We start from the raw sequence: 56,069 nt of genomic DNA on the forward strand, positions 1-56,069 counted from the left end.
AGTCGATGACGGCAGATTTACAGTCTGCTCCCTTTGGCCGCTCGGGAACCCCACCACGGGGTAATGCTTTGTACTGGCCTGCTCCCTTCTCGGGAAGCGGGGCGCATCATACCAAATGACGCGCCCCTGTAAAGCATTCCTTTGACAAAATTAAACTGGTTGCCTGATTTTTACGCGTAACGCCGCAAAGCTAACCAATTCATTTCGCTGTCGATTAAAGAATAATCGTCCGATTACCGTAAACAAAGACGCGTTGCGCCAGTACCTGATACAGCGCGCGGCTTAAGACGTTTTTTTCCACGTCGCGGCCCGCGCGCATCATATCTTCGGCGGTATAGGTATGATCGACATGAATCACGTCCTGCATGATGATTGGGCCTTCATCCAGATTATCATTTACGTAGTGGGCGGTGGCGCCAATGATCTTCACGCCGCGCTCATAGGCCTGATGATAGGGACGCGCGCCGATAAACGCTGGCAGGAATGAGTGGTGGATATTGATGATTTTGTTCGGGAAGCGGGCTACAAACTCCGGGGTAAGCACGCGCATGTATTTTGCCAGTACCACGTAATCCGGATCGTGGGCGGCTATCGCATCACCCATCCGCTGGTCGTGCTCTTCGCGGCTCAATCCTTCATGGCTCACCAGCTCAAAAGGAATATCAAAACGTTCCACCAGCGTGCGCAGCGTTTCATGGTTGCCGATAACCGCGGCGATGTCGACATCCAGACCGCCATAGTTGGCTTTCATCAGCAGATCGCCGAGACAGTGAGCTTCTTTGGTAACAAGAATGACCACTCGACGACGGCCGGCCGGGTTAAGTTCACGGATCGAACCTTCCGGCAGCGCGCTATCGAGGTCGGCGAGCAGGGTGGCGTCATTAAAGATACCTTCGAGCTCGGTACGCATAAAGAAGCGGCCGGTACGATGATCGACAAACTCATTGTTCTGTACAATGTTCAGCTCGTGTTTGTAACAAATATTCGTGATACGCGCGATGAGGCCTTTCTGATCAGGGCAAATGGTGCGTAGTACTTTACGTTGTAATGAATGCATCGCGGGGAAAATCCTGTTGTGTTTGCAATTGCTGATGCCGGGCCTTACTGGCCGCAGCATTTTTTAAATTTTTTACCTGAGCCGCAAGGGCAGGGGTCATTACGACCAATTAATGGTCGGGTGCCGTCAATATAGTACCACTGTCCGTTTTCTTTTAAGAATCTGGAACGTTCAATAATCGCGCCGGGACGGTTATCTTCAGTAAAGCGCGCGATAAAGCTGACGAAGCCTTCATCGGGGCTACGGCCGTTATCGGTTGCGAAAACGGTTAAACCAAGCCACTGCGTATTGGCAAAGCCTTTTTCGATATCGGCGCGAAAGCGTGGCGCCTCACAGTGTGGATGCCAGGTTTTGATTAAATAATCGACATCTTTCATCACGAATGAGCTATAGCGGGAACGCATCAGCTGTGACGGGCTCGGCGCAAGCTGACCGCCAGTCAGATATCGCTGGCAACATGAGCTATACTCCAGAGCGCTGCCACAGGGGCATAAGTGCGACAAAATCGCCTCCATGGAAAAGAATGACGGCGCCAGAGCGCCAAAGTGCATTATGTTAACTGAGCGATGGCGCTGATGTCATGCTCGGAGTGGAAGGATATGTATCTGTACTAATGAGAAAGCTAAAGATTGGTTTAGCGCTAGGGGCTGGCGCCGCGCGCGGTTGGTCGCATATCGGCGTGATCAAAGCGCTGCATCGGGCGGGAGTTGATGTCGATGTGGTAGCGGGATGTTCGATTGGTGCCTTAGTCGGTGCGGCCTACGCCTGCAATCGCCTCCCTGCGCTGGAAAAGTGGGTTAGCTCCTTTAGCAACTGGGACGTGCTGCGATTGATGGATCTCTCCTGGCGGCGCGGCGGACTGTTACGCGGCGAGCGCGTGTTCAATCAATACCGGCAAATTATGCCCGTCGCGCAAATTGAAGCGTGCGAACGCCGTTTTGCCGCCGTGGCGACTAATCTGAGTACCGGGCGCGAATTATGGTTTACGGAAGGCGATCTGCACATGGCGGTCCGCGCTTCTTGTAGTATGCCTGGCCTGATGTCGCCGGTGATGCATAACGGCTACTGGCTGGTGGATGGCGCGGTGGTTAATCCGGTCCCGGTCTCACTGACGCGAGCTTTGGGGGCGGATATTGTGATTGCCGTCGATCTCCAGCATGACGCCCATCTTATGCAACAGGATTTATTATCAATAGAGTCGCCTCGTCCGGAGCCGATAGAGGAGCTCAGTTGGCATTCCCGTCTGCGATCCCGGTTGGGGAGAATGAGCTCTCGCCGTGCGACAATAACCCCCACGGCGATGGAGATTATGTCAACCTCGATACAGGTGCTGGAAAATCGCCTGAAACGTAATCGTATGGCAGGCGATCCGCCGGATATCCTGCTCCAGCCGTTTTGTCCGCAAATCTCCACTCTTGATTTTCATCGTGCTGGCGAAGCGATGGCCGCAGGACAGCTGGCCGTTGAGAAAAAAATGGATGAATTATTACCCTTGGTGCGCACTTCCGCGTAGCGCACTTGTCCAACACTTAAGTAAATTCTGACAGGCGATAGCGTGAATAGCGTGCCACTATTTAATTATCGTCAGCCAGGGGAGAGAACATGACGCAGCCATTGGCGGGAAAACAGATTCTGATAGTTGAAGACGAACCCGTTTTCCGCTCTCTCCTTGATAGCTGGCTAACTTCCCTGGGGGCGACTACCCGCCAGGCGGAAGACGGCATTGAAGCGCTACAGCAAATCGCGATTTCGAAACCGGATCTGATGATTTGCGATATCTCGATGCCGAGGATGAACGGCCTTGAACTGGTTGAGCAGGTTCGCAACCAGGGTGAACAGCTCCCGATTCTGATGATTTCAGCGACCGAAAACATGGCGGATATTGCTAAAGCATTACGTCTTGGCGTGCAGGATGTCTTACTGAAGCCGGTAAAAGATTTTAATCGCCTGCGTGAAACGGTGTATGCATGTCTCTACCCGACAATGTTTAGTTCACGAGTTGAAGAGGAAGAGAGATTATTTGAAGACTGGGACGCGTTAGTTAGCGATCCCCTGGCGGCGTCAAGGTTATTACAGGAACTTCAGCCGCCGGTGCAGCAGGAGATTTCCCATTGTCGTATCAATTATCGTCAGCTTATCTCAGCGGATAAGCCGGGGTTGGTGCTGGATATTGCGCCGTTATCAGAAAACGATCTGGCGTTTTATTGCCTGGATGTCACCCGCGCTGGCGATAATGGCGTTCTGGCGGCATTATTATTACGCGCTTTGTTTAATGGTTTGCTGCAAGAACAACTTGCTCATCAGGGACAGCGCTTGCCGGAAATGGGCGCATTGTTAAAACAAGTTAACCAATTACTCCGCCAGGCCAATTTACCGGGTCAATTCCCATTGTTGGTTGGTTATTATCACAGCGGATTAAAAAATTTGATTCTGGTTTCTGCCGGTCTTAACGGTACGTTGAATACCGGAGAGCATAAAATTCAAATTAGTAACGGCGTTCCATTAGGAACGTTGGGCAACGCATACCTCAACCAAATTAGCCAGCGCTGCACATCCTGGCAGTGCCAAATTTGGGGAGCAGGGGGACGTTTACGCCTGATGTTGTCTGCAGATTGAACAATTCGCTCTATTTTTAGTAGGTGGGATTACCGGGCCTACATTTCCGGTGGTACTATCACTGCGTTTTATGCGTAAAAGTCCTAATTCGAGGGTATCCATACCTTTTCAGACCAGGTTTAACTGATCAGACTGATATACTCGATGCGTTATTTATTGACATTAAGTTCAAAAAACGAACAGTCCAGGAGATTTCAATGGCTGCCCTTAATTCTAAAGTAAGAAAAGCTGTTATCCCGGTAGCGGGATTAGGCACCAGGATGCTACCCGCCACCAAGGCTATTCCGAAAGAAATGCTGCCACTGGTAGATAAACCATTAATCCAATATGTTGTTAACGAATGTATCGCCGCTGGGATTACTGAAATTGTTCTGGTGACACACTCTTCGAAAAATTCTATTGAAAACCATTTCGATACCAGCTTCGAACTCGAAGCGATGCTGGAAAAACGTGTAAAACGTCAGCTTCTGGAAGAAGTTCAGTCTATCTGTCCGCCGCACGTCACCATTATGCAGGTACGTCAGGGGCTGGCTAAAGGTCTGGGCCACGCGGTGCTGTGCGCGCATCCGGTTGTCGGCGATGAGCCGGTTGCGGTTATTCTGCCCGACGTGATTCTGGACGAATATGAGTCCGATCTGACCCGTGATAACCTGGCGGAGATGATTGCTCGCTTTGACGAAACGGGCGCCAGCCAGATCATGGTTGAGCCGGTTGAAGACGTCACCGCTTATGGTGTTGTTGACTGCAAAGGCGAAAGCCTGCAGCCTGGCGAAAGCGTGCCGATGGTTGGCGTTGTTGAGAAACCAAAAGCAGACGTCGCGCCGTCTAATCTGGCGGTAGTCGGTCGTTATGTGCTGAGCGCCGATATTTGGCCGCTGCTGGCGAAAACCCCTCCGGGAGCCGGTGATGAAATTCAGCTGACTGATGCTATCGATATGCTGATCGAGAAAGAAACCGTTGAAGCTTACCACATGAAAGGCAAAAGCCATGACTGCGGTAATAAGCTCGGCTATATGCAGGCCTTCGTAGAATATGGCGTTCGCCATAAAACTCTGGGCGAAGACTTTAAAGCCTGGCTTGCGCAAGCGGTCGCGAAGTAATATTCGCCACCCGAGAAACCGGTTCGCCTGACAGCGAACCGGTTTTTTTATGCCTGATACTTTCAGCGTGTAACGATAAAAAAAATCCCGCCGAAGCGGGATTTTTTTATCAAGCATAAAGCGAATTAGAGCAGGAAATCGTCCAGTGTTTTACCTTGCTCGTCCATTGCTTTCTTGATGACTGCCGGAGTACGACCCTGGCCAGTCCAGGTTTTAGTTTCGCCGTTTTCATCAACGTAGCTGTATTTTGCCGGACGCGCAGCACGTTTAGTTTTGGTGCCTGCTTTAACTGCTGCCATAGTGCTCAGCAGTTCATTCGGATCAATACCGTCAGCGATCAGCATTTCGCGGTACTGTTGCAGTTTACGAGTGCGCTCTTCAATTTCAGCAGCAGCAGCGCTTTCTTCTTCACGACGTTCGTTAACGACAACTTCTAATTTTTCCAGCATCTCTTCAAGCGTTTCAAGGGTGCATTCTCTTGCCTGCGCACGAAGAGTACGGATGTTGTTCAAAATTTTAAGTGCTTCGCTCATTGTAGTAATCTCAAACTTATATTGTGGGGTGGTTTGTTGAACTAATAATAGAGCGATAAAATCAGATGTGCAATAGGGGAGAATGTAAGGAATTCAAAATTACTTGTTATTTGTCTGGTTGATTAAATAATTTAAGTTAAATTTTCGCGCGACTTCACATCTTCTCGCTTATAGCTTAAGCATGCGCACTGACGCTAAAACCATGAGTCAGGATGATTTTCCTGCGTTTCGAGAGTAAATTTATACTTCACGTGGATAAATATCACACTTCAGTTTTAGCGCATTAGTTATGGTGATGTTTAATATAAATTGGCGACCAAAACCCATTATAGTTGTCTGGAGAATGGCGGTTTAAGCACAAAACGACAATGATTTGTATCTGCTACCGTGGTGACGGTGATGTCTGAACGCTATTCCTTCGCTGGCCGTTTCATTTGTTGTAAAGCATCGTCATTAAACCAGCAGCAATACCCCCGGTGAAAGCACGGTAGGCTCAGTAATATATGATACAATTGCGCGGTAAAACACATTGATTGGGGTTACGCCGCCGATGGCACAACTTTATTTTTACTATTCTGCAATGAATGCAGGTAAGTCTACTGCGCTGTTGCAGTCGTCGTACAATTACCAGGAACGAGGGATGCGTACCGTCGTTTATACCGCTGAAATTGACGATCGTTTTGGTTCTGGCAAAGTGAGCTCACGAATCGGGCTTTCTTCACCAGCGCGGCTGTATAATCCTCAGACGTCGTTATATGCCGATATAGCGTCAGAACATGCCCGCCAGCCCATCCATTGCGTACTGGTGGACGAAAGCCAGTTCCTGACCCGTGAACAGGTTCATGAGCTCTCAGAAGTCGTGGATGAGCTGGATATCCCTGTATTGTGCTACGGCTTGCGTACAGATTTCCGCGGTGAGTTATTCAGCGGTAGCCAGTATTTGTTAGCATGGTCGGATAAACTGGTTGAGTTAAAAACGATTTGCTTCTGTGGCCGTAAGGCAAGCATGGTGTTACGTCTTGATCAGGAAGGGCGGCCATACAATGAAGGAGAACAGGTAGTGATTGGCGGTAATGAGCGGTACGTTTCCGTATGCCGTAAGCATTATAAAGAGGCGTTAAGCACCGGTTCATTAACTCAGGTGCAAAGTAAGCTGCGTCACGGCGAATAATGCTGTAATTTCATTACCTTCAGGCGTCTAAATGGCGCCTGTTGTCTTTTATGGAATCGGTTCCTTTATTCCGACTTCACCAGATTTATTGCATTCACTACTCCTGGATGTAACTCTAATAAAGTACGAATATAAAAAAAGCCCCATCAATAGATGGGGCTTCGTTCATTTCAATTCTGCGAATTAAGCGGATTTTTTCGCTTTTTTCTCAGCTTTGGCCGGAGCCGCTTCTTTTTTCACAGCCGCCGCTTCACCTTCTACAAAGTCACGACCGTAGTAGGTATCCAGCAGAATCTGTTTCAGCTCGGCGATCAGCGGGTAGCGCGGGTTAGCGCCGGTGCACTGGTCATCGAAGGCGTCTTCAGACAGCTTATCAACGTGAGCCAGGAAATCAGCTTCCTGAACGCCGGCTTCGCGAATAGATTTCGGAATACCCAGTTCAGCTTTGAGGCTTTCCAGCCATGCCAGCAGTTTCTCGATTTTCGCCGCAGTGCGGTCGCCCGGAGCGCTCAGACCCAGGTGGTCTGCGATCTCAGCGTAGCGACGGCGCGCCTGCGGACGGTCATACTGGCTGAATGCGGTCTGCTTGGTCGGGTTGTCATTCGCGTTATAGCGGATAACGTTGCTGATCAGCAGGGCGTTTGCCAGACCGTGAGGAATGTGGAACTGCGAGCCCAGTTTGTGCGCCATTGAGTGGCACACGCCGAGGAAGGCGTTAGCAAACGCGATACCGGCGATAGTGGCGGCGCTGTGCACACGTTCACGGGCTATCGGGTTCTTAGAACCTTCATGGTAAGAGGCCGGCAGATACTCTTTCAGCAGTTTCAGCGCCTGCAGAGCCTGACCATCGGAGAACTCAGAAGCCAGTACGGAGACGTAAGCTTCCAGAGCGTGAGTCACGGCATCCAGACCACCGAAGGCACAGAGAGACTTCGGCATATCCATGACCAGGTTGGCATCGACAATCGCCATATCCGGAGTCAGAGCGTAGTCGGCCAGCGGATATTTCTGTCCAGTTGCATCGTCGGTTACTACGGCGAACGGGGTAACTTCAGAACCGGTACCGGAGGTGGTGGTAATAGCAACCATCTTGGCTTTGACGCCCATTTTCGGGAACTTGTAGATACGTTTACGGATATCCATAAAGCGCAGCGCCAGTTCTTCGAAGTGGGTTTCCGGGTGCTCGTACATGACCCACATGATTTTTGCCGCATCCATCGGGGAACCGCCGCCCAGGGCGATGATTACGTCTGGTTTGAAGGAGTTGGCCAGATCCGCGCCTTTACGCACGATAGTCAGCGTTGGGTCAGCTTCAACTTCAAAGAACACTTCGGTTTCTACGCCAGCCGCTTTCAGTACGGAAGTGATCTGGTCCGCGTAACCGTTGTTGAACAGGAAGCGGTCAGTCACAATCAGCGCGCGTTTGTGACCATCAGTAATCACTTCATCCAGTGCGATTGGCAGTGAGCCACGACGGAAGTAGATAGATTTCGGAAGTTTATGCCACAACATGTTTTCAGCTCGCTTAGCAACGGTTTTCTTGTTGATCAGGTGTTTCGGACCAACGTTTTCAGAGATGGAGTTACCACCCCAGGAACCACAACCCAGAGTCAGGGAAGGTGCGAGTTTGAAGTTATACAGGTCGCCGATACCACCCTGGGAGGCCGGGGTGTTGATCAGGATACGCGCGGTTTTCATCATCTGGCCGAAGTAGGCCACGCGAGCCGGCTGGTTGTCCTGGTCGGTGTACAGGCAAGAGGTGTGACCGATACCGCCCATGGCGACCAGTTTTTCTGCTTTATTGACCGCGTCTTCGAAATCTTTCGCACGGTACATTGCCAGCGTCGGAGACAGTTTTTCGTGAGCGAACGGTTCGCTTTCGTCAACGTCGGTAACTTCGCCGATCAGAATCTTAGTGGTGGCTGGCACGGTGAAGCCTGCCAGTTCAGCGATTTTTGCCGCTGGTTGACCAACGATCGCCGCATTCAGCGCGCCATTTTTCAGGATGATGTCCTGAACGGCTTTCAACTCTTTACCCTGCAGCAGGTAGCCGCCGTGGCTGGCAAAACGCTCGCGGACGGCGTCGTAGACGGAGTCGACAACCACCACGGATTGTTCAGAAGCACAGATAACGCCGTTATCGAAGGTTTTCGACATCAGTACGGACGCCACAGCGCGTTTGATATCAGCCGTTTCATCAATAACAACCGGCGTGTTGCCCGCGCCAACGCCGATAGCTGGTTTACCGGAGCTATAAGCGGCCTTAACCATACCTGGGCCGCCGGTGGCGAGGATCAGGTTGATGTCAGGATGATGCATCAGTGCGTTAGACAGTTCTACGGAAGGCTGGTCGATCCAACCGATCAGATCTTTCGGCGCGCCTGCGGCAATCGCTGCCTGCAATACGATGTCCGCCGCTTTGTTAGTCGCGTCTTTAGCACGCGGGTGCGGAGAGAAGATGATGGCGTTACGCGTCTTCAGGCTGATCAGCGATTTGAAGATAGCAGTAGAAGTCGGGTTGGTAGTCGGGACGATACCGCAAATAATACCGATTGGCTCAGCAATGGTGATGGTACCGAAAGTGTCGTCTTCAGACAGGACGCCACAGGTCTTTTCATCTTTATAGGCGTTGTAGATATATTCGGAAGCGAAGTGGTTTTTGATCACTTTATCTTCAATAATACCCATGCCGGATTCGGCAACAGCCATTTTAGCGAGAGGGATTCGAGCATCTGCAGCAGCCAGAGCGGCGGCACGGAAGATCTTATCAACTTGTTCTTGAGTGAAACTGGCATATTCACGCTGGGCTTTTTTTACGCGCTCTACAAGTGCGTTAAGTTCAGCGACATTAGTAACAGCCATAATGCTCTCCTGATAATGTTAAACTTTTTTAGTAAAACAGTAGCTCGATTCGACATTATAGACAGGCTGTTAACAGCTTGCATGTAAATGTTAACGTAAAGATTTCTAACGCTTTGAACCCACTGATTTACTAAAAAAGCTTTGTCTCACTACGCACTCAGGTACTTCGGCCTTTCACTCTGTTGATGTAGCCAAGATTACTCACTTCTGAGTATTAATTACGTGATTTGGATCAATATTTGGCGATGCTGATACCTTTCAGCAGGTCAATGATTAACCAATCAAGTCAGGGTTAATGATAAGATATGCATATTTAATGAATAAAGTGCATGCGCGAAACAAATATATAACAAATAAAATCAATAAACCCCGGCTGCATATTTGAGATGAATTGTGGCGATGAAAAGGGTATCTTCTGCGCAATTATTTTGTACCGATACTGTCAACAGCCTTTTTTAATGGTGCTGCGGAGTTCACTGTGACCCTACCGTTGTTTGATTTCGCTATTTATTTTAAATTTTTTATCGGCCTGTTCGCGCTGGTCAATCCGGTTGGCATCATTCCGGTTTTCATTAGTATGACCAGTTACCAGACGGCGCTGGTACGTAATAAGACGAATCTGACGGCTAACCTGTCGGTGGGTATCATCCTGCTTACCTCGCTCTTTCTTGGCGATGGCATCTTACAAATTTTCGGCATCTCAATTGATTCCTTCCGTATTGCCGGCGGGATCCTGGTGGTGACGATCGCCATGTCGATGATCAGCGGCAAACTCGGCGAAGATAAACAAAATAAACAAGAGAAGTCGGAGACGGCCATTCGTGAAAGCATCGGTGTCGTACCGTTGGCATTACCTTTAATGGCGGGGCCGGGGGCTATTAGTTCCACGATCGTGTGGGGCACGCGTTATCACTCGATTGCCCATCTGATTGGTTTTTCAATCGCTATTGCGTTGTTTGCCGCCTGTTGTTGGGGAATTTTCCGCATGGCGCCATGGTTAGTCAGATTGCTGGGGCAGACCGGTATTAACGTCATTACACGTATCATGGGTCTGTTACTGATGGCTTTAGGCATCGAGTTTATTGTTACCGGGATTAAAGCGTTGTTTCCTGGATTGACAGCATAGCCGGTGTATCAGGCGCGGGGTTGGGCCTCGCGTTTGAAAGATTATTAGCAAAAGTTATTCTTGGTACTAATAAAAAAGACAAACGATAACTTTTGCTAATGATGATTTAATTTTATATTTATCATATGGTTAGTTGATTTTATTCTATCTCGCCGTACTGTCTTTCTCCTGTCATCACTGTTATTTTCATCACACCATTCTCTGGCGCTTGCTGTCGGATCATTGAAATGATATTAGTAATTTCATTGAGACAGCAGATTAATGTGCTAAAAAATAGACAACTGTTAAATTTTTGTACAAAAAAGCAACTTCGCGCGCAGCGCCGGGCCGCAAAACGACAGGGTGGTCCTATCCTGCTGATTAAAAACAATGTTTTTTCTTTTTTGGCGTTATAAGTCTTACGATAAGCACGGTAAAAAAAACAATAAAAGAGAATCCGGTAACATATTTGCAAATTGCATTGGCGGACAAGAAATCGTTTTGGTACTTTCCGGCCTGATCGCTAACTAACTAATATGCACAAATGAGAATTATTATTAAATGACTCGTTGTGCCGACATTCCCCTCTGGACAGGGGGTAAAGAATCGACGTCAAGGCTGCCGTTTGAGCGGTCGTAATAAATAAGTCGGTGATAGCAAGCAGTAAAATCTGACAGCGGCAAAGACTCCTGCACTGTACAGAATCCCAATAAGGGAAAAATAACAGGCTGGTTAAATAACCAGTAATTATAATGAGTGGAGTAACAACACATGACCATCATCACTAAAAAAAGTCTGGTAGCGGCGGGAATTTTATCTGCGCTCATCACCGCAAATGTTGCTATGGCAGCGGATGTTCCTGCCGGGGTGCAACTGGCGGATAAACAAACGCTGGTGCGTAATAACGGGGCAGAGGTGCAATCTCTGGATCCGCATAAAATTGAAGGTGTACCGGAGTCCAACGTTAACCGCGATCTGTTTGAAGGGTTAGTGATTGGCGATCTTAACGGCCATCCTGTTCCGGGCGTTGCCGAATCGTGGGATAACAAAGATTTTAAAGTCTGGACTTTCCATATTCGCAAAGATGCCAAATGGTCTGATGGTTCGCCGGTTACCGCGCAAGATTTCGTTTATAGCTGGCAGCGTCTGGCCGACCCGAAAACAGCATCACCGTACGCCAGCTATCTCCAGTACGGCCATGTCGCCAACGTCGATGAGATTATTGCCGGCAAAAAACCAGCAACCGATCTCGGCGTCAAAGCGATCGACGACAAAACCTTTGAAGTCACCCTGAGCGAGCCGGTCCCTTATTTCTATAAACTCCTTGTCCATCCATCCGTTTCCCCAGTACCAAAAGCCGCCATCGAAAAATATGGTGAAAAATGGACTCAGCCGGCGAATATCGTCACCAATGGCGCCTATAAACTAAAAGATTGGGTGGTGAACGAACGTATTGTGCTCGAGCGTAATACGAATTACTGGGACAACGCTAAAACGGTTATTAACCAGGTAACTTACCTGCCAATTTCTTCTGAAGTTACCGATGTGAACCGCTACCGCAGCGGCGAAATCGACATGACCTATAACAACATGCCGATTGAACTGTTCCAGAAGCTGAAAAAAGAGATCCCGAAAGAAGTTCACGTCGATCCTTATCTGTGTACTTATTATTACGAAATCAATAACCAGAAAGCGCCATTTACCGACGTACGCGTCCGTACCGCGCTTAAGCTGGCGCTGGATCGCGATATTATCGTCAATAAAGTGAAAAACCAGGGCGATCTGCCGGCTTACAGTTACACCCCGCCATACACCGACGGCATGAAACTCGTTGAACCTGAGTGGTTCAAATGGTCTCAGGAAAAGCGTAATGAAGAAGCGAAAAAATTACTGGCGGAAGCCGGTTATACCGCTGATAAGCCGCTGACCTTTAACCTGCTGTATAACACTTCCGACTTACATAAAAAACTGGCTATTGCCGTGGCGTCCATCTGGAAGAAAAACCTTGGCGCTAACGTTAAGCTGGAAAATCAGGAGTGGAAAACCTTCCTCGACAGCCGCCATCAAGGCACCTTTGACGTCGCCCGCGCCGGCTGGTGTGCTGATTACAATGAGCCGACATCGTTCCTGAACACCATGCTCAGCGACAGTTCTAACAACACGGCGCATTATAAGAGCCCGGCATTTGATAAGATCATCGGCGATACCCTGCAGGTCACCGATGAAGCGAAACGCGCAGAGCTGTACGCGCAGTCGGAGCAACAGTTGGATAAAGATTCCGCGATTGTTCCGGTTTACTACTATGTGAACGCGCGCCTGGTTAAACCGTGGGTTGGCGGTTATACCGGTAAAGACCCGTTGGATAATATTTACGTGAAGAACCTTTATATTATCAAACATTAATGGCAAGACGTGGGGCAGGCAGAGCTTGCCCCACCGTGTCTGAATTCATCGCACTCGATAGGCACAGGCCAGAAGGTACGGGCAATGTTAAAATTCATATTACGTCGCTGTCTGGAAGCGATTCCGACGCTATTCATCCTTATTACTATCTCTTTCTTCATGATGCGTCTCGCGCCGGGCAGTCCTTTTACCGGTGAACGTACGCTGCCGCCGGAAGTCATGGCGAACATTGAAGCGAAATATCATTTAAACGACCCCATCATGACCCAGTACTTCAATTATCTGAAGCAGCTGGCGCACGGTGATTTTGGTCCTTCCTTTAAATATAAAGATTATTCGGTGAACGATCTGGTGGCATCAAGCTTCCCGGTTTCCGCCAAATTAGGCCTTGCCGCCTTTTTATTAGCGGTAATCCTGGGCGTCAGCGCCGGGGTTATTGCCGCGTTAAAACAAAATACCAAATGGGACTACGCGGTGATGGGGGTGGCAATGACCGGCGTCGTCATACCGAGTTTTGTGGTGGCGCCGCTATTGGTGATGATTTTCGCCATCACGTTGCATTGGCTGCCTGGCGGCGGTTGGAACGGCGGGGCGCTGAAATTTATGATCCTGCCGATGGTGGCGTTATCGCTGGCATATATTGCCAGTATCGCCCGTATCACCCGTGGATCGATGATTGAAGTTTTGCACTCCAACTTCATCCGTACCGCACGGGCGAAAGGCCTGCCGATGCGCCGAATTATCTTCCGCCACGCGCTGAAGCCTGCGTTGCTGCCGGTGCTTTCCTATATGGGGCCGGCATTCGTCGGCATTATCACCGGCTCAATGGTTATCGAAACGATTTACGGCCTGCCGGGTATTGGCCAGTTATTCGTCAACGGGGCACTTAACCGCGACTACTCGCTGGTGCTCAGCCTGACGATTCTGGTCGGCGCGCTGACCATTCTGTTTAACGCGATCGTCGACGTACTGTACGCCGTTATCGATCCGAAAATTCGCTACTGAAGCCGGAGTTCGCCATGATGTTAAGTAAGAAAAACAGCGAGGCGCTGGAGCACTTCAGTGAGAAGCTGGAAGTTGAGGGCCGTAGCCTGTGGCAGGATGCGCGTCGTCGCTTTATGCATAACCGCGCGGCGGTGGCCAGCCTGATTGTGCTGGTGATTATTGCACTGTTTGTGACTATCGCTCCAATGCTGTCGCAGTTCTCCTATTTCGATACCGACTGGGGGATGATGTCCAACGCTCCGGATATGGAGTCTGGTCACTATTTTGGCACAGATTCATCCGGTCGCGACCTGCTGGTGCGCGTGGCGATTGGCGGGCGCATATCGCTGATGGTTGGCGTTGCCGCGGCGCTGGTGGCGGTGATCCTCGGTACCCTCTATGGTTCGCTTTCCGGCTATCTCGGCGGCAAAGTGGACTCGGTGATGATGCGTTTACTGGAAATCCTCAACTCCTTCCCGTTTATGTTCTTCGTGATCCTGCTGGTCACCTTCTTTGGTCAGAACATCCTGCTCATCTTTGTGGCGATCGGGATGGTGTCGTGGCTGGATATGGCGCGTATCGTACGCGGTCAGACCCTGAGTCTGAAACGTAAAGAGTTCATTGAAGCCGCGCAGGTCGGCGGAGTCTCTACCGCGAATATCGTTATTCGTCATATCGTGCCGAACGTGCTGGGTGTAGTTGTGGTTTACGCATCACTGTTGGTACCTAGCATGATTCTGTTCGAATCCTTCCTGAGCTTCCTCGGCCTTGGGACCCAGGAGCCGCTGAGCAGTTGGGGCGCATTACTCAGTGATGGCGCCAACTCAATGGAGGTATCGCCGTGGCTGTTGCTGTTCCCTGCCGGGTTCCTGGTGGTAACGCTGTTTTGTTTTAACTTTATCGGCGATGGCCTGCGTGATGCCCTCGACCCGAAAGACCGCTAAGGAGCGCCGTCATGAGCACAATTGAAATGACTAAAGCGCCGCAGGCCGCGCAGCAAAGCGGTCTGCTGCTGGATGTGAAGGATCTTCGGGTGACGTTTAAAACGCCAGACGGCGATGTCACCGCGGTTAACGATTTGAATTTTAACCTGAGGGCCGGCGAAACCTTAGGCATCGTCGGTGAGTCAGGTTCCGGTAAATCGCAAACGGCGTTCGCGCTAATGGGACTTTTGGCCGCGAATGGCCATATTAGCGGTTCCGCCACTTTTAACGGTCGCGAAATCCTTAATTTGCCCGAGCGCGATCTGAATAAGCTGCGTGCCGAACAGATTTCGATGATTTTCCAGGACCCGATGACCTCGTTGAACCCTTATATGCGGGTCGGCGAGCAGTTGATGGAAGTGCTGATGCTGCATAAAGGGCTGAGCAAAGCCGCGGCTTTTGAAGAGTCGGTAAGGATGCTTGATGCGGTGAAGATGCCGGAAGCGCGCAAGCGCATGAAGATGTTCCCGCACGAGTTCTCCGGCGGGATGCGCCAGCGCGTGATGATCGCCATGGCGCTGTTATGTCGGCCAAAACTGCTGATCGCGGATGAACCGACCACCGCGTTGGACGTCACGGTGCAGGCGCAGATCATGACCTTGCTCAACGAGCTGAAGCGCGAATTCAACACCGCGATTATTATGATTACCCACGACCTCGGCGTGGTCGCGGGGATCTGCGATAAGGTACTGGTGATGTACGCCGGGCGCACCATGGAATACGGTCAGGCGCGCGACGTCTTCTATCAACCGTCGCACCCGTACTCGATCGGTTTACTCAATGCGGTACCGCGTCTCGATGGCGAAGGCGATTCCTTGCTAACGATTCCAGGCAACCCGCCGAACCTGCTGCGTCTGCCGAAAGGGTGTCCGTTCCAGCCGCGCTGCCCGCATGCCATGGAAATCTGTAATAGCGCTCCACCTCTGGAGTCGTTTGCGCCAGGCCGCCTGCGTGCCTGCTTTAAACCGGTGGGGGACCTGCTATGAACGCCGTGATCGAACAAAGAAAAGTGCTGCTCGAAATTGCCGATCTGAAGGTGCATTTTGATATTAAAGATGGCAAGCAATGGTTCTGGCAGCCATCAAAAACGCTCAAAGCGGTCGATGGCGTCACTCTGCGCCTGTATGAAGGCGAAACGCTGGGGGTGGTTGGCGAATCCGGCTGCGGTAAATCGACCTTCGCCCGCGCCATTATCGGCCTGGTGAAAGCCACCGACGGTAAAGTCGCCTGGCTGGGTAAAGACCTGCTGGGTATGAAACCTGAAGAGTGGCGCGATGTGCGTAGTGATATCCAGATGATCTTCCAGGATCCGCTGGCCTCACTGAATCCGCGTATGACCATTGGCGAAATCATCGCTGAACCGCTGCGGACCTATCACCCGAAGATGCCTCGTCAGGAAGTGCGAGATCGCGTGAAGGCGATGATGATGAAGGTCGGCCTGTTGCCGAACCTGATTAACCGCTATCCGCACGAATTCTCCGGCGGCCAGTGTCAGCGCATTGGTATCGCGCGTGCGCTGATCCTTGAGCCTAAGTTGATTATTTGCGATGAGCCGGTTTCGGCGCTGGACGTTTCCATTCAGGCGCAGGTGGTGAACTTACTACAGCAACTGCAACGGGAGATGGGGCTATCATTGATTTTTATCGCCCATGATCTGGCGGTAGTAAAACATATTTCCGACCGTGTGCTGGTGATGTATTTAGGCCACGCGGTGGAGTTGGGGACCTATGATGAGGTGTACCATAATCCGCTGCACCCTTATACCAAAGCGCTGATGTCGGCGGTGCCGGTGCCGGATCCCGATCTGGAGAAAAACAAAACCATCCAACTGCTGGAAGGGGAGTTGCCTTCGCCGATTAATCCGCCATCGGGTTGTGTATTCCGCACCCGATGCCCATTGGCTGGGCCCGAATGCGCCAAAACAAGGCCGGTGCTGGAGGGCAGTTTCCGCCATGCGGTTTCCTGCCTGAAGGTAGACCCGTTATAATCACTCGGGCTGACTGATGTCAGCCCTTTTTTATTGTGAGGTTAACGTGGCAGTTTCGCTTTCCGCCGCCCGTTTGCGGCTTTACCATCTACTCTTCGATCAAACTCGTCGCTCCGGCCGCCGTTTTGAAGGGCTTTGCGGTTTATTTGCCCTGTTGAGCGTGGTTATTATTTTTGTTGAGTCCGGACTCGGTTCGCAGTATCACCTGTCGCTAGATGAATGGCATGTTTTTGTCTGGCTGGAATTAGGAATTACCGCGGTCTTCACCGCGGAATATATTTTACGCGTAATAAGCTGGCCGAATCCGCTGCGCTATATCTTCAGCTTCTGGGGATTTATCGATCTGGCGACCGTTCTTCCACTGTATGTAATGTGGTTATGGCCGGAAATGAGCCTTGAGTATGTCTTTGCCTGGCGGGCCATGCGGGTTATCCGCGCGCTGCGTATTCTCAAACTGCTGCGCTTTATGCCGTCGCTGAATATTTTTTGGCGGGCTATCGTCAGCGCCCGTCACCAGCTCATTCTGTTCTACTCGTTTATTGCTATTGTGATGGTGATTTTTGGCTCGCTGATGTATTTAATTGAAGGGCCGCAATACGGGTTTACCACCTTAAATGCCTCGGTCTACTGGGCAATCGTCACGATTACTACGGTGGGATACGGCGACATTACGCCGCATACGCCATTAGGGCGGATACTCGCCTCGGTGCTTATTCTCATCGGTTATTCTATCATCGCCATCCCGACCGGGCTGATTACGACGCATATGACGACGGCGCTGCAAAACCGACGTGCCCGCCGCGTTTGCCCAAACTGCAGTAACGCCGAGCATGATAAAAATGCCCGTTTCTGCCACGCCTGCGGAACAGAATTACCGCAATAACGTATAAAACAAAAAGCCTGCCGATGTTACCGTCGGCAGGCTTTTCTACAGGCGCATTAGCTTAATGCTTATTCGCGCCACAGAATGTGGCACAGCTTGTGATCTTTTTCCCGGCATAGCAGAACGCGAGCGAAAATATCGTTGATCTCGCCGCCATCGGTATCGGCCAGGCCAATAACGACTTCGGCGAAGAAATCTGGATTGAGGTCGTAATCGACATGCTCTTGCCAGTCTTCCGCCGGGTCAAATAGTTCGGCGCCGCCGCGCTCTTCAAACTGCAGATTGAAAAGAATGATATCCGCCGGGTCGAGGTTATCGGCCGCCAGCTCAAGAAAGATATCGTAGGCCTGTTCGAGCGTTTCGTCTTCGGTCAGGCGATTGTTTAAATCCATATCCATGATTGCTACCCGTTAAGCATCTGATGGGCACGTTTTACAGCAACGGGCTGAAGAAGTAAAACAGTCGCTCTGCGATCCGCTGCCATAGCGGTCGTTTGGCCCACAGTTTTGCATCCAGCAGGCGCGAGCGGGAGATGTAATCGTCCTGCACCGCCGCCAGGTCGCCGCCAAAGCCCACGTCGTCGATCGCCAGCGTGATCTCGAAATTGAGCCACAGGCTGCGCATATCAAGATTAACGGTACCGACCAGGCTCAGTTCGCCATCTACCAGCACGCTTTTGGTATGTAGCAGGCCGCCTTCGAATTGATAAATTTTCACCCCAGCAGCAAGCAGTTCAGTGAAGAAGGCGCGGCTGGCCCAGCCTACCAGCAGGGAGTCGTTTTTGCGCGGCATAATAATACTGACCTCGACGCCGCGCTGGGCTGCGGTACAGATGGCGTGCAGCAGATCATCACTGGGGACGAAGTAGGGGGTGGTCATGATCAGATGTTCTTTCGCCGCATAAGCCGCAGTTAACAACGCCTGGTGAATCAAATCTTCCGGGAAGCCGGGGCCGGAAGCAATAGTATGAATGGTATGCCCGTTAGCCTCTTCAAACGGCATGATATTGACGTCCGGCGGCGGGGGTAAAATTCGCTTGCCGGTTTCAATTTCCCAGTCGCAGGAGTAGACAATCCCCATTGCCGTAGCCACCGGGCCTTCCATTCGCGCCATCAGATCGACCCACTGACCGACGCCGGAATCTTGTTTGAAGTAGCGCGGATCGACCATATTCATACTGCCGGTGTAGGCGATATAGTTGTCAATCATCACCATTTTACGATGCTGACGTAGATCCATGCGGCGTAAGAACACGCGCATCAGATTAACTTTAAGCGCTTCAACCACCTCGATACCAGCGTTACGCATCATAGCCGCCCACGGGCTGCGGAAGAAGGCGACGCTGCCGGCTGAATCAAGCATTAGCCGACAATGCACGCCGCGGCGCGCGGCGGCCATCAGCGACTCGGCGACCTGATCGGCCATTCCGCCGGGCTGCCAGATATAGAACACCATCTCAATATTGTGTCGTGAGAGCTGAATATCGCGAATCAGCGCCTGCATCACGTCATCGGATTCGGTTAGCAACTGCAGTTGGTTACCCTTAACGCCGGCGATCCCCTGGCGACGTTCACAGAGTTTGAACAGCGATTCGGCAACCGGGCTATTTTCTTGCGCAAAGATATGCTTGCAGCTTTTCAGGTCCGTTAGCCATTTGGCGGTAGAGGGCCACATGGCGCGCGCGCGCTCGGCGCGCCGTTTGCCAAGATGCAATTCGCCGAAGGAAAGATAGGCGATAATTCCCACCAGCGGCAGGATATATATAATTAGCAACCATGCCATGGCGGACGGCACTGCACGGCGTTTCATTAGAATGCGTAATGTCACGCCGGCAATCAGCAGCCAGTACCCCAGAATGACCAGCCAGTTTACGACCGTGTAAAAGGTTGTCATAGATGAAAAATCCTTTTGAATAGCCCGATGCCATGAGTTTACGCATCATCATCCGTCTGGCAAATAAAAACGCAGCGAAAGCGATGGTCAGACAGATTCATCGGTTTATAATGGGGAGTGTTTTTCACTCGTAGAGTAGTAGCAATGAAGCGTAGTAGAACAGAAGTAGGGCGCTGGCGCATGCTTAGACAAGTAAGTCGCCGTAAATCGCGCTGGCTGGAAGCCCAATCTCGCCGCAACATGCGGATTCTTTCAATCAGGAAGTGCCTGGTAAAACGGCAGCGTCATGCTTTGCTGTTCACCTTCTCTGAATTTTGAGAGTAAAAATTAAAGGCACCGTGAATCGCCGCGGGTTTAACAGACACCTCAGGGTCACTGAAGATGACTTAAAGAGAGGTGCCCATGAGCGGTAAGCGTTATTCTGAAGAGTTTAAAATTGAAGCAGTCAAACAGGTTGTTGATCGTGGTCATTCTGTTTCCAGTGTTGCAACACGTCTCGATATCACCACTCACAATCTTTAGGCCTGGATAAAGAAGTACGGTCCGGATTCTTCCACTCATAATGAACAGTCAGATGCTCAGACCGGGATCCGCCGTCTCCAGACAGACCAGATGCTGACCGGGCAGATCAAACAGTTCTGGCTTGAGTCTGGCTGCGTCTATGGTTATCGCAAGTGCGTGATACCGGACAGGCACAAGACAGCGGACCCGGTGGCTTACATTCGTGAATTTTCCAGCGTCATTCACGCGGAATACGGAACACTGCTGCAGGACCTGCGCAGAGAATAGCGATGCCGTTCGTCATTTTGCATTTATGAATGGCACGATTATGCGGGATACTTACACACTGGCTTCTCCCGCTCTTTACAGGTTCCTCTGACTCCACGTCAAACCATGCCTCTTACAGAAAATCCTCTCTCTGTGGCGTAAAAGTATCCAGCAATATACCTGCCTCCAGACACTCGCAACCGTGTATGATATTCGGTTGTTTGTAGAGTGTGTCACCGGCTTTCACCTCACGAGTCTCATCGCCAATGGTGAACACAAAGCGCCCGGAAAGCACATAGGTCAGTTGTTCGTGAATATGCCGGTGGAGTGACCCGACAGCACCCTTTTCAAAATGTACTTCGACCGCCATCAGCGAACCACTGTGCGCCAGAATCCGCCTGCGTACTCCGTTACCGAGATCTTCCTCCGAAGTCTCGTCCCTAAAAATAAACATAGTTACTCCTTACCAAGTGAACTGACCAGAGTATCCGGTATTTGTGCAAGATAAAGGGCCGGCAGGCCTTCGAAATCAGATGTAAATAACACGTCCCGGTCGTCGGGTGAAAAAGAGGGATGCGGATGGGTAACCTGCCGGTCGCCGTCCAGCACCTGCCAGGAACTCTGATGTGTCGCCAGTGGCGCATAGCGGCGGGTTCGGGTGTCAAAGAGATAGAGAAAGGGATCGTTTTCGATGACATGCCCTGAGGTATCCTGTACATCCACCGGGGTACCCGAGCCATCACCCACCAGCAGCGTGCCATCGGCATTGCTCATCAGATGTGAGCAGGCCGGCATTGTCATCAGGCTGCTGTCTTCTCCGGTTTGTGGTGAGAAGCGGCGAATGTAACGCTCGGAATGACCTTTAAGGTATGAAACGTAGAGGAGTGCGGAACCATCCGGTACCCAGAACTCATGGGTACAGCTTTCTTCCGGCGCATGAGTTTTCACTTTGCGTACGTTACTCCCGTCTTCGTTGACCAGCCACATGCGTGCATCCACAAGATCGTGAGGTCCCTCATGACAGAATGCCACCGTACTGTCGTCGTAAGGTCGATAGAGGGGATGTCCAAGCCATTCGTTCGCTTCATGGATCACCCGCGTGGAACCGTTATGCAGATCCACCTGCAACAGGCGACAATGCGGACGACGCAGGTAAAACGTCCGGAATTTTTGCCAGTCGGTGAGCGGTGTCCAGTCATCACGGGCAATTTCGATACCGACCAGACGCGTACATTCGCTGTTTGCTACCCAGGTGCCATAGCCAACCCATTCCTCCGGTACCGTATAGATCGTATGTTCGCTGTAATCATCCAGACTGACACGACGTAATTCCCGTTCGTTTTTCACGTAATAAAGGCTGCGATCGTCGGGCGACAAAAAGCCACCGAAAGTATTGTCACCACGACCGTGTGTAAGTTGAACGGCGGTCTGTTTTTGCCGGTCCAGCAGGTAATAGTTGCGATGACCGTCAAATTCAGCAGCAAACAGGAGTTTACTGCCGTCACGTGTAAAGCTTTTTTGATAGAAATAGTTGCGATGACATATCACATCTGGTGGTGTCAGACGCGTTATCCGAGCCCCGGTATGCGGGTCACTGAAATGGTGAAAATGTAACTGAATCGTTGAACCCTTAGCCATTACTAGCCCCTGCATTACAGAAGGAAATTTTATTATGAAATTGTGTTTCATAATAAAAAAAACAAAGTATCTTTTCTGTCGAGGGGGAATGTCCAGTACCGATGATGGAAATGTAACCCCGGTCACAATTTCTTCAGAAGCGCCCTTAGCAATGTTTTTAATGTGAACATACTCACCTTTCTTTACGGCTATCCTGACTATAAAACGCAGCCTTATAAAATCTAAAACGATATTTCGTTTCTTGTTTGATAACAAAGGGCAGGGTTATGAAGATAGAAAGACCAGTTCTTTTCAGGCATCAGCTCGCATATGGAGGGGGTAACTTGCTGGGTAGCGGGGCACTGGCTATTGCCGGTATCTGGTTACTTTACTTTTACACCACCTTTTGTGGTCTGACACTGCTGCAGGCTTCGGCTATTTTTTCGGTTGCCAGTATTATTGATGCCATCAGCAATCCGCTCATGGGATATATTTCAGATAATTTCGGCAAAACGCGTCTCGGTAAACGCTTTGGCCGCCGCCGGTTCTTCATTCTGCTGGGCATCCCCCTGATGATGGTCTACCCCCTGCTGTGGATCGATGGATTTGGTTTCTGGTATTACCTTTGTACCTATGTGTTGTTTGAGTTGATCTACACCTCCGTCATGGTGCCCTATGAAACACTCGCCACTGAAATGACCGCAGATTTCGCAAAACGATCTAAACTCACTGGTTTTAAAGCTATTTTTGGTAAAGTAGCCAACTTTCTCGCCGCTTTCATTCCGGGCCAGTTCATTCTTGTTTACGGTAAAGAATCGGCCACCCCATTTTTTTACACCGCCCTGACATATGGGGTGATTTTATGTGTGGCGATGGGGACACTCTGGTATTACTCGTGGGAGCGCCCGGCCGCAGATGCTTCGCCGGAAAGTGAAGAAAACACCACGCTCAGCCATGCAATGCTGGCATTGCTGAGGGAGATGAGATCGACTTTTTCACTGCGTGTTTTTCGCAAACATCTGGGTATGTATTTGTGCGGCTTCGGGGCAGAGTGGCTGTTTGCTTCTGTCTTTACCTACTTTATCATTTTTGTCCTGCAGTATGATCCGACCATGGTATCCGGACTGAGCAGCCTGAACTCCGTACTTCAGCTCTTTTCCACAGCTATTTTTATTGCTATCTGCGTAAAACATGGGTTCAGCAAGCCCTATATACTTGCGCTGGGTATCGTTATTTTTTCCGTACTGTGTTATGCCGCGCTCTATTTTTTCCACCTACCTCAACAGTATGCCACTGCGGCGATGCTGGCGATTACCGTTGTCTTCGGGATCGGTACGGGCGGGGTGTATTACATTCCCTGGACTGTGTATACCTTTCTCGCTGATGTTGACGAAGTCTTTACCGGACGCCGCCGCGAGGGGATCTATGCCGGCACGATGACCTTCTCCGGTAAACTTGTGCGCTCTGTGATTGTGTTTTCTATGGGAGCGATCCTGAGTTTCTATGGATTCCAGTCTAAATCGCAAACCCAGCCGGAAAGTGCGGTAATGGCTATTGCGCTGGTCTTTTGCGTCGGTGTGATTGCACTGGCTCTCGCGGGGATTTATTTCAGCGCGCAGATGAAGCTGAACCGGAAGGCACATCTGGTGGTGCTTGCTGAGGTGGCACGTATCCGGGCTGGTGGCCAGATTTCACATGTCACAGCGGATGTTCGTGCCGTCATGGAAGCCCTGATCGGTTTTCCGTATGAACAATGCTGGGGTAACAGTACCGTCTGTTGCGATGGCAGAAACAAGCATCCTGACAGGACACCACTTGTCGGCACGACCCGACAACCCTGAGGTATACCGGTTTCTGTCAGGGCTCGGAAGGGAGGCGGAGTCAGAAGCCGGTGATGTTTCTTCTACCGCCCGGAAGGAGCACCTTTGCCTGACGCTGTCGCATCTCATGGTTTGCGAAACCAGTTCAGTCTGGCCGGGTGAACCAGCCCGTGCAATGCGCGGGAATAATCCAGAACCAGCCCGGGTGTCCAGGCCATGGTAGTGGCACGGCGGCGGAGTTGTGCTGCGATCCAGAGCTCCGGCTGCAAGAAGAGCCGTAAAAAAACTGACCAGCCGCTCCGGTTGCACAGCACACCATCTAACGCGGCTTCAAGTGCGTATGCCACACTGCTGGAGCAATTTCGCCAGGTAAGGTTATATATTTCCTGGCGGCGATAGTATGTAGTGAATGCCCGGAGCGATACCGCGTTGAAAGTATGAAAACAAACCTGTCTGTCGGCTTCACACCAGGCGGCGGACTCTGATGCGTAACTGTCCTGAAATTTTCCGGGTACATTATTCTCCCGTACGGCCCGGAGTGTGCGAAAAAACTCCGAAGGGGACCGATCTATATCCACTGCCGGGTAAAGACTGATATAGATATCCTGCATCTCCAGCGCGGCATGTCCGGTAGAAATGACCCCGGCAGAATCCACTGCTGCAATATAGCGATTCATCACTGGCCGGGGGAGAGTGTCCTGAGTAGCAGAACCTTCCGGTGTCCAGACCAGAACACGGAGCTCTGTCGCTTCCAACGCCACTTCTTCCTGACAGGGATGCTGTGGTTCTGTATTTGTCGGCGCGTATCCTGTGCTGTCCGGAGACTGGACATCAAAAATAGTCACCCCCGGGGCCAGACTTCGGAGCCGAAAAGCAAGCAGAATGCAGTCAACGGCACTGAGCAGCATCAGCGCCCCGATGAACTGAGGAACCGTTCCATCATGATGAGTGGGATAGGGCTGGAAAAGGAATACCGCATACAGGATCTGACACATCCCGCCAGCCAGCGCGCGTCTCCAGTACGGATAACGAACCACCCAGGCGGCAGCAACCTGAAAAGCGCCGGACAACAAACAGATAAATCCCAGTATGATAGCCAGGAGGAGATTACTGCCTGAATATCCTGACAGAATAAGCAGGGCCACGGCTCCAATAATCCCACCTTTAAACAGATAAATTCCTCGCTTAGCCCCGGTGGCACCGGATGACGCAACAAGCGTTAACAGACTCTCGCACAAAAGAAACCAGCCAAAAAGTCCGAGCGGAAAATAGCGTGCTCCCAGCATACCGTCCGCCAGTACCAGAAAACCGAAAAGACCCCAAATCAGACCTGCAGCAGTAAGAAGGTACCGGTTGCCACCGATAAAACGTCGGCCGCATAAAAGCAGTGCAATCTGCAGCATATTCAGTGGTCCTCCGGACGGATAACGGAAACCGGACCACTAGCGGGTAACCAGTATCCGACGAGGAATCCACCTGTTGTACCGGGCAAAAAGAATAGTCCCCGCTCGCAGATCATTACGTGTTCATCTCCCGGCAATGTAAGCCGGAATATCAACGATCCGCCTACGGGCAGGCCGCGGATTGCCTGTTCCCAGCGTGATGTTAACTGTTGCCTGACAGCAGTATCCACGCTCTGGAGCAGGATTTTTCTGTCAGGCAGGTGTGCCACCGTATCTGCCAGCACCGGTGTTCCCTGCAGATCCCAGTCGATCCGGCCACTTCGGATATCCATGCGAAAGGCGGTTTCTTCGTGATGCATCTGCTTACGCCCCGGACCGTTTAGCTTATCCGGCAACCGCAGTAACAGCCGGACAAAGATAGTCAGGATGGCCGTACCGGACAGGTATCCCTGAGCGAGAAGCAGCGGTTCGCCCGGATCCAGGCCATTAATAAAAAAGGGGCCTGTCTGGTGCCATGAAAAGGAAACCACAACGATGCTCAGTGCCAGAAAAGCCAGCGCGCCGGCTTGGGCACCGGCGATGACCGGGACGACAGCAGTCAACAGGACCGGCAAGCAGGCCAGTCCGTAAATGAGCCCCGCCCGGGACTCTTCCCCGGAAGGGGAAGAGAAAATGAGTATGGCAATCACCGCGACCAACAGCACGCTGGCGAGGGTCTTTACGACGTCCCCCGTTGCCTTCCGGGCTGGCTCCCATGTCAGACCTGTCAGTATGGTAGTGGCGACGATGTTGCCGCTGACATTTGCCGCCCACCACAAAGCAGTGGTATCCGCAAAAGACACGGGATGACGCGAAGACAGCCATCCTGCTGCTGCCATACCAGCCAGCGCGCTGATGATCAGGGTACTGATTAGCCAGACACACACCTTACGAAAATCATCCTGTCCACGACTGTAGTGCTGTACGGCCAGCGCCACTGTAACGTCACCACTGACTGAAATCAGGGAAAGTATCAGGGATGTTTCCGAAGAATGGCGCATCAGCAGATCCATCCCTGCGCGGGCAGCAAAGAGCACGATATACATTGCGGGCCAGAATCGTCGCGGCAGAGAAAGGAAAGCGCTGACAGCAGCCCCGGCAGGAAACCAGACCATCGCTACACGATTTTGCGGATCGTCCAGTTTCAGAGAGATAAATGCCAGAATAAGATAAATGACGGGCCAGATAATGAGGGCAGGAAGATAGTTTTTTTCTGCAATCTGTATACGTTTCGGCATATCCAGTACCTGCAGATAATATCAGTGTGTGACGGTGGAGGAAAACAGCTGAATGACCACCACCCCCGACAGTATCAAGCCCATCCCTGCAATGGCGGGAAGATCAAGCTTCTGGCCGAAGAGAAACCAGGAAAAAATGGAGACAAGAAAGATGCCCAGGCCGGCCCATATCGCGTAAGCGATCCCCAGATTCATGACCTTAACGACCTGAGAGAGTCCGTAAAATGACACGGCATAACCGGCGACGACCCCAAGGGAAGGAAGCAGGCGTGTGAATCCTTCTGATGCTCTGACCATGGTTGTTGCAAAGGTTTCGGCCGCGATGGCCACAATCAGGATGATCCACGTGTTCAGCATGACCTCATTGCCTTAAAGAAAGGGTTCTGGTTTAAAAAATAGGAAACAAACCCGGAATTGGCCACCTGTTGATCAATACCGGTACGAAGGGTTGCATGAACACTGCGGCTGTGGCCCTGACCCGAAATCCTGCACCATTCAGAAACAGAATGCCGGCATGATCTACACTCCCTGAACGGAGGTGGTGCCGATGAAAAAGTCACGATTCACCGAAGAACAGATTGTTTTGCCCTGAAGCAGGCTGAACTGGGGACGTCCGTGCCGGAGGTCTGCGGTAAGCAGGGCATTTCCGATGCCACGTTCTATACATGGCGCAAGAAATAGGGCGGGATTTCTCCTTCGGAGCTGAAACACACGCGGCAGCTCGAGGAAGAGAATCTCAGGTTGAAGAAGCTGGTTGCCGATCTGAGCCTCGACAAGGCCATGCTGCAGGATGTGCTGGCAAAAAAGAACTGACGCTAGCGCGTCTGCGCGAATGGGTCCGGGACCAGCAGGCACGCTACGGAGCCAGTGAGAGGCAGGTCTGTTTTGCGCTACGGGTCAGCCGCAGCTCTTTCCGCTACCGTTCTGTTGCAGCAGACGACAGCGCGTTGCGCCTCCGTATCAGGGAGATCACCGAAACCCGGGTTCACTATGGCTACCGCAGGGTTCACGTCATGCTCAGGCGGGAGGACTTGCGGGATAATCATAAACGCATTTACCGACTCTACAGCGAGCAGGGGCTGTCCCTGCGTCTCAAACGCCCACGCCGGAATAAATCGGCACAGCGCCGACAGTCCCAGCCTCAGGGGCTGTATCCGAATCATGTCTGGGGCATGGACTTTGTCTCTGATGCCTTATTTGACGGGCTTCGGTTACGTCTGCTGACAGTCATTGATCTCTACACACGCGAATGTCTGGGGATCTGCGTGGGCCAGAATCTGCACTCAACGGAGGTCGCAGAGATGCTGAACACTATTGCGCTCAGACGTCCCTTACCACAGTTGCTGAAAACCGATAACGGCTCTGAATTTGCAGGGAAAATGCTGGGCAAGTGGGTGTATGAACGAGAACTGGTTCATGTCTCTGGAGGATGCACAGTGCAAAATCGAGGCCTGGCGCATACACTATAATCAGAGGCGTCCCCATTCTGCACTGGGCTGGATGACGCCATCCGAATTCGCTGAGAAGTCTGCCGGTTGGCAGAATATGCAGCCAACATGAAGCCGGTTATTCCTGATTATGAATGGATCACATATGGGGAGCGGGTCACCAACCGACATTACTAACTGAAGGTTGTATCTAATCCTGGGGGGCAGGTCAATCGCAAGTGCGTGATACCGGACAGCAGTGCGGAGTGAACCGGGTCTGGCGACTGATGAAGCGTGCCGGAATAAAAGCTTAGATACAGTGATTTGCTCGAAGTCAGGTGATTCACTATATACAGTTATCTAACTATTCTGATGAGCTCTTTAGTAAGGAAATTGTTTTGCAACTTCAATCTACCCGACTATATCTTCGCCCCGTAACGAAGTCTGACCTTGATGACCTTTTCAGAATTTATGGTGACCCGGCTACGAACACCTTTAACCCCGCAGGGCCCTATCCTGACATACATCATGCTCAAACTGTTTTAGCTCACTGGATTAACCACTGGGAAACCCACGGTTTTGGAAACTGGGCAATCTCTTTGAAGGATAGCCCGGAAAAAATCATTGGCTTTGGGGGGCTGCGTATCCGTAGTTATGCGGATATAGTAATTAATAATTTAGGGTATCGTTTCGCCACAGAGGCATGGGGAAAAGGTCTGGCGACAGAGTTCTCGAAAAACTCTGTCCAATATGGATTTTGTAAGTTAAATCTGTCCGAGATATCCGCCGTAGTGAGAGCTAACCACCTGGCATCGCAGAAGGTTCTAAAAAAAACTGGGTTTCAATATATAAAAGAGATTTATGATGTGAAAGATGCACCGCCGAGTCTGATTTTTTCCCTCAAGCAAAGTGAATGGTTAAGACAACCAATGTGAGCGTACATACTCTATATCATTTAAATAAAAGAATCGTTCTACTGCGCTTTGGATAGAAATAACGTCGGTCATTGGCACGAAGCGGAATAGTTATACAAGCTGAAGGTCCGCTGCGAGCGAGGAGCGGACGATGCAACTTGGAGCTAGACACGCCTTGACTCAGGAGTTCCCTGATGGAATACCATTTGCCATTGGCCATTTCCACTCATTTCCCAGCATGAAGAACGAAGAGAGGCATTACTACCATCTGGATCAAAAGTCCGGTAATGCAATATTGCGAAATTATTTCTAACGATGATAAGTCTAAATTCGTCACTGTGAATGATTGGTCTATCAACTTCAGTAGAAAGTGCCTCTATTGTTTCTGCCCGATCAACTAACATGCCAGATCGCGTTATCTCTCGAAATTCCTCATGAAGTATATGTTCAAGCCATTTCCGATCGTTCCGCTTGTTATCATGAAGAGAACATTCGAGACGTTTAAGTCTCTCAAGGAGCATAGTATTGTCCTGATTACATTGGGTCATTAACTTTTAGGACAATGAACGCTGGAAAGCAATGTCTGCTACTGGCATATTTCGGACATTATCAATTTATAGGCGCTCAATAGCCTCGATTAATTCTGGCCCCTGGTTTTTAACGTTACCCACGGCCCGGGAAACAGGGAACCATGTAAAATAGTCAACTGACACGGAACCGTCTCAGCTATTTCTTCGGCTTCTTTCCCTCCTGTATCCTGTCTCATCCATTCCCTGGCTGCTTCTGGTGAAAGTACAAGCAGCCGGCGGTCGTGAATATCTACCAGCCCTTTATCTGCTGCTGCAGTGACGATCAGAAAACCTTCGGCTTCATCTCCGCGTTCAAATGGTGTGCTTCCGATTGCTGCCATGAATATCGGCTGGCCATCGGCACGATGGATAAAGTAGGGCTGCTTCTTGTCGCCTTCTTTCTTCCATTCGAACCAACCATCAGCAAAGCAGATCGCCAGGTCATGTTGCCATAGCGGCTTAAACATCCTGCTGGTGGCCGCCGTTTCGACGCGTGCGTTAATCAGAGGTGGTTTATCCCACCATCCTGGCGCATAACCCCAGTAGACAGGATCGATATGCAATTGTTCATCGCGTTCGCTCAGAAGCAAAACTTTGGTACCGGGCGCGACGTTGTATCGACCAATCGGCTCCGGGTCATATGCGATGTCACGATCGGCTTCATCGGCAAGACAGGAAAGATAATCTTCACGGGTCATTGACTGGGAGAAGCGTCCGCACATATCAACCTCCAGTGGTCAGACTGAAAGTATAGAAGACGTATCGAGGATCCAAGGAAGGGCGACCATTCTGCACTTAGTGTACCTAAATGCGTCCTTTACAGAATGATCGCTATATTATGATTGGTATATCTTACTGATATTAACTAGCTAATTTGCTTAACTAAAATACTTTCTTGTAAGGTTTCACCGAGACGTGCTGATAGACGCCCGCGGCGATATAGGGGTCATCGTTGGCCCAGGACTGCGCCGCTTCCAGCGATTCAAATTCTGCGATAACCGTTGAGCCGCTAAATCCTGCCGCGCCAGGTTCATTGCTATCCACCGCGGGCATCGGGCCTGCGGTCAGTAAACGGCCTTCATCATGTAATAGTTGTAGGCGCGCCAGATGGGCAGGGCGCACCGCCTGGCGTTTTTCCAGAGAATCGGCGATATCTTCTGCGTAGATGACGTAAAGCACGGCAAGGCTCCTTAATCAAAAAATAGGCAAATCACGTGACGTGAAAGCGTTATGGGCAGCAATGTAAGATGCGCACGCCTTTAGCATGCCACGGCACGCCGGTTTTTTTCCACAAAACGAGGCAAAATTTGATGCAAGATAACACGTCTTATTGAATATGATTGCTATTTGCATTTAAAATCAGGGCATCATTTTTCAACAGAAACGACTATGAGCGCAATGACCCTTGATTTACCTCGCCGCTTTCCGTGGCCAACGCTGCTGTCCGTGGCTATCCACGGTGCCGTTGTGGCGGGGTTGCTTTATACCTCGGTACATCAGGTTATTGAAAAGCCTTCGCCTTCACAGCCAATCGAAATCACGATGGTGGCGCCGGCGGATTTAGAGCCTCCGCAGGCGGCGCAGCCGGTCGTTGAACCCGTTGTTGAACCGGAGCCGGAACCGGAGCCTGAAGTGGTGCCTGAGCCGCCAAAAGAGGCACCAGTGGTTATCCACAAACCGGAGCCGAAGCCCAAACCCAAGCCGAAACCAAAGCCTAAGCCGGAGAAAAAAGTCGAGCCGAAACGCGAGGTGAAGCCCGCTGAGCCGCGCCCGGTCTCGCCGTTTGAGAATAACAATACGGCGCCTGCGCGTACTGCCCCGAGTACCACGGCGGCAACGGCAAAACCGATGACCACCGCGCCGAGCGGTCCTAAAGCGTTGAAACGCGGCGACCCGTCTTACCCGCAACGTGCGCAGGCGCTGCGTATTGAAGGTGACGTGCGCGTGAAATTTGATGTCACCGCCGATGGTCGGGTGGAGAATATCCAGATACTCTCTGCGAAGCCGGCCAATATGTTTGAGCGTGATGTCAAAACCGCGATGCGCAAATGGCGCTACGAGGCAGGCAGGCCGGGCACTGGTTTGACGATGAATATCAAATTCCGCTTAAACGGCGTAAAAATGGATTAAGCTCGCTGATGAAAAAGGCCCTTTTGAGGGCCTTTTTTTACGCCTATTGCAGGGCTTCATCGAGCGCTTTTTGCGCGGTGACCAGGTGCTGACCGCCGAACAGAATTGCCCGATTAAGTAAAGTGTATAGCTGGTAAATCGGTTGCCGTTCAAGGAAACCAGCGGGCAGCGGCGAGACCGACTGATAGCCATCGTAAATCTGCGGCGGTTGTTCCGGATGCAGAGGCAGCATTGCCAGATCGCATTCGCGATCGCCCCAATAACATGCCGGATCGAAAATATACGGCCCATTGGGCCCTAGCGCGCAGTTCCCGGACCACAAGTCGCCATGTAATAAAGAAGGCTGCGGCTGATGGCTGCTGAGCCGCTGCTGTACACTTTCGACAATGTTGTCGATATCGCCGAAGTGCAGTCCTTTTTCCGCCGCTAGCTCCAGCTGCCAGCCAATGCGTTGTTCAGCGAAAAACGTTGACCAGCGGCGCTGCCAGGCATTCGGCTGCGGGGTCGTCGACAGATCGTTGTCAAAATCAAGGCCAAACTGCGGCTGGTCGCTCCACTGATGTAAATGGGCGATTTGCTGACCAAGCAGAAACGCGTTATGCGCGTCCAGCGGTCGCGGCGGCAAATATTCCATCACCAGAAAACTGTAATCCCGGTCGCTGCCGACGGCAAAAACCTGCGGAACGCTGACGGTTTTACAGCGCGAGAGCAGCTCCAGCTGGTCCGCCTCCGCGGTAAAAATGGGGAGCAGTTCGCGTTCATCGCATTTGACGAAATAATCTTTTCCGCCAAAACGTAAATGCCAGGCGGCATGGATCTCTCCGCCGGGTAGCTCGTTGCGCAGTTCGATTTCAGCGCCGTCAGTGTGCTGCTCGCTTAACAAATTGCTAATAGCTTGCCACATGCTGTCTCTCCCCATGTTTTCCACCATATCATAAGGTTAGCGTATAACCTGGCCGTAAAGTTCGAGCTAACGCACAACTGACGTCTTCCACGATGGCGATCGCACTTATTGAGCTTTTAACCATTCGCTAAATGTGGTGATGGCGATCTCTGCCGGCCTGCCTAAAGCGGCTTCCGCGAGACCTGCGCTTAATGCCCGAACGTCTTCGGGGCTTTGCGCGCTCAGCAGGCCAAATGTGTTGGTACCTAAATCATGGGTTTTGCCATCATCGTCGTTGAGCGTCAGGACGAAGCCTGCGCGAATGAAATGATTGCTGAGCTCGTTAATCTCAGTCAGCGCTTGTTCCTGGAACTTAACGGTGATCACGTGCGCGGTAATATCGTTGCTCATTTTTCACTCTGTTGTTATGCATGGAATTTCTAGCATAGACCATGGTAGCGAATTGACCCCCTTCACCCGGGTGAAGGGGGTCGAGACTAGCGGCCACAAAGGTAATCGTAGATTTTCTGCGTGTTGGTTAATGAACACAGGCGGGTGCCGTGGTTAATCGTGGCGGCGCTACCGGCGGCAACGCCAAAGCGGACCATATCCTCAAGCGAGGCATGTTCCGCCAGACGTAGCGTCATTGCGCCGACCATACTGTCACCCGCGCCAACGGTGCTCTGGCTTTTCATCGGTGGCGGCACCACCTGTACGCTGCCGGTGGCATCAACTCCCAGCGCCCCCTGCGGACCCAGCGAAACCACAACCCGGCGTACTTTTCCGGAGCGGATTAGTTCCAGCGCGGCATTACGCACGTCGTCAGGTTGGCTGAGGTCGCGCTGTACCAGCGCGCTAAGCTCTTTCTGGTTCGGTTTGACCAGCTCGATGTTGCCGACATCCAGCGCGGCGGCCAGCGCATCGCCGGAGCTGTCGATGATGCAACGTAGCCCGTGCTGCTGCGCGTTTTTTACCAGTTGAGTCAGATGTTCGACGCTGATTCCGGGCGGCAGACTGCCGCTGATAACCAGCAGAGAACCGGGCTCAATCGCGAGTACTTTCTCTTCCAGGCGACGGAACTCATCTTCGGTTAGCGCCGCGCCGGGCATGACAAAGCGATATTGTTCGCCGCTGGCATCGACATGCACATGTAAGTTCTGCCGCGTCCAGTCGCGGGTTTCTATTGTTTCGACCGGGACCTGCTCATCAGCCATCAGGGCGGTAAGATGCTCGCCGGTGGCGCCCCCAACCGGGAAAATCGCCGTCGCTTTACCGCCCAGAAAGGTAATGGCCCGGGCGACGTTGATCCCGCCGCCTCCGGGTTCGAATACCGGTGCGCTACAGCGTAACTTGCCTTCAGGGTATATTTGCGGTGTCAGCGTTGCGCTATCGAGTGATGGGGCCAGCGTGAGCGTATAAATTTTGGTCATCCTGTTCCTCCTTAATACGAATAAAGCTGCTTTTTTAAGCATGGCACTGAAATGGAGTGAGGGGAAGCGGGGCGGACGATGGATTTACAAAGATGTCTGGGTTTTTATCTTTATGAAATAAAGATTGTTTTGGGAACCGTCTTATTCAAAAAACGAAATAGCAACTGATTGCTAAGTTATTCGTGCTTTTTTATAATCAAGCGCCTTTCTTAGGACTCGCATTCAGCGCGCCTCGCGAAAGTTTCCGGGACCTGCCTGGTCTCCTTAAATGTTGTACGGACTCTAAATTAAATGAAGGGATCGCTGGTCCATTCATCATTTGTACTGTCCTGAAGATATGTATTTTAGAGAGTTATAATGAAGCTTTTGAAGACAGTACCCGCAGCGGCATTGCTGGCGGGGGGGCTTTTTGCGTCTGTAAACGCACTGGCCGATGATTCCGTTTTTACCGTCATGGATGACCCTTCCACTGCCAAAAAACCTTTCGAAGGTGCTGTGAATGCGGGTTATCTCGCTCAGTCCGGCAACACGAAAAGCTCCTCAATGACCGCTGACTCCACGCTGACCTGGTACGGCGATACCACGGCCTGGTCACTCTGGGGCAATGCGAGCAACACGTCCTCTAACGATCAACGCTCTTCGGAGAAATATGCCGTGGGCGGCCGTAGTCGTTATAACCTGACCGATATGAACTATGTATTTGGCCAGGCCAGCTGGCTGACCGATCGCTACAACGGCTATCAACAGCGCGACGTGCTGACTGCCGGTTATGGTCGCCAGATCCTCAACGGCCCGGTTCACAGCCTGCGTTTTGAATTTGGTCCGGGCGTGCGTTACGACGAGTACACCGATGGCGATAACGAAACTCAGCCGCTGGGGTACGCCTCCGGCACCTGGGCATGGCAGATGACCGATAACGCCAAATTTACGCAAGGTGTTTCGGTATTCGGCGCTGAAGACACGACGCTGAACTCGGAAAGCGCATTAAATGTGGCAATCAACGCCCACTTTGCGCTGCGTGTCGCCTATAACCTGACGTGGAACTCGCAGCCGCCGGCTTCGGCGCCGGAGCATACCGACCGCCGCACCACCTTATCGCTCGGTTATAAAATGTAATTTTCAGGCCGGGCAACCGGCCTGATTCCTGTTATTTCCTGCCGGGTATGAATACTCACTATAACGGATGATTTTTTCATTTCGCTTTTTAGCGGTGGTGGTATTTATCTCTTCATTTCAGGTAATTGATCGGTTAATTAACCGCGTGGTTTAAGCGGGAATTGCCTCGACAAATTGTTATCGCCCCTTGCTATTTAAAAGAAGAATAACCATTTAGTTATTGCGACTTTAATCGCGCAGTAATGATGTGTACACTAACCCTCGGTGTTATCAACGAGCGGCTGCAGGTGAGGGCGGTTCAATAGATAGACGGGCGTACTCATATTTTCGCAGAGTGAAGCGGGAGCTGAGCCACAACTCGTTGATAATTATGATTATATTGTTTTGTATGTGCTCTTTCGTGCGGGGCACCACTGCAAATAAGGACATAAAATGCCTGTAATTACGCTTCCTGATGGCAGCCAACGCCATTTCGACCACGCAGTTAGCCCGATGGATGTCGCTCTGGATATCGGTCCAGGCCTGGCGAAAGCCACCATCGCCGGACGTGTAAACGGTGAGCTGGTTGACGCCTGCGACCCGATCGAAACTGACTCCACGCTTTCTATTATCACCGCAAAAGATGAAGACGGTCTGGAGATCATTCGTCACTCCTGCGCTCACCTGTTAGGTCATGCGATCAAACAGCTGTGGCCGAACACTAAAATGGCCATTGGCCCGGTTGTCGACAACGGTTTTTACTATGATGTCGATCTGGACCACACCCTGACTCAGGAAGACATCGACGCGCTCGAAAAACGTATGCACGAGCTCGCCGAGAAAAACTACGATGTCATCAAGAAGAAAGTCAGCTGGCACGAAGCGCGTGAAACCTTCGTGAAGCGCGGCGAACCCTATAAAGTTTCTATTCTTGACGAAAACATCGGCCATGATGACAAGCCAGGCTTGTATCATCACGAAGAATATATCGATATGTGCCGCGGTCCGCACGTACCGAATATGCGTTTCTGCCATCACTTCAAACTGATGAAAACCGCTGGCGCGTACTGGCGTGGCGACAGCAACAATAAAATGTTGCAGCGTATCTACGGCACCGCCTGGGCAGATAAAAAAGCGCTGAACGCCTACCTGCAGCGTCTGGAAGAAGCCGCTAAGCGTGACCACCGTAAAATCGGGAAACAGCTTGACCTGTATCATATGCAGGAAGAAGCGCCGGGTATGGTGTTCTGGCACAATGATGGCTGGACTATCTTCCGTGAACTGGAAACTTTCGTTCGTTCGAAACTGAAAGAGTATCAGTATCAGGAAGTTAAAGGCCCGTTCATGATGGACCGTGTGCTGTGGGAAAAAACCGGCCACTGGGACAACTACAAAGATGCGATGTTCACCACCTCTTCCGAGAACCGTGAATACTGCATTAAGCCGATGAACTGCCCGGGTCACGTGCAGATCTTCAACCAGGGGTTGAAATCTTACCGCGATCTGCCGCTGCGTATGGCTGAATTCGGTAGCTGCCACCGTAACGAACCGTCGGGCGCGCTGCATGGCCTGATGCGCGTTCGTGGCTTTACTCAGGATGATGCGCATATCTTCTGTACTGAAGATCAGGTTCGCGATGAAGTGAACGCCTGTATTCGTATGGTTTATGATATGTACAGCACCTTTGGCTTCGAGAAAATCGTCGTCAAGCTGTCTACTCGCCCGGAAAAACGTATCGGTAGCGATGAGACCTGGGATCGCGCGGAAGCGGATCTGGCGGTGGCGCTGGAAGAAAACAACATCCCATTTGAATATCAATTGGGCGAAGGGGCGTTCTACGGCCCGAAAATTGAATTTACCCTGTATGACTGCCTCGATCGTGCATGGCAGTGCGGTACTGTACAGCTGGACTTCTCCCTGCCGCAGCGTTTAAGCGCCTCTTATGTTGGCGAAAACAACGAGCGTCAGGTACCAGTAATGATTCACCGTGCGATTCTCGGCTCGCTGGAGCGCTTCATCGGCATCCTGACCGAAGAGTTCGCTGGCTTCTTCCCAACCTGGCTTGCGCCAGTGCAGGTAGTGGTCATGAATATTACTGATTCTCAGTCTGAATACGTTAACGAATTGACGCGTAAACTACAAAATGCGGGCATTCGCGTAAAAGCGGACTTGAGAAATGAGAAGATTGGCTTTAAAATCCGCGAGCACACTTTACGTCGTGTCCCGTATATGTTGGTCTGTGGCGACAAAGAAGTCGAAGCCGGCAAAGTGGCCGTGCGTACCCGTCGCGGTAAAGACCTCGGCAGCATGGACGTAAATGAAGTGATCGAGAAGCTGCAACAAGAGATTCGCAGCCGCAGTCTTCAACAACTGGAGGAATAAGGTATTAAAGGCGGAAAACGAGTTCAAACGGCACGTCCGAATCGTATTAATGGCGAGATTCGCGCCCAGGAAGTTCGCTTAACTGGTCTGGAAGGTGAGCAGCTGGGTATTGTGAGTCTGAGAGAAGCTATCGAAAAGGCTGAAGAGGCTGGAGTAGATTTAGTTGAAATCAGCCCTAACGCCGAACCGCCAGTTTGTCGTATCATGGACTACGGCAAGTTCCTTTATGAAAAGAGTAAGTCTTCTAAGGAACAGAAGAAGAAGCAGAAAGTTATCCAGGTTAAGGAAATTAAATTCCGCCCTGGTACTGATGAAGGTGACTATCAGGTAAAACTCCGCAGCCTGATTCGCTTTCTCGAAGATGGCGATAAGGCCAAGATCACGCTGCGTTTCCGCGGTCGTGAGATGGCCCACCAGCAGATCGGTATGGAAGTGCTTAATCGCGTGAAAGACGATCTGGTTGAACTGGCAGTAGTCGAATCCTTCCCAACGAAGATCGAAGGCCGCCAGATGATCATGGTGCTCGCTCCGAAGAAGAAACAGTAAGGCCATCAAGTAACATTCCGGTGGGCTTCGGCTCACTGGTTTGTTCGCCTTTGTTTCGTTTATTAACAATGCGAAGTGGAAGTTATTAAAATGCCAAAAATTAAGACCGTACGCGGTGCTGCAAAGCGCTTCAAAAAAACCGGTAAAGGTGGTTTTAAGCACAAGCACGCTAACCTGCGTCACATTCTGACCAAAAAAGCTACCAAGCGTAAACGTCACCTGCGTCCGAAAGCCATGGTTTCCAAAGGCGATCTGGGCCTGGTAATCGCGTGCCTGCCGTACGCATAAGTCGTTAACCCTTTTAACTTTTTAATTAGAATAGATACAGGAGAGCACATATGGCTCGCGTAAAACGTGGTGTAGTTGCCCGTGCACGTCACAAGAAAATTTTGAAACAAGCTAAAGGTTACTACGGTGCGCGTTCTCGCGTATACCGCGTTGCCTTCCAGGCTGTTATCAAAGCTGGTCAGTACGCTTATCGTGACCGTCGTCAGAAAAAGCGTCAGTTCCGCCAACTGTGGATTGCGCGTATCAACGCAGCAGCACGTCAGAACGGTATTTCTTACAGCAAATTCATCAACGGCCTGAAAAAAGCCTCTGTTGAAATCGACCGTAAGATCCTGGCTGACATCGCCGTATTCGACAAATTAGCGTTCACCGCTCTGGTCGAAAAAGCGAAAGCAGCTCTGGCATAAGCCAGTTGAAAGAGGGAGCTTGTCTCCCTCTTTTCGTTTCAACACTATCAATACATTGACTTTTATCCGTGCAGGCTTTTCAATACAGGTCTGACATTTCTTACCAGACAAGGTAATGCAAGCATGAATGCTGCTATTTTCCGCTTCTTTTTTTACTTTAGCACCTGAACTCAGGAGGCTAGCGCGTGAAAGAAGAAACGGAAAACAGCGCCAGAAAGCCTCCCCTGTGGAGGCTTTTTTCGTATATAGATTCGGGATATTTATTTCACTAAAACCGGTGTCTGCACCGACATAATGAGGAAAACCATGTCACATCTCGCAGAGCTGGTTGCCAGTGCCAAGGCAGCCATTAACGAGGCATCAGATGTTGCCGCGCTGGACAACGTCCGCGTTGAATATCTGGGCAAAAAAGGGCATCTGACCCTGCAAATGACCACCCTGCGTGAGTTGCCGCCGGAAGAGCGCCCGGCAGCGGGTGCGGTCATTAACGAAGCGAAAGAGCAGGTGCAGCAGGCGCTGAACGCGCGTAAGGCTGAGCTGGAAGGCGCCGCGCTCAATGCCCGTCTGGCGGCAGAGACCATCGACGTCTCGCTGCCGGGTCGCCGCATCGAAAACGGCGGTTTACATCCGGTTACCCGCACCATCGATCGTATCGAAAACTTCTTCGGCGAACTCGGCTTCACCGTGGCGACTGGCCCGGAAATCGAAGATGACTATCATAACTTCGATGCGCTGAACATTCCGGGTCACCATCCGGCTCGCGCCGACCATGATACCTTCTGGTTCGATGCGACCCGTCTGCTGCGTACTCAGACTTCTGGCGTACAGATCCGCACCATGGAAAACCAGCAGCCGCCAATTCGTATTATCGCGCCGGGCCGCGTCTATCGTAACGATTACGATCAGACCCACACCCCGATGTTCCATCAGATGGAAGGTCTGATTGTTGATAAGAACATCAGCTTCACCAATCTGAAAGGTACCCTGCACGATTTCCTGAATAACTTCTTCGAAGAAGATCTGCAGGTACGCTTCCGTCCGTCCTACTTCCCGTTCACCGAGCCGTCTGCAGAAGTTGACGTTATGGGTAAAAACGGTAAATGGCTGGAAGTACTGGGCTGCGGCATGGTGCACCCGAACGTACTGCGTAACGTCGGCATCGATCCGGAAGTTTACTCCGGCTTTGCCTTCGGCATGGGCATGGAGCGTCTGACCATGCTGCGTTATGGCGTGACCGATTTGCGCGCATTCTTCGAAAACGATCTGCGTTTCCTCAAACAGTTTAAATAAGGGCAGGACAGAACAATGAAATTCAGTGAACTGTGGTTACGCGAATGGGTTAACCCGGCGATCGACAGCGAAGCGCTGTCCGATCAGATTACGATGGCGGGCCTGGAAGTTGACGGCGTTGAGCCGGTGGCCGGTAGCTTCAACGGCGTGGTCGTCGGTGAAGTGGTCGAGTGCGGCCAGCATCCGAATGCTGACAAACTGCGCGTTACTAAAGTCAATGTTGGCGGCGAGCGTCTGCTGGACATCGTCTGCGGCGCGCCAAACTGCCGTCAGGGCCTGAAGGTGGCCGTCGCGACCATTGGCGCCGTACTGCCGGGCGATTTTAAAATTAAAGCGGCGAAATTGCGCGGTGAACCGTCAGAAGGGATGCTGTGCTCTTTCTCCGAGCTGGGTATTTCCGACGATCATAGCGGTATCATCGAACTGCCGGCCGATGCGCCGATTGGTACCGACATTCGCGAATACCTCAAGCTTGACGACAACACCATCGAAATCAGCGTTACGCCAAACCGCGCCGACTGCCTGGGTATTATCGGCGTGGCGCGCGATGTCGCTGTGCTGAACAAAGCGCCGCTGAACGCGCCGGAAATCACTCCGGTTGCCGCGACCATTGACGACGTGCTGCCGATTCAGGTTGAGGCGCCGCAGGCGTGCCCGCGTTATCTGGGCCGCGTGGTGAAAGGCATCAACGTCAAAGCGCCGACCCCGCTGTGGATGAAAGAGAAACTGCGCCGCTGCGGTATCCGTTCTATTGATGCGGTGGTTGACGTGACCAACTACGTGCTGCTTGAACTGGGCCAGCCGATGCATGCCTTTGACCGCGACCGCATTGAAGGCGGTATCGTGGTGCGGATGGCGAAAGAGGGCGAAACGCTGGTGCTGCTGGACGGCTCTGAAGCTAAGCTCGATAGCGATACGCTGGTTATTGCTGACCACAAGAAAGCGCTGGCGATGGGTGGTATCTTCGGCGGCAAACATTCCGGCGTTAACGATGAAACCCAGAACGTGCTGTTGGAATGCGCGTTCTTCAGCCCGCTGTCTATCACCGGTCGCGCGCGCCGTCATGGCCTGCACACCGATGCATCCCATCGCTACGAGCGCGGCGTCGATCCAGCCCTGCAGTATAAAGCGCTGGAGCGTGCGACCCGTCTGCTGATCGACCTGTGCGGCGGTGAAGCTGGCCCGATTATCGATGTAACCAACGAAGAGACGCTGCCAAAACGCGCCACCATCACCCTGCGCCGCAGCAAGCTGGATCGCCTGATTGGCCATCATATCGATGACGCGCAGGTTAGCGACATTCTGCAGCGCCTGGGTTGCGAAGTGACCGTTGGTCAGGACCAGTGGCAGGCCGTTGCGCCAAGCTGGCGTTTCGATATGGAGATCGAAGAAGATCTGGTTGAAGAAGTGGCCCGCGTCTACGGCTACAACAACATTCCTGACGAGCCGGTACAGGCGGGTCTCATCATGGGAACCCACCGTGAAGCGGACCTGTCGCTGAAGCGCGTGAAAACGCTGCTGAACGACAAAGGTTATCAGGAAGTGATTACCTACAGCTTCGTTGACCCGAAAGTACAGCAGCTAATCCATGCCGGTGAAGAGGCGCTGATTCTGCCAAGCCCGATCTCCAGCGAAATGTCGGCGATGCGCCTGTCGCTGTGGACCGGCCTGTTGGGCACCGTCGTCTACAACCAGAACCGTCAACAGAGCCGCGTGCGCATCTTTGAGAGCGGTCTGCGCTTCGTGCCGGATACGCAGGCACCGCTGGGCATTCGTCAGGATGTGATGCTGGCCGGGGTGATTAGCGGTAACCGCTACGAAGAACACTGGAACCTGGAAAAAGAAACCGTCGATTTCTATGATTTAAAAGGCGATCTGGAATCTGTTCTTGATCTGACCGGTAAATTAGCCGATATCGAATTCCGCGCAGAAGCGGCTACCGCACTGCATCCGGGACAATCCGCGGCGATTTATCTGAAAGGTGAACGCATTGGTTTCATTGGGGTTGTTCATCCGGAACTGGAACGTAAACTGGATCTTAACGGCCGCACTCTGGTGTTCGAAATCGAGTGGAACAAGCTTGCAGACCGCGTGGTGCCTCAGGCGCGCGAAATTTCTCGCTTCCCGGCGAACCGTCGCGATATCGCGGTACTGGTCGCGGAAAACGTCCCTGCAGCCGATGTTTTGGCCGAATGTAAGAAAGTTGGCGTAAATCAGGTAGTTGGCGTAAACTTATTTGACGTGTACCGTGGTAAGGGTGTGGCGGAGGGCTTTAAGAGCCTTGCGATTAGCCTGATCCTTCAGGATACCAGCCGTACACTCGAAGAAGAGGAGATTGCCGCTACCGTTGCCAAATGTGTAGAGGCATTAAGAGAGCGATTCCAGGCATCATTGAGGGATTGAACCTATGGCGCTTACAAAAGCTGAAATGTCAGAATATCTGTTTGATAAGCTTGGGCTTAGCAAGCGGGATGCCAAAGAACTGGTAGAGTTGTTTTTCGAAGAGATCCGTCGTGCTCTGGAAAACGGAGAACAGGTAAAACTCTCCGGGTTTGGCAACTTCGATTTGCGTGATAAGAACCAACGCCCGGGACGTAACCCGAAAACGGGGGAAGATATTCCCATTACAGCCCGGCGTGTGGTGACCTTCAGACCCGGACAGAAGTTAAAAAGCCGTGTCGAAAACGCTTCACCCAGAGAGAAATAATCTGGACTGACTAATTAAAAAGGCCGCTATGCGGCCTTTTTTCTTACCTGTTTTATCTTACGCTTTTACGGCGGTGACCATGATTTCCACCAGGATGTCGGGCCGCGCCATCTCGGCCTGAACGGCCGCCCGCGCCGGGCTATGGCCTTCCGGCATCCACGCCACCCAGACCTCATTAAACGCGGCAAAATCGCGTGAGATATCTTTAAGCCAGATCTGTGCGGAAAGGATGTGCTGCTTGTCGCTACCGGCGGCGACCAGCAGGGCGTCGATCTTCTCCAGTACTTCGCGGGTTTGCAGCGCAATATCATCAGCGCTGCTTTTCGGCGTTTGGCCGGAGAGAAACACCAGGTTGCCGTACTCGACGCTGGCGGAAAGTCGGGGTTGCGGGTTATTACGAATAATTGTCATGCGGATTGTTTCCATGTCAGACCATCTAAAGAAATTGCCGGCGCTTCGCCATCGAGGAGTGCTCCCAGTATCACGGCGCTGCCGGCCGCGAGCGTAAAACCAAGGCTACCCTGGCCGAGATTCATCCACAGATTCTGGTATCCGGCGCGCCCCAGCATCGGTGGGCCCGCTGGCGTCGACGGGCGCATACCGGTCCAGGCTTCAGCCTCATCCAGCCCCTGCAGATCGGGGAAGCTGTTCGCGACGATATTTTTCAGCGCCTGAACGCGGCTATCCCGTATTTCTTCACCGTCGTAGCCGATATCCACCATCGCCGCGATGCGTAACCGATCGCCCAGGCGGGCGTAAACGATTTTGTGTCCGTAGTCAGTCACGCTGATATCCGGCGCGATCCCGGCCTCTTTAGGGTAGGGAAGGGTCAGGCTGTATCCCTTCAGCGCGCACAGCGGCACGCGAACGCCCAGGTGACCCAGCAGTGAGCCGCTACCGTTGCCGGCGGCGACGACATAATCATCGCCGGTTATTGTACCGCGGCTGGTCTCAAGCGAACTGATACGCCCGTCGCGCTTATTGAGCCGCAGCACCTCGCAGTGGGTGAGTAGGCTGAAGTTGCTGCTGGCATTGAGTTTGTCGAGCAGGGCGAGGCAGAATTTATGGCAGTCTGCCGTTTCATCTCCCGGTGAATAAATCCCGCCTTGTAGCGAATGGCTGATGTGTTTCAGCGCCGGTTCCAGCTGCAGGCAGGCTTCGGCACTCAGGGCATGCTGATACTGGGGATTAATCCCTTTTGCCGCTTTATGAAAGTCGTACTCCCGGCGATGGATAATGAGTTTACCGCTACGCCGCCAGTGAAAATCAGCAAGATTATCTTCATCAAGCCACGACTGCATAACCTGACGGCTGAGCAGTGATAAACGCAAAATATGATCGCCGTTAATTTTGTTGCTTTGGCTATTGCAGGCGCGCAGGAACTGCAACAGCCAGCGCCACTGCTGGAAAGACATTTGCAGGCGCATATTCAGCGGTGAATCGGCTTTGCCCATCCATTTAATCCCCTGCAGGGGGACGCCACGGTCGGCAAGCGGCGCCACGTAGCGGTAGCTTAATTGCCCGCCGTTGGCGAAACTTGTGGCGCTGCCCGGCTCGGCGTTGCGCTCCAGTAGCTGCACCTGGTGTCCGCTCTTAATTAATACCCAGGCGGTGGCCAGCCCTACCACGCCGCCGCCGATAATCACAATGCGTTTTTTCATAACCTGATATATCCACCGCTGATAAATATCTTGCGGTTATGTCAAAGCATTTACCCCAGCGGCGCAATTGACTTTTTATGGTCAGGGTATAACTGCAGGTTAATTTCTTTGAGCTGTTGACGCAGCTGTTTACACAGAAAATCGACAAATTTCTGGGTGATTGGGCTGAGCGAAACATCGGCGCGACGCAGCAGGCAAAGGTTGATTTTCATTGGCGGCGTAATCGGGTGAATCATCTCCGGCGACAGATTATGCCGCGCCGAGAAGATATCGGTGATGCTGCAGCCGATACCGCGCTTCACGAACTCGGTGGCCATGTAGTAGGTCTGTACATTAAGCCGGGTAGTGGAAAAATCACGGCGGGTGGCGATGGCGGCAGAGAGCGAATGCGGCCCCGGCGAGATCCAGCGCTGCTGATCGATCTCTTTGATGTCCACCGCGCCTTGTCGGTAGTCGCGGTCGATATAGACCAGCGGCACTTCGGCAATCAGGGTGGTGATGATCTCCCCCTGCTGGACCGGCTGCAGCGTCAGCGCTAAATCTATTTCGCGCAGATCCAATTTCTTGACCAGCGTCTCAGTATGCTCGGTGGTTAAGGTCATCACCAGATTACTGTTTTGTTGATAAAAATCGGTCACCAGCTCCGGCACCAGGCTTAATCCGAGGCTTGGTAAACAGCCTAAGGTGATCTTGGCGCGCGGATCGCGGGCCAGATTATCCGCCAGCAGGCGCAGGTTATCGAGATCCTGATAAATGCTCTGCGCTTTTTCAAAAAGTGTGAGCGCTTCGCTACTTGGCAGCAGCTTACCCCGTACCCGCTGAAACAGCTTAAAACCGAGCTTAAGCTCGGCGTTTTTTAACGCTTTACTGGCGGCCGGCTGGGAGATATTCAGCGATTCCGCCGCACGTGAAAGAGAGCCGCAAGTCATTACGGCGTAGAAGATTTCCAGATGGCGCAGTTTCATGAACAGTTAACTCAGGGTTATAGCTTGCCGATAAAAAGTCATTTTCTACTAACACTAAATTAACATAAATTTAATCGCCAATCAGCGCTCCGGTTACATATTGTGCTGCTGGTACCGTCTTCAGGCGGTCTTTTACGTTCTCAGAACCATTCCCTTTGTACCCTACAAACCCTCAGGCCATGAAGCCAATAATGATAACGAGGGGGGATATTTTCTGAGCAGGCCCGAATACGCCAACCTGCAATCGCGGTCGGTTCTAATGGCTTTAAGGAGTTATATGAGTGACTCAACGCTCGCTGGCAATACGCTCGCCAGACGAAATATCACAAGAAAAAACGTTATTATTGGCCTGTTATTGGTGCTGTTTGTGTTGACCGCGTGGTGGTGCCATGGCCGCCCGAGTAATGAACTCGGCCTGTTGGGCTTTACGCCATTAGTGGCGTTAGCGGTGCTGTCTCTGGTCGGTGTCGATATTGTGCTGGCGGTGATTTCTTCAATTATTATCGCCATGATTATGACCTCCACCGGGTTGCCGGAAATGGGCACCATGCTGGCGAAATCCACCGGTTCATTTATCGCCACCGTCGGGCTGATTATTATGCTTGGCGCCGGGGTGGGCGAAGTCGCCACCCGTACCGGCGCCGCGGTTGAGTTAGTGAAATTTGTGGTTCACCGCATCGGCCTGTCCAGCCAGACCCGAGTGAAGTTTGGCATTGTGGTGTCCTCGATTTTAATCTGCGGCTCGCTGGGGACGATGGCTGGTGGTAACGCGATTATTGTCGCGGTGATCATCCCGGTGGCGGCAGCGGTACGCCTGACTCCGCCGACGGTGGCCGCGCTGATGATGACCGCCGGCTCCGTGGGATTGTTTACCGGGCCGTTTACCCCCAGCACCGTGACTATCCTGAGCCTCGGCGGATTGAGCTATCCGGATTATCTGCTGTACGTGGGGCTGCCGATGAGCGCGGTGACGCTGCTGGCCGGCTGGGTGATGGCGGGGCGGATCCAGAAGATGACCGAAGGAAAACTACGCTATGAAGTCGATCTCACGGAGAAGCCAACAGAAGCACTGAGCGCTGCGCAACTGCGTCGGCGTAAGCTCAGCGCGCTGGCCTTCGCGGCAACGATTATCGTGATGGCGGTCATTGGCGTGGTGATCAAAGCCGGATTCAGCTTTGCGATTATCGTGATGCTGCTGGTGGCCTTGATTACCGGGCTGGTGGGCTGCCTGCGTCCGACGCAGATCCTGCAGGCGCTGTACCACGGTTGTGGCCGTCTGGTGTGGATGTTTATCCTCTACTGGCTGTATAACCCGATCCTGGAGCTGATGGATGGCCTTCATGCCTATCAGGGGCTGCTCGACTATACCCAGCCACTGCTGGAAGGTATTTCGCCTGCCTGGCTGTGCTTTTGCATCTTCGCTTTCAATATTATTGGCCACGTACCGGGGGCGGCGGTGGCGCAGATGACCTTCACCCACAAAATTTTCGGCCCGATGCTAATGGCCGCCGGCGTGCCGCCGCAGGGGACTACCGCGGTGTTACTGGCCTCTTCGCAGGTCGACTGGTTTGGCCCATTCCCCTCTTCGGATATGTTTGGTCAAATGGGGCTGGCGCAGTCTACCCACCTGAAATACATGCTGTATAACGGCTGGGCGATTGTGGTGGCGAATATCATTCTCTTCGCGTTACTGTTCCAGGTATTGGTGTAAATTCCATTCCCACGCTGGCGTCACGAGGAGCGCTGGCGCCAGCGTGGTGATGACTCTGAGTTTTTCCTTTTCTCCCCGCCATCGTCACCGTAAAATCAATCACCTCGCTCATTTGCCTCCGGGACTTATGCAGACCTTTGCCGATATTCAACAGCGCCATAACCGTCGTTGGCTAACCGCCTTAACGCTGATCCTGCTCGTCACATTGACTATTAGCCTGTGCGCCGGCGACCAATGGATCCCGCCGCAGGAGTGGTTTAGCGCCAAAGGCGAGCTGTTTATCTGGCAAATCCGTCTGCCCCGCACGCTGGCGGTGCTGTTAGTGGGGGCGGCGCTGGCGCTTTCCGGCGCGATCATGCAGGCGCTGTTTGAAAACCCGCTGGCGGAACCGGGACTGTTGGGCGTCTCTAACGGCGCGGGCGTTGGGCTGATTGCCGCCGTGCTGTTAGGCCACGGCGTGTTACCCATGTGGGCGCTGGGGCTGTGCGCCATTGCCGGCGCGCTGCTGATTACCTTTATTCTGCTCCGTTTCGCCCGGCGTCACCTGTCTACCAGCCGTCTACTTCTGGCGGGCGTCGCGCTCGGTATTATTTGTAGCGCGTTGATGACCTGGGCGGTCTATTTCTCAACCTCTTTTGACCTGCGCCAGCTGATGTACTGGATGATGGGCGGTTTTGGCGGTGTCGACTGGCAGCAGCTGTGGCTGATGCTGGCGCTGCTACCGGTGCTGCTGTGGGTATGCTGGCAGTCGCAGCCGCTGAATTTATTGGCGTTGGGCGAAGTCTCGGCGCGTCAACTCGGCCTGCCGCTGTGGCTATGGCGGAAATTACTGGTGGTGGCCACCGGCTGGCTGGTCGGCGTCAGCGTGGCGCTGGCGGGGGCGATTGGCTTTATTGGTCTGGTGATCCCGCATATTTTGCGCCTGTGCGGCCTGAGCGATCATCGGGTGCTGCTTCCCGCCTGCCTGTTAGCTGGCGCCAGCGCGCTGCTCGGCGCCGATATCATCGCCCGGCTGGCGTTATCGGCGGCGGAATTACCGATCGGCGTGGTGACGGCGACGCTGGGGGCGCCGGTGTTCATCTGGTTGCTGCTGCGTTCAGGGCGACGGGGGTAGGGAGACGCCGTCAGCATGGACGGCGTCGGGGGACGCTTACCAGCCTTTGATGGCATCGCCTTTATAGACTTCCTGCGCTTTATCGGCGACTTCCCTGGTCTGGAAAGCCTCTTTCAGCTCCTGAATTTTCTTGCTGTCTTTATTATCTTCGCGCGCCACAATCGCATTGACATAAGGTGAATCCGGGCCTTCCATAAACAGACCATCGCGGGCGGCGGATAAACCGACCTGCGCCGAGAAATTAGTGTTGATGATGGCCAGCGTTACGTTCGGGTCGTCGAGCGTACGGGTCAGCTGCGGAGTATCGACTTCAACAATCTTCAGATGTTTCGGGTTATCAATGATATCCAGCGTAGTGGGCAGATAGCCTACGCCGTCTTTCAACTTGATTAATCCTTGCGCCTGTAACAGCAGCAGGCTGCGGCCAAGCGTGGTGGTTTCGTTAGAAATAGAGACGGTCGCGCCGTCAGGCAGTTCGCTGATATTTTTGATTTTGCGCGAATAGGCGGCAATCGGGAAGACGAATGTTTTACCGACGATGGCGAATTTATAGCCGCGCTCTTTCGACTGCGCTTCGAGATAAGGCAGCGTCTGGAAAGCGTTAGCGTCGACATCCTTATTATTTAACGCTTCATTCGGCAGGACGTAATCATTGAAAGAGATAACCTCAACGTCGAGGTTATATTTATCTTTTGCTACCTGCTCTACGACTTTCCAGATAGCTTCATCCGGGCCGGTATTGATCGCGACTTTAACCTTATTGTTATCGTCCGGAGAGCAGGCGGATAACAGCGCCACCGATGTGGCGATTAACACCGAGCTTAACAACTTCTTCATCTCTAAAAACTCTCTTAAATTAACAAGTAACGAAACACTATTACATACTTTTCACACTGTACACTGATTTGTCCGCTGCGGATATTGAGAGGAATTCATGTTGCCGTTGGCAAGCGCAGCGCTGTCACATCAAGCGACATTTGCCCGCGAATCAAAGTAGAATCAAGCGCGTTGAATCCGCTACAGTAGATAGGGATCTCCTTAACCTGCATTATTGACTGAGGGAAGGCTATGCAACACGACATTCTTAATACCGAAGTGACGACCATTGATGGCGAAAAAACCACCCTGGCAGCGTACGCCGGAAAGGTGCTGCTGATCGTCAACGTGGCCTCAAAATGCGGCCTCACGCCGCAGTATGAGCAACTGGAAGCACTGCAAGAAGAGTTTGCCCCGCAGGGATTTAGCGTCCTTGGCTTCCCTTGTAACCAGTTTCTCGGCCAGGAGCCGGGCAGCGAAGAAGAGATTAAAACGTTCTGCAGCATGACCTACGGCGTCACCTTCCCGCTGTTCAGTAAAATTGACGTCAACGGCGAACATCGCGCGCCGCTGTATCAAAAATTGATTGCCGCCGCCCCGAAGGCCGTCGCGCCGGAAGGGAGCGGGTTTTATGAGCGGATGGCCAGTAAAGGGCGCGCACCGCTGTACGTTGATGACATCCTGTGGAACTTTGAAAAATTCCTCGTTGGTCGCGATGGCCAGGTGATTCAGCGTTTCTCGCCGGATATGACGCCGGACGATCCGCAACTGCTGGCTGCGGTAAAAGGAGCGCTGGCGCAATAATGCCGTTTTTGATGCAGCTACAGGATGTAGCGGAAGCGGGGCGGTTGTCGCCGTTTACCGCTGACGTGCGGCCCGGTGAGATAGTCCATCTGGTGGGGCCGAACGGCGCGGGCAAAAGTACCCTGCTGGCGCGCATGGCCGGGCTGACCAGCGGTCCCGGTTTGATTACGCTTAACCAGCGGGCGCTGGCTCAGTGGCCCGCAGCGGAGCTTGCCCGCCATCGCGCCTATCTGAGCCAGCAGCAGCTCCCGCCCTTTGCGATGCCGGTGTGGCACTATCTGTCGTTACATATGCAGGATAGCGCCCCGCAGGAGTTGCTCAACGAGATTGCCGGGCAACTGGGCTTAAGCGATAAGCTGGGGCGCCAGGTCAACCAGATCTCCGGCGGCGAGTGGCAGCGGGTGCGTCTGGCGGCGGTGATCCTGCAGATTCACCGGCGCGCGAATCCAGCCGGGCAGCTGTTGTTATTGGATGAACCAATGAACAGCCTTGATGTGGCGCAGCAGGCGGCGCTGGATAACGTGCTGGCGTCGCTGTGCGCGCTGGGGATCGCTATCGTGATGAGCAGCCACGATCTCAACCATACATTGCGTCATGCGCAGAGGGCGTGGCTCATTTGTGAGGGGCAGATGATTGCCTGCGGGGAAACGTACGAGGTGTTAAGTGAAGAGAATTTGACCGCCGCTTATCATATCGCTTTCCAGCGGGTGGAAGTCGCGGGTCATCTTATGCTCGTGGCGTCACAGTAGCGGGTAAGGATCTTGCCTGTAAGCCGCTAAACAGGCTAAATTATTGCAATAACAGGACAGGGAACAGAGGAATCGTCTGAGATGCGTGTGTGGTTCATTCTTATTGCGGCGATGGTGCTGGCAGGCTGTAGCAGCCACCGCGCGCCGCCGCCGAATCCACGGCTGGCTGATTCCATTACCGTGGTAGCCAATCTCAATGAGCAATTGCGCAACTGGCGCGGCGCGCCGTACCGCTATGGCGGCATGACGCCACGCGGCGTCGACTGCTCGGGCTTTGTGGTACGCACGTTCCGTGACAAATTCGCCATGCAGCTGCCGCGGGAAACTCGCGAGCAGGCGGAAATCGGCACCCGTATTGATAAAAGCGATCTGTTGCCCGGCGACCTGGTGTTTTTCAAAACCGGCTCCGGCGAAAGCGGCCTGCACGTCGGTATCTATGATACCGACAATCAATTTATTCACGCCTCCACCAGCCAGGGCGTAACCCGCTCGTCGCTGGACAACGTCTACTGGAATAAGAAATTCTGGCAGGCGAGGCGCATTTAACCCGCATCTGGCGAGAAAAGGGAGCGAGAGCTCCCTTTTTTAATTGCCATAACCCTGCAGTTCGCCCGTGTTAATCCCCTGTTGAAGGCACTACACTGGCGCCAGGAGGAACCATGACCCTGTCTTTTACTACTCACTGGCGCGATCGGCTGCCGGGTTTTTACACTTCACTGGCGCCCACGCCGCTGGATAACGCGCGTCTCATCTGGCGCAACACCTCTCTGGCGCAAACGCTGGGCGTCCCGGAGACGTTATTTAATCCGCAACATGGGGCGGGCGTCTGGGGAGGCGAAGCGGTGCTGCCGGGAATGTCGCCGCTGGCGCAGGTCTATAGCGGCCATCAGTTCGGCGCCTGGGCAGGTCAGCTTGGCGACGGGCGCGGAATTCTGCTTGGCGAGCAGCAGTTGCCGGATGGTCAACGTTTTGACTGGCATCTTAAAGGCGCCGGTCTGACGCCCTATTCGCGAATGGGCGATGGCCGGGCCGTACTGCGCTCGACTATCCGCGAAAGCCTTGCCAGCGAAGCAATGCATGCGCTGGGGATCCCAACCACCCGCGCGCTGGCGATGGTGACCAGCGACACGCCGGTTTACCGCGAACGCGAAGAACGCGGCACCATGCTAATGCGCATCGCCGAAAGCCATGTCCGCTTTGGCCATTTCGAACATTTTTACTATCGACGCGAAGCGGAAAAAGTGCAGCAGCTGGCAGATTATGTGATTGAACACCACTGGCCGCAGCTGCAGCAGGAGGCGGATAAGTATATTCTTTGGTTCCGTGACGTTGTCACGCGTACCGCGGAAATGATCGCCTGCTGGCAGACCGTTGGCTTTGCCCACGGTGTGATGAATACCGATAATATGTCGATTCTTGGCCTGACCATGGATTATGGTCCGTATGGCTTCCTCGATGATTTCCAACCCGGTTTTATCTGTAACCACTCTGATTACCAGGGGCGCTACAGCTTTGATAACCAACCGGCGGTAGGGTTTTGGAACCTGCAGCGTCTGGCCCAGTCGCTCTCGCCGTTTATCAGCGCCGACGCGCTGAACGCGGCGCTGGATGACTATCAGCCTGCCTTGTTGACCACCTACGGCCGCCGCATGCGCGACAAACTCGGCTTCTATACTCAGCAAACCGGTGATAACACTCTGCTTGATGGACTGTTCAGCCTGATGGAGCGTGAAGGGAGTGACTACACTCGTACCTTCCGGATGCTGAGCCAAAGCGAGCAGCACAGCGCGGCATCGCCGCTGCGTGATGAGTTTATCGACCGCGCGGCCTTTGATAGCTGGTTTGCCGACTACCGGGCGCGGCTGCGCGATGAACAGATCGACGATAGCGAACGCCAGCAGCGGATGCAGGGCGTCAACCCGGCGGTGGTGCTACGCAACTGGCTGGCGCAGCGGGCGATAGAAAAAGCCGAAGATGGCGACATGGGCGAGCTGGAACGTCTGCATGAAGCCCTCGCGCAGCCGTTCGCCGATCGTACAGATGATTATGCCAGCCGCCCGCCTGATTGGGGTAAACATCTGGAAGTGAGCTGCTCCAGTTAACCGTAAAGCCTCGCCATCGCGCGGGGTTTTATTTGGTCAAAATTAGCTTACCGGCGTGGGTCTGGCGCAGCAGATAGCGCTGGCCGTCATGTTCGATCACCACGCGACCTTCCGCACCCAACAGCGTCCGGCTGCTGATTTGGCGATCGCTGGCAAGGGGATAGGGAGCATTGTCTTTCGTTTTCTCAGCTGTGGCAGTGTTATCCATACGCGTCATAGCACCAAAATAAAAATAAAAGCAACAATGATAATCATTATCAGTAATGTTAATTTTCACGGCAAGCCTTTTTTGTTGTGGCTTACCATTTCAGGTAGTTATTGCGCAGAGGATGAACGGCGAGCGGTGAAATCCCGCCGCGAGCGCGGCGGGGGAAGGGATCACAACCGTGTAGCGGTGGCTGCAGCCAGTTCGGCGAGCATTTTTTCGCTATCTTCCCAGCTCAGGCACGGGTCGGTAATCGACTGGCCCCAGATCAGCGGCTGACCGGGGATCACTTTTTGCGTCCCTTCGGCGAGGAAGCTCTCCGCCATGATCCCGGCAATGGCGGTGGAGCCCTCGCGGATCTGCTGGCAGATATTGGCACACACTTCCAGTTGACGGCGATGCTGCTTCTGACAATTGCCATGGCTGAAGTCGACGACCAGTTGCTCAGGGAGATCGAATTCGCGTAGCGCTTCGCCGGCGGCGGCGATATCCGCAGCATGATAATTTGGCCGTTTACCGCCGCGCATAATGATATGGCCGTACGGGTTACCGCTGGTCTGGTAGATGGTCATCTGGCCCTGTTTATCCGGTGACAGGAACATATGGCTGGCGCGCGAGGCGCGTATCGCGTCGACCGCGATACGGGTGTTGCCGTCGGTTCCGTTTTTAAAACCAACCGGGCAGGAGAGCGCCGAGGCCATCTCGCGGTGGATTTGGCTTTCGGTGGTGCGCGCGCCGATGGCGCCCCAGCTAATCAGATCGGCGATAAACTGCCCGGTCACCATATCCAGGAATTCGGTGGCGGTTGGGATACCCAGCTCGTTGATCTGCAGCAGCAGACGACGCGCCAGTTCGATACCGTGATTGACCCGGTAGCTGCCGTTGAGATCGGGGTCGGAAATAAGACCTTTCCAGCCCACGACGGTGCGCGGTTTTTCGAAATAGGTGCGCATGACAATTTCCAGCTGCGGCTGGTAACGTTCGCGCATGCCCTGCAGGCGGCGCGCATATTCCAGCGCCGCTTCAGGGTCGTGAATGGAGCAGGGGCCGATAATTACCAGCAGGCGGCGGTCTTCGCCGTTGAGGATCTTTTCAATCCGCCGACGGGAGGCGGAGACGTGGGCGGCAACCTCAGCCGACACGGGATGGCGCTGCGCCAGTTCCGCGGGCGTTACCAGGCTTTCAATGCGCGCGGTACGCAATTCGTCTGTTTTATTCATTGGGGTCTCAAAAATCTGTTTCTTCCGCGGCGAAAATGCCGGGAAGTGATGCGCATCACGATAAACCAATCCCTGCTTATTGCAAGAGCAGGGCATGATCCTGTATAGGCCACGAGCGATAGCATAAACAAATTTTCAACAATGTACTAGTGTGTTAGTACATCCTGCGATTAAGCCCCATGATATCCATGATTTTGGTGGCAATTTCCTCTACCGAATAGTTGGTACTGTTGAGGCAGGGGATCTTGTTTTTGCGGTACAACGCTTCGACTTCGGTCACTTCCATGCGGCACTGGCGCAACGAGGCGTAGCGGCTATTTTCCCGGCGCTCTTCGCGGATTGCCGCCAGTCGCTCCGGGTTAATCGTCAGGCCGAACATCTTGTGCTGCAGCGGCTTTAACGAGGCCGGGAGAACCAGATTGTCCATATCGTCGGCGATAAAGGGGTAGTTAGCGGCGCGAATACCGTATTGCATGGCCAGATACAGGCTGGTCGGCGTTTTGCCGCAGCGCGAAACGCCGAGCAGGATCACCTGCGCCTGATCGAGATTGCGCAGCGAGATGCCATCATCGTGGGCAAGCGTGTAATCGATGGCGGCGATACGCGCATCGTATTTAATCAGGTTACCGGGATTCAGGCCGTGGGTGCGGTGAGCCACCGGCGTGGGATCCAGATGTAACTCTTGTTGCAGCGGGGCTACCAGCGCCTGCACGATATCCTGACAAAACCCCTCGCTTTGCAAAATAATGTCGCGAATTTCGGGGATAACGATGGAATAGAAGACCAGCGGCCGGATGCCGGTTTGTTGAAAAATGGCATCGATTTGCTCTTTAACCGCCCGGGCGCGGCTGACGTTTTCGACGAACGGCAGGGTTACGCTACTGATAGCCACCGGGAATTGCGACATTACCGCATGGCCTAAAACTTCCGCCGTAATAGCGGTACCGTCAGAAATATAAAATACGTGGCGATCTACAGCACTGTCCATTTTGACCATCCGGTATAATTATCTAAAAGCAGAGTAAATTTAAGCACAGAGCTTTAACCTTTGTCTCACTTAAAAAAATGAAACGCTATTTTTGTTTTTAATGAAATGGCAGGTCCAGTTTCTGATTTTGCCCATTATTTGTATCAAATATCAATAGAGTTCATTTTAATCATAGAGTTAGACAATTCTGGAAAACAATCCGAAAAACAGAAAATTAATTTGCTTGAACGATTCACCGTTTTTTTCAGCGGCATAAATATGTCAGGATGAATACCGTAGTCGATCGTGTGTTTTCTATAATTTGTATTAAATCACAAAAGGATTGTCTCGATGTCCAACAATGGCTCGTCACCGCTGGTGCTTTGGTATAACCAACTCGGCATGAATGATGTAGACAGAGTTGGGGGCAAAAATGCCTCCCTTGGTGAAATGATTACTAACCTGTCCGGTATGGGTGTCTCCGTACCAAACGGGTTCGCCACCACCGCTGATGCTTTCGATCAGTTCCTGGACCAAAGCGGTGTTAACCAGCGCATTTATGCACTGCTGGATGAAACCGACATTGACGACGTTTCCGCATTAGCGAAAGCGGGCGCGCAGATCCGTCAGTGGATCATCGACACCCCCTTCCAGAGCGAACTGGAAAACGCGATTCGCGAAGCTTATGACCTGCTGTCCGCCGATGACGCCGAGGCCTCGTTTGCCGTGCGCTCTTCCGCGACGGCGGAAGATATGCCGGATGCTTCCTTCGCCGGTCAGCAAGAGACATTCCTCAACGTGCAGGGTTTTGACGCCGTGCTCGTTGCCGTGAAGCACGTATTCGCTTCACTGTTTAACGATCGCGCGATCTCCTATCGCGTGCATCAGGGTTACGATCACCGCGGCGTGGCGCTATCCGCCGGGGTGCAGAGGATGGTGCGCTCCGATCTGGCCTCCTCCGGTGTGATGTTCTCCATCGATACCGAGTCCGGTTTCGACCAGGTGGTGTTTATCACCTCGGCGTGGGGGCTCGGCGAGATGGTGGTGCAGGGCGCGGTGAACCCGGACGAATTTTACGTCCATAAACCGACGCTGGCGGCTAATCGCCCGGCTATCGTGCGCCGTACCATGGGGTCGAAAAAAATCCGCATGGTTTATGCGCCGACTCAGGAACACGGCAAGCAGGTGCGCATTGAAGATGTGCCGCAGGCGCAGCGCGATGTTT

At 52.6% G+C, this 56,069-nt stretch carries 55 protein-coding genes, 3 pseudogenes and 1 other annotated feature (1 of these 59 running past the window's edge); of the genes and pseudogenes, 33 read left to right on the plus strand and 25 right to left on the minus strand.

What is annotated here, in order from left to right; translation table 11 throughout:
* Nucleotides 1-214: 214 nt before the first annotated feature.
* Complete coding sequence (gene purU, locus ABLU86_RS22480) at nucleotides 215-1,057, minus strand: formyltetrahydrofolate deformylase (protein WP_015705100.1); 843 nt, start codon at nucleotides 1,055-1,057, stop codon at nucleotides 215-217.
* A gap of 44 nt (nucleotides 1,058-1,101) precedes the next feature.
* Nucleotides 1,102-1,560 (minus strand): YchJ family protein, encoded by a 459-nt coding sequence (locus ABLU86_RS22485; RefSeq protein WP_348796396.1) that lies wholly within the window; start codon nucleotides 1,558-1,560, stop codon nucleotides 1,102-1,104.
* A gap of 110 nt (nucleotides 1,561-1,670) precedes the next feature.
* Here ABLU86_RS22485 and rssA point away from each other — a divergent pair, with 110 nt between their 5' ends.
* The 3 genes from rssA (at nucleotide 1,671) to galU (ending at nucleotide 4,773) form a co-directional block, all read left to right on the plus strand.
* A complete protein-coding gene (rssA, locus tag ABLU86_RS22490; RefSeq protein ID WP_015367078.1) occupies nucleotides 1,671-2,570 on the plus strand; it encodes a patatin-like phospholipase RssA in 900 nt (299 codons plus the stop codon).
* Nucleotides 2,571-2,659: 89 nt separating this feature from the next.
* Nucleotides 2,660-3,673 (plus strand): two-component system response regulator RssB, encoded by a 1,014-nt coding sequence (gene rssB, locus ABLU86_RS22495; protein ID WP_020079113.1) that lies wholly within the window; start codon nucleotides 2,660-2,662, stop codon nucleotides 3,671-3,673.
* Nucleotides 3,674-3,870: 197 nt separating this feature from the next.
* Entirely contained in the window at nucleotides 3,871-4,773 is a 903-nt protein-coding gene (gene galU, locus ABLU86_RS22500) for a UTP--glucose-1-phosphate uridylyltransferase GalU (protein WP_015367076.1), read from the plus strand.
* A gap of 125 nt (nucleotides 4,774-4,898) precedes the next feature.
* Here galU and hns read toward each other — a convergent pair whose 3' ends face one another.
* On the minus strand, nucleotides 4,899-5,306 hold the full coding sequence (hns, locus tag ABLU86_RS22505; RefSeq protein ID WP_004103116.1) for a histone-like nucleoid-structuring protein H-NS: 408 nt from the start codon (nucleotides 5,304-5,306) through the stop codon (nucleotides 4,899-4,901).
* Between the two features lie 550 nt (nucleotides 5,307-5,856).
* Here hns and tdk point away from each other — a divergent pair.
* Nucleotides 5,857-6,477: a thymidine kinase gene (gene tdk, locus ABLU86_RS22510; protein WP_015705104.1), complete on the plus strand. Its 621-nt coding sequence runs from the start codon at nucleotides 5,857-5,859 to the stop codon at nucleotides 6,475-6,477.
* A 183-nt stretch (nucleotides 6,478-6,660) separates the two neighbouring features.
* On the opposite strand, the gene adhE is transcribed toward tdk, so the two are convergent.
* Complete coding sequence (gene adhE / locus ABLU86_RS22515; RefSeq protein WP_230132930.1) at nucleotides 6,661-9,339, minus strand: bifunctional acetaldehyde-CoA/alcohol dehydrogenase; 2,679 nt, start codon at nucleotides 9,337-9,339, stop codon at nucleotides 6,661-6,663.
* A 478-nt stretch (nucleotides 9,340-9,817) separates the two neighbouring features.
* On the opposite strand from adhE, the gene ABLU86_RS22520 reads away from it, so the two are divergent.
* The 7 genes from ABLU86_RS22520 (at nucleotide 9,818) to ABLU86_RS22550 (ending at nucleotide 17,684) form a co-directional block, all read left to right on the plus strand.
* The gene (locus tag ABLU86_RS22520) at nucleotides 9,818-10,465 is read left to right on the plus strand and encodes a YchE family NAAT transporter (RefSeq protein ID WP_015367071.1); all 648 of its coding nucleotides are present in this window, start codon (nucleotides 9,818-9,820) and stop codon (nucleotides 10,463-10,465) included.
* Between the two features lie 750 nt (nucleotides 10,466-11,215).
* Nucleotides 11,216-12,847 (plus strand): oligopeptide ABC transporter substrate-binding protein OppA, encoded by a 1,632-nt coding sequence (oppA, locus tag ABLU86_RS22525; RefSeq protein ID WP_015367070.1) that lies wholly within the window; start codon nucleotides 11,216-11,218, stop codon nucleotides 12,845-12,847.
* A gap of 84 nt (nucleotides 12,848-12,931) precedes the next feature.
* Complete coding sequence (oppB, locus tag ABLU86_RS22530; RefSeq protein ID WP_015367069.1) at nucleotides 12,932-13,852, plus strand: oligopeptide ABC transporter permease OppB; 921 nt, start codon at nucleotides 12,932-12,934, stop codon at nucleotides 13,850-13,852.
* 14 nt (nucleotides 13,853-13,866) lie between these two features.
* Nucleotides 13,867-14,775: an oligopeptide ABC transporter permease OppC gene (oppC, locus tag ABLU86_RS22535; RefSeq protein ID WP_015367068.1), complete on the plus strand. Its 909-nt coding sequence runs from the start codon at nucleotides 13,867-13,869 to the stop codon at nucleotides 14,773-14,775.
* A gap of 11 nt (nucleotides 14,776-14,786) precedes the next feature.
* Nucleotides 14,787-15,800, plus strand: a complete 1,014-nt coding sequence (locus ABLU86_RS22540) for an ABC transporter ATP-binding protein (RefSeq protein ID WP_015705106.1) — start codon at nucleotides 14,787-14,789, stop codon at nucleotides 15,798-15,800.
* Nucleotides 15,797-16,801, plus strand: a complete 1,005-nt coding sequence (oppF, locus tag ABLU86_RS22545; RefSeq protein ID WP_015367066.1) for a murein tripeptide/oligopeptide ABC transporter ATP-binding protein OppF — start codon at nucleotides 15,797-15,799, stop codon at nucleotides 16,799-16,801. Before ABLU86_RS22540 ends, oppF begins: the two co-directional genes overlap by 4 nt.
* A 16-nt stretch (nucleotides 16,802-16,817) precedes the next feature.
* Complete coding sequence (locus ABLU86_RS22550) at nucleotides 16,818-17,684, plus strand: ion transporter (RefSeq protein ID WP_045367413.1); 867 nt, start codon at nucleotides 16,818-16,820, stop codon at nucleotides 17,682-17,684.
* A gap of 68 nt (nucleotides 17,685-17,752) precedes the next feature.
* Here the strand turns inward: ABLU86_RS22550 and ABLU86_RS22555 are convergent, their stop codons facing one another.
* Nucleotides 17,753-18,082: an HI1450 family dsDNA-mimic protein gene (locus ABLU86_RS22555; RefSeq protein ID WP_015367064.1), complete on the minus strand. Its 330-nt coding sequence runs from the start codon at nucleotides 18,080-18,082 to the stop codon at nucleotides 17,753-17,755.
* Nucleotides 18,083-18,116: 34 nt separating this feature from the next.
* A complete protein-coding gene (gene cls, locus ABLU86_RS22560) occupies nucleotides 18,117-19,577 on the minus strand; it encodes a cardiolipin synthase (RefSeq protein ID WP_015367063.1) in 1,461 nt (486 codons plus the stop codon).
* A 144-nt stretch (nucleotides 19,578-19,721) separates the two neighbouring features.
* On the opposite strand from cls, the gene ABLU86_RS22565 reads away from it, so the two are divergent.
* Entirely contained in the window at nucleotides 19,722-19,895 is a 174-nt protein-coding gene (locus ABLU86_RS22565) for a YciY family protein (RefSeq protein ID WP_086538044.1), read from the plus strand.
* 84 nt (nucleotides 19,896-19,979) lie between these two features.
* Nucleotides 19,980-20,252 (plus strand): annotated as a pseudogene (locus tag ABLU86_RS22570) (transposase); the annotation flags it as partial.
* A 226-nt stretch (nucleotides 20,253-20,478) separates the two neighbouring features.
* On the opposite strand, the gene ABLU86_RS22575 reads toward ABLU86_RS22570, so the two are convergent.
* Both ABLU86_RS22575 and ABLU86_RS22580 read right to left on the minus strand, forming a co-directional pair.
* Nucleotides 20,479-20,799, minus strand: a complete 321-nt coding sequence (locus ABLU86_RS22575) for a cupin domain-containing protein (RefSeq protein WP_020079107.1) — start codon at nucleotides 20,797-20,799, stop codon at nucleotides 20,479-20,481.
* Between the two features lie 2 nt (nucleotides 20,800-20,801).
* Entirely contained in the window at nucleotides 20,802-21,983 is a 1,182-nt protein-coding gene (locus ABLU86_RS22580; protein WP_015367059.1) for an oligogalacturonate lyase family protein, read from the minus strand.
* Nucleotides 21,984-22,249: 266 nt separating this feature from the next.
* Here ABLU86_RS22580 and ABLU86_RS22585 point away from each other — a divergent pair, with 266 nt between their 5' ends.
* Nucleotides 22,250-23,803 carry an MFS transporter gene (locus ABLU86_RS22585; protein ID WP_348796397.1) on the plus strand — a complete coding sequence of 518 codons (1,554 nt, stop codon included), beginning with the start codon at nucleotides 22,250-22,252 and terminating at the stop codon, nucleotides 23,801-23,803.
* Nucleotides 23,804-23,907: 104 nt separating this feature from the next.
* On the opposite strand, the gene ABLU86_RS22590 is transcribed toward ABLU86_RS22585, so the two are convergent.
* The 3 genes from ABLU86_RS22590 to ABLU86_RS22600 are packed head-to-tail and all read right to left on the minus strand — an operon-like array spanning nucleotide 23,908 to nucleotide 26,819.
* Nucleotides 23,908-25,185 (minus strand): hypothetical protein, encoded by a 1,278-nt coding sequence (locus ABLU86_RS22590; RefSeq protein WP_015367057.1) that lies wholly within the window; start codon nucleotides 25,183-25,185, stop codon nucleotides 23,908-23,910.
* A 2-nt stretch (nucleotides 25,186-25,187) separates the two neighbouring features.
* Complete coding sequence (locus tag ABLU86_RS22595; protein WP_110921408.1) at nucleotides 25,188-26,462, minus strand: MASE1 domain-containing protein; 1,275 nt, start codon at nucleotides 26,460-26,462, stop codon at nucleotides 25,188-25,190.
* A 21-nt stretch (nucleotides 26,463-26,483) separates the two neighbouring features.
* Entirely contained in the window at nucleotides 26,484-26,819 is a 336-nt protein-coding gene (locus ABLU86_RS22600) for an SMR family transporter (protein ID WP_015367055.1), read from the minus strand.
* A gap of 190 nt (nucleotides 26,820-27,009) precedes the next feature.
* On the opposite strand from ABLU86_RS22600, the pseudogene ABLU86_RS22605 reads away from it, so the two are divergent.
* Together ABLU86_RS22605 and ABLU86_RS22610 are read left to right on the plus strand one after the other, a co-directional pair.
* Nucleotides 27,010-28,022 (plus strand): annotated as a pseudogene (locus ABLU86_RS22605) (IS3 family transposase).
* Between the two features lie 265 nt (nucleotides 28,023-28,287).
* Nucleotides 28,288-28,824: a GNAT family N-acetyltransferase gene (locus ABLU86_RS22610; protein ID WP_020079101.1), complete on the plus strand. Its 537-nt coding sequence runs from the start codon at nucleotides 28,288-28,290 to the stop codon at nucleotides 28,822-28,824.
* Nucleotides 28,825-28,967: 143 nt separating this feature from the next.
* Here ABLU86_RS22610 and ABLU86_RS22615 read toward each other — a convergent pair whose 3' ends face one another.
* The 3 genes and pseudogenes from ABLU86_RS22615 to ABLU86_RS22625 form a co-directional block, all read right to left on the minus strand.
* Nucleotides 28,968-29,351, minus strand: coding sequence for a nuclear transport factor 2 family protein (locus tag ABLU86_RS22615; RefSeq protein ID WP_306301965.1), 384 nt, complete (start codon nucleotides 29,349-29,351; stop codon nucleotides 28,968-28,970).
* Nucleotides 29,352-29,417: 66 nt separating this feature from the next.
* Nucleotides 29,418-30,094 (minus strand): annotated as a pseudogene (locus tag ABLU86_RS22620) (SOS response-associated peptidase).
* A gap of 160 nt (nucleotides 30,095-30,254) precedes the next feature.
* Nucleotides 30,255-30,551: a YciI family protein gene (locus ABLU86_RS22625; RefSeq protein ID WP_015367051.1), complete on the minus strand. Its 297-nt coding sequence runs from the start codon at nucleotides 30,549-30,551 to the stop codon at nucleotides 30,255-30,257.
* Nucleotides 30,552-30,761: 210 nt separating this feature from the next.
* On the opposite strand from ABLU86_RS22625, the gene tonB reads away from it, so the two are divergent.
* Nucleotides 30,762-31,502, plus strand: a complete 741-nt coding sequence (gene tonB / locus ABLU86_RS22630; RefSeq protein WP_015367050.1) for a TonB system transport protein TonB — start codon at nucleotides 30,762-30,764, stop codon at nucleotides 31,500-31,502.
* A 43-nt stretch (nucleotides 31,503-31,545) separates the two neighbouring features.
* Here tonB and ABLU86_RS22635 read toward each other — a convergent pair whose 3' ends face one another.
* The 3 genes from ABLU86_RS22635 to pfkB form a co-directional block, all read right to left on the minus strand.
* Nucleotides 31,546-32,406, minus strand: a complete 861-nt coding sequence (locus tag ABLU86_RS22635) for a fructosamine kinase family protein (RefSeq protein ID WP_015705109.1) — start codon at nucleotides 32,404-32,406, stop codon at nucleotides 31,546-31,548.
* 105 nt (nucleotides 32,407-32,511) lie between these two features.
* Nucleotides 32,512-32,796: a type V toxin-antitoxin system endoribonuclease antitoxin GhoS gene (ghoS, locus tag ABLU86_RS22640; RefSeq protein ID WP_015367048.1), complete on the minus strand. Its 285-nt coding sequence runs from the start codon at nucleotides 32,794-32,796 to the stop codon at nucleotides 32,512-32,514.
* Nucleotides 32,797-32,882: 86 nt separating this feature from the next.
* The gene (gene pfkB / locus ABLU86_RS22645; RefSeq protein WP_020079097.1) at nucleotides 32,883-33,815 is read right to left on the minus strand and encodes a 6-phosphofructokinase II; all 933 of its coding nucleotides are present in this window, start codon (nucleotides 33,813-33,815) and stop codon (nucleotides 32,883-32,885) included.
* A 357-nt stretch (nucleotides 33,816-34,172) separates the two neighbouring features.
* On the opposite strand from pfkB, the gene ABLU86_RS22650 reads away from it, so the two are divergent.
* From ABLU86_RS22650 to ihfA, 9 genes are all read left to right on the plus strand, one after another.
* Entirely contained in the window at nucleotides 34,173-34,931 is a 759-nt protein-coding gene (locus ABLU86_RS22650) for a YdiY family protein (RefSeq protein ID WP_015705111.1), read from the plus strand.
* A gap of 432 nt (nucleotides 34,932-35,363) precedes the next feature.
* Entirely contained in the window at nucleotides 35,364-37,292 is a 1,929-nt protein-coding gene (gene thrS, locus ABLU86_RS22655; protein ID WP_015367045.1) for a threonine--tRNA ligase, read from the plus strand.
* Nucleotides 37,293-37,295: 3 nt separating this feature from the next.
* Nucleotides 37,296-37,838 (plus strand): translation initiation factor IF-3, encoded by a 543-nt coding sequence (gene infC, locus ABLU86_RS22660; RefSeq protein WP_004189469.1) that lies wholly within the window; start codon nucleotides 37,296-37,298, stop codon nucleotides 37,836-37,838.
* Between the two features lie 90 nt (nucleotides 37,839-37,928).
* Entirely contained in the window at nucleotides 37,929-38,126 is a 198-nt protein-coding gene (rpmI, locus tag ABLU86_RS22665; protein ID WP_001124225.1) for a 50S ribosomal protein L35, read from the plus strand.
* Nucleotides 38,127-38,176: 50 nt separating this feature from the next.
* Nucleotides 38,177-38,533, plus strand: coding sequence for a 50S ribosomal protein L20 (gene rplT / locus ABLU86_RS22670; protein ID WP_004102963.1), 357 nt, complete (start codon nucleotides 38,177-38,179; stop codon nucleotides 38,531-38,533).
* Between the two features lie 118 nt (nucleotides 38,534-38,651).
* Nucleotides 38,652-38,776, plus strand: a sequence feature (Phe leader region).
* On the plus strand, nucleotides 38,657-38,701 hold the full coding sequence (pheM, locus tag ABLU86_RS22675; protein WP_001386830.1) for a pheST operon leader peptide PheM: 45 nt from the start codon (nucleotides 38,657-38,659) through the stop codon (nucleotides 38,699-38,701). It overlaps the preceding feature by 45 nt.
* 63 nt (nucleotides 38,777-38,839) lie before the next feature.
* Nucleotides 38,840-39,823 (plus strand): phenylalanine--tRNA ligase subunit alpha, encoded by a 984-nt coding sequence (gene pheS / locus ABLU86_RS22680; protein WP_015367044.1) that lies wholly within the window; start codon nucleotides 38,840-38,842, stop codon nucleotides 39,821-39,823.
* A 15-nt stretch (nucleotides 39,824-39,838) separates the two neighbouring features.
* On the plus strand, nucleotides 39,839-42,226 hold the full coding sequence (gene pheT, locus ABLU86_RS22685) for a phenylalanine--tRNA ligase subunit beta (protein WP_348796398.1): 2,388 nt from the start codon (nucleotides 39,839-39,841) through the stop codon (nucleotides 42,224-42,226).
* A 4-nt stretch (nucleotides 42,227-42,230) separates the two neighbouring features.
* On the plus strand, nucleotides 42,231-42,530 hold the full coding sequence (gene ihfA / locus ABLU86_RS22690; RefSeq protein ID WP_015367042.1) for an integration host factor subunit alpha: 300 nt from the start codon (nucleotides 42,231-42,233) through the stop codon (nucleotides 42,528-42,530).
* Between the two features lie 57 nt (nucleotides 42,531-42,587).
* Here the strand turns inward: ihfA and ABLU86_RS22695 are convergent, their stop codons facing one another.
* The 3 genes from ABLU86_RS22695 to ABLU86_RS22705 are packed head-to-tail and all read right to left on the minus strand — an operon-like array spanning nucleotide 42,588 to nucleotide 45,156.
* Nucleotides 42,588-42,941, minus strand: coding sequence for a RidA family protein (locus ABLU86_RS22695; protein ID WP_026612343.1), 354 nt, complete (start codon nucleotides 42,939-42,941; stop codon nucleotides 42,588-42,590).
* Nucleotides 42,938-44,203, minus strand: a complete 1,266-nt coding sequence (locus ABLU86_RS22700) for a D-amino acid dehydrogenase (protein WP_323133949.1) — start codon at nucleotides 44,201-44,203, stop codon at nucleotides 42,938-42,940. The genes ABLU86_RS22695 and ABLU86_RS22700 overlap by 4 nt, the downstream gene beginning before the upstream one ends.
* A gap of 38 nt (nucleotides 44,204-44,241) precedes the next feature.
* On the minus strand, nucleotides 44,242-45,156 hold the full coding sequence (locus ABLU86_RS22705) for a LysR family transcriptional regulator (protein ID WP_015705115.1): 915 nt from the start codon (nucleotides 45,154-45,156) through the stop codon (nucleotides 44,242-44,244).
* A gap of 277 nt (nucleotides 45,157-45,433) precedes the next feature.
* Here ABLU86_RS22705 and ABLU86_RS22710 point away from each other — a divergent pair, with 277 nt between their 5' ends.
* Both ABLU86_RS22710 and btuC read left to right on the plus strand, forming a co-directional pair.
* Nucleotides 45,434-46,867 carry a gluconate:proton symporter gene (locus ABLU86_RS22710; RefSeq protein ID WP_348796399.1) on the plus strand — a complete coding sequence of 478 codons (1,434 nt, stop codon included), beginning with the start codon at nucleotides 45,434-45,436 and terminating at the stop codon, nucleotides 46,865-46,867.
* 127 nt (nucleotides 46,868-46,994) lie between these two features.
* The gene (gene btuC, locus ABLU86_RS22715; protein ID WP_015367036.1) at nucleotides 46,995-47,981 is read left to right on the plus strand and encodes a vitamin B12 ABC transporter permease BtuC; all 987 of its coding nucleotides are present in this window, start codon (nucleotides 46,995-46,997) and stop codon (nucleotides 47,979-47,981) included.
* Nucleotides 47,982-48,017: 36 nt separating this feature from the next.
* Here the strand turns inward: btuC and ABLU86_RS22720 are convergent, their stop codons facing one another.
* Entirely contained in the window at nucleotides 48,018-48,818 is an 801-nt protein-coding gene (locus ABLU86_RS22720; RefSeq protein WP_015367035.1) for a MetQ/NlpA family lipoprotein, read from the minus strand.
* Between the two features lie 231 nt (nucleotides 48,819-49,049).
* On the opposite strand from ABLU86_RS22720, the gene ABLU86_RS22725 reads away from it, so the two are divergent.
* The 4 genes from ABLU86_RS22725 to selO all read left to right on the plus strand — a co-directional run bounded on the left by ABLU86_RS22725 (nucleotide 49,050) and on the right by selO (nucleotide 52,452).
* Nucleotides 49,050-49,601 carry a glutathione peroxidase gene (locus ABLU86_RS22725; protein ID WP_015367033.1) on the plus strand — a complete coding sequence of 184 codons (552 nt, stop codon included), beginning with the start codon at nucleotides 49,050-49,052 and terminating at the stop codon, nucleotides 49,599-49,601.
* Nucleotides 49,601-50,350 (plus strand): vitamin B12 ABC transporter ATP-binding protein BtuD, encoded by a 750-nt coding sequence (gene btuD, locus ABLU86_RS22730; protein WP_020079093.1) that lies wholly within the window; start codon nucleotides 49,601-49,603, stop codon nucleotides 50,348-50,350. The genes ABLU86_RS22725 and btuD overlap by 1 nt, the downstream gene beginning before the upstream one ends.
* 81 nt (nucleotides 50,351-50,431) lie before the next feature.
* Nucleotides 50,432-50,896 carry an NlpC/P60 family protein gene (locus ABLU86_RS22735; RefSeq protein WP_015367031.1) on the plus strand — a complete coding sequence of 155 codons (465 nt, stop codon included), beginning with the start codon at nucleotides 50,432-50,434 and terminating at the stop codon, nucleotides 50,894-50,896.
* Nucleotides 50,897-51,009: 113 nt separating this feature from the next.
* Complete coding sequence (gene selO / locus ABLU86_RS22740) at nucleotides 51,010-52,452, plus strand: protein adenylyltransferase SelO (protein ID WP_348796400.1); 1,443 nt, start codon at nucleotides 51,010-51,012, stop codon at nucleotides 52,450-52,452.
* Between the two features lie 28 nt (nucleotides 52,453-52,480).
* On the opposite strand, the gene hemP is transcribed toward selO, so the two are convergent.
* The 4 genes from hemP to ABLU86_RS22760 form a co-directional block, all read right to left on the minus strand.
* Entirely contained in the window at nucleotides 52,481-52,660 is a 180-nt protein-coding gene (gene hemP, locus ABLU86_RS22745) for a hemin uptake protein HemP (protein WP_026612342.1), read from the minus strand.
* 170 nt (nucleotides 52,661-52,830) lie between these two features.
* A complete protein-coding gene (locus tag ABLU86_RS22750) occupies nucleotides 52,831-53,877 on the minus strand; it encodes a 3-deoxy-7-phosphoheptulonate synthase (RefSeq protein WP_015705122.1) in 1,047 nt (348 codons plus the stop codon).
* A gap of 154 nt (nucleotides 53,878-54,031) precedes the next feature.
* The gene (locus tag ABLU86_RS22755) at nucleotides 54,032-54,865 is read right to left on the minus strand and encodes a pyruvate, water dikinase regulatory protein (protein ID WP_015367027.1); all 834 of its coding nucleotides are present in this window, start codon (nucleotides 54,863-54,865) and stop codon (nucleotides 54,032-54,034) included.
* A gap of 143 nt (nucleotides 54,866-55,008) precedes the next feature.
* Nucleotides 55,009-55,119, minus strand: a complete 111-nt coding sequence (locus ABLU86_RS22760; RefSeq protein WP_015705123.1) for a hypothetical protein — start codon at nucleotides 55,117-55,119, stop codon at nucleotides 55,009-55,011.
* 76 nt (nucleotides 55,120-55,195) lie between these two features.
* Between ABLU86_RS22760 and ppsA the strand changes: the two genes are divergently transcribed.
* On the plus strand, nucleotides 55,196-56,069 hold the start of the coding sequence (gene ppsA, locus ABLU86_RS22765; RefSeq protein ID WP_015367026.1) for a phosphoenolpyruvate synthase. 1,505 nt of this gene lie beyond the right edge of the window; 874 of the gene's 2,379 nt are visible here — the first part of the coding sequence; its start codon is at nucleotides 55,196-55,198; its stop codon lies off the right edge, out of view.

The sequence above is a fragment of the Klebsiella sp. JN_Kp121 genome (assembly GCF_040062145.1).
GTDB classification, from domain to species: Bacteria; Pseudomonadota; Gammaproteobacteria; order Enterobacterales; family Enterobacteriaceae; genus Klebsiella; species Klebsiella aerogenes.

What these genes read in the sequence shown, in the direction of transcription:
- ABLU86_RS22725 (WP_015367033.1), top strand. Translation starts at nt 49,050, where the DNA reads ATGCAACACGACATTCTTAATACCGAAGTGACGACCATTGATGGCGAA.
- ABLU86_RS22595 (WP_110921408.1), bottom strand. Translation starts at nt 26,462, where the DNA reads ATGCCGAAACGTATACAGATTGCAGAAAAAAACTATCTTCCTGCCCTC.
- rssB (WP_020079113.1), top strand. Translation starts at nt 2,660, where the DNA reads ATGACGCAGCCATTGGCGGGAAAACAGATTCTGATAGTTGAAGACGAA.
- purU (WP_015705100.1), bottom strand. Translation starts at nt 1,057, where the DNA reads ATGCATTCATTACAACGTAAAGTACTACGCACCATTTGCCCTGATCAG.
- oppF (WP_015367066.1), top strand. Translation starts at nt 15,797, where the DNA reads ATGAACGCCGTGATCGAACAAAGAAAAGTGCTGCTCGAAATTGCCGAT.
- hemP (WP_026612342.1), bottom strand. Translation starts at nt 52,660, where the DNA reads ATGGATAACACTGCCACAGCTGAGAAAACGAAAGACAATGCTCCCTAT.
- selO (WP_348796400.1), top strand. Translation starts at nt 51,010, where the DNA reads ATGACCCTGTCTTTTACTACTCACTGGCGCGATCGGCTGCCGGGTTTT.
- ABLU86_RS22550 (WP_045367413.1), top strand. Translation starts at nt 16,818, where the DNA reads ATGTCAGCCCTTTTTTATTGTGAGGTTAACGTGGCAGTTTCGCTTTCC.
- galU (WP_015367076.1), top strand. Translation starts at nt 3,871, where the DNA reads ATGGCTGCCCTTAATTCTAAAGTAAGAAAAGCTGTTATCCCGGTAGCG.
- ABLU86_RS22695 (WP_026612343.1), bottom strand. Translation starts at nt 42,941, where the DNA reads ATGACAATTATTCGTAATAACCCGCAACCCCGACTTTCCGCCAGCGTC.
- btuD (WP_020079093.1), top strand. Translation starts at nt 49,601, where the DNA reads ATGCCGTTTTTGATGCAGCTACAGGATGTAGCGGAAGCGGGGCGGTTG.
- ABLU86_RS22555 (WP_015367064.1), bottom strand. Translation starts at nt 18,082, where the DNA reads ATGGATATGGATTTAAACAATCGCCTGACCGAAGACGAAACGCTCGAA.
- cls (WP_015367063.1), bottom strand. Translation starts at nt 19,577, where the DNA reads ATGACAACCTTTTACACGGTCGTAAACTGGCTGGTCATTCTGGGGTAC.
- hns (WP_004103116.1), bottom strand. Translation starts at nt 5,306, where the DNA reads ATGAGCGAAGCACTTAAAATTTTGAACAACATCCGTACTCTTCGTGCG.
- pheS (WP_015367044.1), top strand. Translation starts at nt 38,840, where the DNA reads ATGTCACATCTCGCAGAGCTGGTTGCCAGTGCCAAGGCAGCCATTAAC.
- oppB (WP_015367069.1), top strand. Translation starts at nt 12,932, where the DNA reads ATGTTAAAATTCATATTACGTCGCTGTCTGGAAGCGATTCCGACGCTA.
- ABLU86_RS22585 (WP_348796397.1), top strand. Translation starts at nt 22,250, where the DNA reads ATGAAGATAGAAAGACCAGTTCTTTTCAGGCATCAGCTCGCATATGGA.
- ABLU86_RS22615 (WP_306301965.1), bottom strand. Translation starts at nt 29,351, where the DNA reads ATGACCCAATGTAATCAGGACAATACTATGCTCCTTGAGAGACTTAAA.
- ABLU86_RS22600 (WP_015367055.1), bottom strand. Translation starts at nt 26,819, where the DNA reads ATGCTGAACACGTGGATCATCCTGATTGTGGCCATCGCGGCCGAAACC.
- ghoS (WP_015367048.1), bottom strand. Translation starts at nt 32,796, where the DNA reads ATGAGCAACGATATTACCGCGCACGTGATCACCGTTAAGTTCCAGGAA.
- ABLU86_RS22635 (WP_015705109.1), bottom strand. Translation starts at nt 32,406, where the DNA reads ATGTGGCAAGCTATTAGCAATTTGTTAAGCGAGCAGCACACTGACGGC.
- ABLU86_RS22760 (WP_015705123.1), bottom strand. Translation starts at nt 55,119, where the DNA reads ATGCCGCTGAAAAAAACGGTGAATCGTTCAAGCAAATTAATTTTCTGT.
- ABLU86_RS22755 (WP_015367027.1), bottom strand. Translation starts at nt 54,865, where the DNA reads ATGGACAGTGCTGTAGATCGCCACGTATTTTATATTTCTGACGGTACC.
- pfkB (WP_020079097.1), bottom strand. Translation starts at nt 33,815, where the DNA reads ATGACCAAAATTTATACGCTCACGCTGGCCCCATCACTCGATAGCGCA.
- oppA (WP_015367070.1), top strand. Translation starts at nt 11,216, where the DNA reads ATGACCATCATCACTAAAAAAAGTCTGGTAGCGGCGGGAATTTTATCT.
- ABLU86_RS22735 (WP_015367031.1), top strand. Translation starts at nt 50,432, where the DNA reads ATGCGTGTGTGGTTCATTCTTATTGCGGCGATGGTGCTGGCAGGCTGT.
- oppC (WP_015367068.1), top strand. Translation starts at nt 13,867, where the DNA reads ATGATGTTAAGTAAGAAAAACAGCGAGGCGCTGGAGCACTTCAGTGAG.
- ABLU86_RS22580 (WP_015367059.1), bottom strand. Translation starts at nt 21,983, where the DNA reads ATGGCTAAGGGTTCAACGATTCAGTTACATTTTCACCATTTCAGTGAC.
- ABLU86_RS22565 (WP_086538044.1), top strand. Translation starts at nt 19,722, where the DNA reads ATGAAGCGTAGTAGAACAGAAGTAGGGCGCTGGCGCATGCTTAGACAA.
- ABLU86_RS22720 (WP_015367035.1), bottom strand. Translation starts at nt 48,818, where the DNA reads ATGAAGAAGTTGTTAAGCTCGGTGTTAATCGCCACATCGGTGGCGCTG.
- tdk (WP_015705104.1), top strand. Translation starts at nt 5,857, where the DNA reads ATGGCACAACTTTATTTTTACTATTCTGCAATGAATGCAGGTAAGTCT.
- ABLU86_RS22575 (WP_020079107.1), bottom strand. Translation starts at nt 20,799, where the DNA reads ATGTTTATTTTTAGGGACGAGACTTCGGAGGAAGATCTCGGTAACGGA.
- pheT (WP_348796398.1), top strand. Translation starts at nt 39,839, where the DNA reads ATGAAATTCAGTGAACTGTGGTTACGCGAATGGGTTAACCCGGCGATC.
- ABLU86_RS22650 (WP_015705111.1), top strand. Translation starts at nt 34,173, where the DNA reads ATGAAGCTTTTGAAGACAGTACCCGCAGCGGCATTGCTGGCGGGGGGG.
- tonB (WP_015367050.1), top strand. Translation starts at nt 30,762, where the DNA reads ATGAGCGCAATGACCCTTGATTTACCTCGCCGCTTTCCGTGGCCAACG.
- ABLU86_RS22590 (WP_015367057.1), bottom strand. Translation starts at nt 25,185, where the DNA reads ATGCTGCAGATTGCACTGCTTTTATGCGGCCGACGTTTTATCGGTGGC.
- rpmI (WP_001124225.1), top strand. Translation starts at nt 37,929, where the DNA reads ATGCCAAAAATTAAGACCGTACGCGGTGCTGCAAAGCGCTTCAAAAAA.
- ABLU86_RS22705 (WP_015705115.1), bottom strand. Translation starts at nt 45,156, where the DNA reads ATGAAACTGCGCCATCTGGAAATCTTCTACGCCGTAATGACTTGCGGC.
- rplT (WP_004102963.1), top strand. Translation starts at nt 38,177, where the DNA reads ATGGCTCGCGTAAAACGTGGTGTAGTTGCCCGTGCACGTCACAAGAAA.
- btuC (WP_015367036.1), top strand. Translation starts at nt 46,995, where the DNA reads ATGCAGACCTTTGCCGATATTCAACAGCGCCATAACCGTCGTTGGCTA.
- ABLU86_RS22710 (WP_348796399.1), top strand. Translation starts at nt 45,434, where the DNA reads ATGAGTGACTCAACGCTCGCTGGCAATACGCTCGCCAGACGAAATATC.
- adhE (WP_230132930.1), bottom strand. Translation starts at nt 9,339, where the DNA reads ATGGCTGTTACTAATGTCGCTGAACTTAACGCACTTGTAGAGCGCGTA.
- ABLU86_RS22750 (WP_015705122.1), bottom strand. Translation starts at nt 53,877, where the DNA reads ATGAATAAAACAGACGAATTGCGTACCGCGCGCATTGAAAGCCTGGTA.
- ABLU86_RS22540 (WP_015705106.1), top strand. Translation starts at nt 14,787, where the DNA reads ATGAGCACAATTGAAATGACTAAAGCGCCGCAGGCCGCGCAGCAAAGC.
- rssA (WP_015367078.1), top strand. Translation starts at nt 1,671, where the DNA reads ATGAGAAAGCTAAAGATTGGTTTAGCGCTAGGGGCTGGCGCCGCGCGC.
- thrS (WP_015367045.1), top strand. Translation starts at nt 35,364, where the DNA reads ATGCCTGTAATTACGCTTCCTGATGGCAGCCAACGCCATTTCGACCAC.
- ihfA (WP_015367042.1), top strand. Translation starts at nt 42,231, where the DNA reads ATGGCGCTTACAAAAGCTGAAATGTCAGAATATCTGTTTGATAAGCTT.